This window comes from Sphaerotilus hippei (genome assembly GCF_003201595.1).
In the GTDB taxonomy this organism is placed as follows: domain Bacteria; phylum Pseudomonadota; class Gammaproteobacteria; order Burkholderiales; family Burkholderiaceae_C; genus Sphaerotilus; species Sphaerotilus hippei.
The window spans coordinates 161,735-218,062 of sequence record NZ_QJJS01000003.1; the positions used below are offsets into that span (position 1 = coordinate 161,735).

General features: G+C 69.3%; 51 protein-coding genes, 1 tRNA gene and 1 riboswitch (2 of these 53 only partly in view). Of the genes, 19 read left to right on the top strand and 33 right to left on the bottom strand.

Translation table 11 applies throughout. From position 1 onward, the window contains the following. From C7444_RS04480 to gabT, 5 genes are all read right to left on the bottom strand, one after another. On the bottom strand, positions 1-243 hold the beginning of the coding sequence (locus C7444_RS04480; RefSeq protein WP_110399632.1) for an ABC transporter permease. It extends 999 nt beyond the left edge of the window; 243 of the gene's 1,242 nt are visible here — the first part of the coding sequence; the start codon lies at positions 241-243; its stop codon lies off the left edge, out of view. Positions 244-281: 38 nt separating this feature from the next. After that, positions 282-1,325, bottom strand: a complete 1,044-nt coding sequence (locus C7444_RS04485; RefSeq protein ID WP_110399633.1) for an ABC transporter substrate-binding protein — start codon at positions 1,323-1,325, stop codon at positions 282-284. 76 nt (positions 1,326-1,401) lie between these two features. After that, positions 1,402-2,502, bottom strand: a complete 1,101-nt coding sequence (locus C7444_RS04490; RefSeq protein WP_110399634.1) for an ABC transporter ATP-binding protein — start codon at positions 2,500-2,502, stop codon at positions 1,402-1,404. A 503-nt stretch (positions 2,503-3,005) separates the two neighbouring features. Beyond that, positions 3,006-3,263, bottom strand: coding sequence for a cold-shock protein (locus C7444_RS04495; protein WP_110399635.1), 258 nt, complete (start codon positions 3,261-3,263; stop codon positions 3,006-3,008). A gap of 188 nt (positions 3,264-3,451) precedes the next feature. Then, entirely contained in the window at positions 3,452-4,777 is a 1,326-nt protein-coding gene (gene gabT / locus C7444_RS04500; protein WP_110399636.1) for a 4-aminobutyrate--2-oxoglutarate transaminase, read from the bottom strand. Between the two features lie 217 nt (positions 4,778-4,994). On the opposite strand from gabT, the gene C7444_RS04505 reads away from it, so the two are divergent. Further along, positions 4,995-6,395 (top strand): aminotransferase-like domain-containing protein, encoded by a 1,401-nt coding sequence (locus tag C7444_RS04505; protein WP_110399637.1) that lies wholly within the window; start codon positions 4,995-4,997, stop codon positions 6,393-6,395. 54 nt (positions 6,396-6,449) lie between these two features. Here the strand turns inward: C7444_RS04505 and C7444_RS04510 are convergent, their stop codons facing one another. Beyond that, positions 6,450-7,343, bottom strand: coding sequence for an N-acetylmuramoyl-L-alanine amidase (locus C7444_RS04510; RefSeq protein WP_110399638.1), 894 nt, complete (start codon positions 7,341-7,343; stop codon positions 6,450-6,452). A gap of 228 nt (positions 7,344-7,571) precedes the next feature. On the opposite strand from C7444_RS04510, the gene alaS reads away from it, so the two are divergent. Continuing rightward, a complete protein-coding gene (gene alaS / locus C7444_RS04515; RefSeq protein ID WP_110399639.1) occupies positions 7,572-10,226 on the top strand; it encodes an alanine--tRNA ligase in 2,655 nt (884 codons plus the stop codon). 1 nt (position 10,227) lies between these two features. Beyond that, a complete protein-coding gene (locus C7444_RS04520; RefSeq protein WP_110399640.1) occupies positions 10,228-10,707 on the top strand; it encodes a hypothetical protein in 480 nt (159 codons plus the stop codon). Between the two features lie 32 nt (positions 10,708-10,739). On the opposite strand, the gene C7444_RS04525 is transcribed toward C7444_RS04520, so the two are convergent. Continuing rightward, the gene (locus C7444_RS04525; RefSeq protein ID WP_110399641.1) at positions 10,740-11,303 is read right to left on the bottom strand and encodes a DUF924 family protein; all 564 of its coding nucleotides are present in this window, start codon (positions 11,301-11,303) and stop codon (positions 10,740-10,742) included. Between the two features lie 116 nt (positions 11,304-11,419). On the opposite strand from C7444_RS04525, the gene C7444_RS04530 reads away from it, so the two are divergent. Further along, on the top strand, positions 11,420-12,064 hold the full coding sequence (locus C7444_RS04530) for a DsbA family protein (RefSeq protein WP_110399642.1): 645 nt from the start codon (positions 11,420-11,422) through the stop codon (positions 12,062-12,064). Positions 12,065-12,333: 269 nt separating this feature from the next. On the opposite strand, the gene infA is transcribed toward C7444_RS04530, so the two are convergent. From infA to thiC, 6 genes are all read right to left on the bottom strand, one after another. Then, a complete protein-coding gene (gene infA, locus C7444_RS04535; RefSeq protein WP_110399643.1) occupies positions 12,334-12,603 on the bottom strand; it encodes a translation initiation factor IF-1 in 270 nt (89 codons plus the stop codon). Between the two features lie 216 nt (positions 12,604-12,819). After that, positions 12,820-14,634: a bifunctional hydroxymethylpyrimidine kinase/phosphomethylpyrimidine kinase gene (locus C7444_RS04540; RefSeq protein ID WP_170130628.1), complete on the bottom strand. Its 1,815-nt coding sequence runs from the start codon at positions 14,632-14,634 to the stop codon at positions 12,820-12,822. A 5-nt stretch (positions 14,635-14,639) separates the two neighbouring features. Then, positions 14,640-15,443, bottom strand: coding sequence for a thiazole synthase (locus C7444_RS04545; RefSeq protein WP_110399645.1), 804 nt, complete (start codon positions 15,441-15,443; stop codon positions 14,640-14,642). Next, complete coding sequence (gene thiS, locus C7444_RS04550; protein WP_110399646.1) at positions 15,444-15,686, bottom strand: sulfur carrier protein ThiS; 243 nt, start codon at positions 15,684-15,686, stop codon at positions 15,444-15,446. Further along, positions 15,683-16,861 carry an FAD-dependent oxidoreductase gene (locus C7444_RS04555; protein WP_170130629.1) on the bottom strand — a complete coding sequence of 393 codons (1,179 nt, stop codon included), beginning with the start codon at positions 16,859-16,861 and terminating at the stop codon, positions 15,683-15,685. The genes thiS and C7444_RS04555 overlap by 4 nt, the downstream gene beginning before the upstream one ends. Positions 16,862-16,878: 17 nt before the next feature. Beyond that, positions 16,879-18,777, bottom strand: a complete 1,899-nt coding sequence (gene thiC / locus C7444_RS04560; RefSeq protein WP_110399647.1) for a phosphomethylpyrimidine synthase ThiC — start codon at positions 18,775-18,777, stop codon at positions 16,879-16,881. A gap of 88 nt (positions 18,778-18,865) precedes the next feature. Next, positions 18,866-18,971: riboswitch (TPP riboswitch) on the bottom strand. Positions 18,972-19,146: 175 nt separating this feature from the next. Here thiC and C7444_RS04565 point away from each other — a divergent pair. Genes C7444_RS04565 through C7444_RS04575 form a run of 3 tightly spaced genes read left to right on the top strand, consistent with a single transcriptional unit; the run spans position 19,147 to position 25,357 of the window. Then, entirely contained in the window at positions 19,147-20,142 is a 996-nt protein-coding gene (locus tag C7444_RS04565; protein WP_170130630.1) for an ABC transporter substrate-binding protein, read from the top strand. Continuing rightward, positions 20,139-21,857 carry a PAS domain S-box protein gene (locus tag C7444_RS04570; RefSeq protein ID WP_110399649.1) on the top strand — a complete coding sequence of 573 codons (1,719 nt, stop codon included), beginning with the start codon at positions 20,139-20,141 and terminating at the stop codon, positions 21,855-21,857. Before C7444_RS04565 ends, C7444_RS04570 begins: the two co-directional genes overlap by 4 nt. Next, the gene (locus C7444_RS04575) at positions 21,854-25,357 is read left to right on the top strand and encodes a sensor domain-containing protein (RefSeq protein WP_110399650.1); all 3,504 of its coding nucleotides are present in this window, start codon (positions 21,854-21,856) and stop codon (positions 25,355-25,357) included. Before C7444_RS04570 ends, C7444_RS04575 begins: the two co-directional genes overlap by 4 nt. Before the next feature lie 31 nt (positions 25,358-25,388). Here C7444_RS04575 and C7444_RS04580 read toward each other — a convergent pair whose 3' ends face one another. The 3 genes from C7444_RS04580 to C7444_RS04590 form a co-directional block, all read right to left on the bottom strand. Beyond that, positions 25,389-26,384, bottom strand: coding sequence for a cytochrome d ubiquinol oxidase subunit II (locus C7444_RS04580; RefSeq protein ID WP_110399651.1), 996 nt, complete (start codon positions 26,382-26,384; stop codon positions 25,389-25,391). 2 nt (positions 26,385-26,386) lie between these two features. Next, entirely contained in the window at positions 26,387-27,781 is a 1,395-nt protein-coding gene (locus C7444_RS04585; RefSeq protein WP_110399652.1) for a cytochrome ubiquinol oxidase subunit I, read from the bottom strand. Positions 27,782-27,850: 69 nt separating this feature from the next. Continuing rightward, the gene (locus tag C7444_RS04590) at positions 27,851-28,420 is read right to left on the bottom strand and encodes a GbsR/MarR family transcriptional regulator (protein ID WP_110399653.1); all 570 of its coding nucleotides are present in this window, start codon (positions 28,418-28,420) and stop codon (positions 27,851-27,853) included. A 168-nt stretch (positions 28,421-28,588) separates the two neighbouring features. Between C7444_RS04590 and C7444_RS04595 the strand changes: the two genes are divergently transcribed. Both C7444_RS04595 and C7444_RS04600 read left to right on the top strand, forming a co-directional pair. Then, positions 28,589-28,978 (top strand): DUF2946 family protein, encoded by a 390-nt coding sequence (locus C7444_RS04595; protein ID WP_110399654.1) that lies wholly within the window; start codon positions 28,589-28,591, stop codon positions 28,976-28,978. Between the two features lie 99 nt (positions 28,979-29,077). After that, positions 29,078-29,905: a Crp/Fnr family transcriptional regulator gene (locus C7444_RS04600; protein ID WP_110399655.1), complete on the top strand. Its 828-nt coding sequence runs from the start codon at positions 29,078-29,080 to the stop codon at positions 29,903-29,905. 49 nt (positions 29,906-29,954) lie between these two features. On the opposite strand, the gene C7444_RS04605 is transcribed toward C7444_RS04600, so the two are convergent. The 3 genes from C7444_RS04605 to C7444_RS04615 all read right to left on the bottom strand — a co-directional run bounded on the left by C7444_RS04605 (position 29,955) and on the right by C7444_RS04615 (position 31,860). Then, positions 29,955-30,425: a copper chaperone PCu(A)C gene (locus C7444_RS04605; protein WP_110399656.1), complete on the bottom strand. Its 471-nt coding sequence runs from the start codon at positions 30,423-30,425 to the stop codon at positions 29,955-29,957. Between the two features lie 69 nt (positions 30,426-30,494). After that, entirely contained in the window at positions 30,495-30,998 is a 504-nt protein-coding gene (locus C7444_RS04610) for a copper chaperone PCu(A)C (RefSeq protein WP_110399657.1), read from the bottom strand. A 289-nt stretch (positions 30,999-31,287) separates the two neighbouring features. Then, positions 31,288-31,860: a phasin family protein gene (locus C7444_RS04615; RefSeq protein WP_110399658.1), complete on the bottom strand. Its 573-nt coding sequence runs from the start codon at positions 31,858-31,860 to the stop codon at positions 31,288-31,290. 181 nt (positions 31,861-32,041) lie between these two features. Between C7444_RS04615 and C7444_RS04620 the strand changes: the two genes are divergently transcribed. From C7444_RS04620 to C7444_RS04635, 4 genes are all read left to right on the top strand, one after another. Further along, positions 32,042-32,977 carry a histone deacetylase family protein gene (locus C7444_RS04620; protein ID WP_110399659.1) on the top strand — a complete coding sequence of 312 codons (936 nt, stop codon included), beginning with the start codon at positions 32,042-32,044 and terminating at the stop codon, positions 32,975-32,977. A gap of 124 nt (positions 32,978-33,101) precedes the next feature. Further along, on the top strand, positions 33,102-33,803 hold the full coding sequence (locus C7444_RS04625) for a nitroreductase (protein WP_110399660.1): 702 nt from the start codon (positions 33,102-33,104) through the stop codon (positions 33,801-33,803). 125 nt (positions 33,804-33,928) lie between these two features. Further along, on the top strand, positions 33,929-35,344 hold the full coding sequence (locus C7444_RS04630; protein ID WP_110399661.1) for a sodium:proton antiporter: 1,416 nt from the start codon (positions 33,929-33,931) through the stop codon (positions 35,342-35,344). A 15-nt stretch (positions 35,345-35,359) separates the two neighbouring features. After that, the gene (locus tag C7444_RS04635; RefSeq protein WP_110399662.1) at positions 35,360-36,340 is read left to right on the top strand and encodes a 2-hydroxyacid dehydrogenase; all 981 of its coding nucleotides are present in this window, start codon (positions 35,360-35,362) and stop codon (positions 36,338-36,340) included. An 88-nt stretch (positions 36,341-36,428) separates the two neighbouring features. Here C7444_RS04635 and C7444_RS04640 read toward each other — a convergent pair whose 3' ends face one another. Both C7444_RS04640 and C7444_RS04645 read right to left on the bottom strand, forming a co-directional pair. Next, positions 36,429-37,220 (bottom strand): fumarylacetoacetate hydrolase family protein, encoded by a 792-nt coding sequence (locus C7444_RS04640; RefSeq protein WP_110399663.1) that lies wholly within the window; start codon positions 37,218-37,220, stop codon positions 36,429-36,431. A gap of 50 nt (positions 37,221-37,270) precedes the next feature. After that, complete coding sequence (locus tag C7444_RS04645) at positions 37,271-38,425, bottom strand: tyrosine-type recombinase/integrase (RefSeq protein WP_375136902.1); 1,155 nt, start codon at positions 38,423-38,425, stop codon at positions 37,271-37,273. A gap of 139 nt (positions 38,426-38,564) precedes the next feature. On the opposite strand from C7444_RS04645, the gene C7444_RS04650 reads away from it, so the two are divergent. Continuing rightward, positions 38,565-39,590 (top strand): DNA-binding protein, encoded by a 1,026-nt coding sequence (locus C7444_RS04650; RefSeq protein WP_170130631.1) that lies wholly within the window; start codon positions 38,565-38,567, stop codon positions 39,588-39,590. A gap of 434 nt (positions 39,591-40,024) precedes the next feature. Here the strand turns inward: C7444_RS04650 and C7444_RS04655 are convergent, their stop codons facing one another. From C7444_RS04655 to aceA, 11 genes are all read right to left on the bottom strand, one after another. Continuing rightward, the gene (locus tag C7444_RS04655) at positions 40,025-40,756 is read right to left on the bottom strand and encodes a DNA/RNA non-specific endonuclease (RefSeq protein ID WP_110399666.1); all 732 of its coding nucleotides are present in this window, start codon (positions 40,754-40,756) and stop codon (positions 40,025-40,027) included. Between the two features lie 206 nt (positions 40,757-40,962). Then, a tRNA-Pro gene (locus tag C7444_RS04660) sits at positions 40,963-41,039 on the bottom strand. Positions 41,040-41,095: 56 nt separating this feature from the next. Further along, positions 41,096-41,587: a MerR family transcriptional regulator gene (locus tag C7444_RS04665; protein WP_110399667.1), complete on the bottom strand. Its 492-nt coding sequence runs from the start codon at positions 41,585-41,587 to the stop codon at positions 41,096-41,098. Between the two features lie 35 nt (positions 41,588-41,622). After that, the gene (locus C7444_RS04670) at positions 41,623-41,958 is read right to left on the bottom strand and encodes an integration host factor subunit alpha (RefSeq protein WP_110399668.1); all 336 of its coding nucleotides are present in this window, start codon (positions 41,956-41,958) and stop codon (positions 41,623-41,625) included. 39 nt (positions 41,959-41,997) lie between these two features. Beyond that, on the bottom strand, positions 41,998-44,436 hold the full coding sequence (gene pheT, locus C7444_RS04675) for a phenylalanine--tRNA ligase subunit beta (RefSeq protein ID WP_110399669.1): 2,439 nt from the start codon (positions 44,434-44,436) through the stop codon (positions 41,998-42,000). Between the two features lie 37 nt (positions 44,437-44,473). Further along, positions 44,474-45,517 carry a phenylalanine--tRNA ligase subunit alpha gene (gene pheS, locus C7444_RS04680; RefSeq protein ID WP_110399794.1) on the bottom strand — a complete coding sequence of 348 codons (1,044 nt, stop codon included), beginning with the start codon at positions 45,515-45,517 and terminating at the stop codon, positions 44,474-44,476. A 93-nt stretch (positions 45,518-45,610) separates the two neighbouring features. Further along, positions 45,611-45,967: a 50S ribosomal protein L20 gene (gene rplT, locus C7444_RS04685; RefSeq protein ID WP_110399670.1), complete on the bottom strand. Its 357-nt coding sequence runs from the start codon at positions 45,965-45,967 to the stop codon at positions 45,611-45,613. A gap of 26 nt (positions 45,968-45,993) precedes the next feature. Further along, positions 45,994-46,197, bottom strand: coding sequence for a 50S ribosomal protein L35 (gene rpmI / locus C7444_RS04690; protein WP_110399671.1), 204 nt, complete (start codon positions 46,195-46,197; stop codon positions 45,994-45,996). Positions 46,198-46,317: 120 nt separating this feature from the next. Then, entirely contained in the window at positions 46,318-46,872 is a 555-nt protein-coding gene (gene infC, locus C7444_RS04695; protein WP_110399672.1) for a translation initiation factor IF-3, read from the bottom strand. Between the two features lie 75 nt (positions 46,873-46,947). Then, a complete protein-coding gene (gene thrS, locus C7444_RS04700) occupies positions 46,948-48,867 on the bottom strand; it encodes a threonine--tRNA ligase (RefSeq protein ID WP_110399673.1) in 1,920 nt (639 codons plus the stop codon). A gap of 303 nt (positions 48,868-49,170) precedes the next feature. Next, entirely contained in the window at positions 49,171-50,475 is a 1,305-nt protein-coding gene (aceA, locus tag C7444_RS04705; protein ID WP_110399674.1) for an isocitrate lyase, read from the bottom strand. A 455-nt stretch (positions 50,476-50,930) separates the two neighbouring features. Between aceA and C7444_RS04710 the strand changes: the two genes are divergently transcribed. Beyond that, positions 50,931-51,488, top strand: a complete 558-nt coding sequence (locus tag C7444_RS04710) for a hemerythrin domain-containing protein (RefSeq protein ID WP_245909410.1) — start codon at positions 50,931-50,933, stop codon at positions 51,486-51,488. 6 nt (positions 51,489-51,494) lie between these two features. Here C7444_RS04710 and C7444_RS04715 read toward each other — a convergent pair whose 3' ends face one another. Further along, on the bottom strand, positions 51,495-51,974 hold the full coding sequence (locus C7444_RS04715; RefSeq protein WP_110399675.1) for an Lrp/AsnC family transcriptional regulator: 480 nt from the start codon (positions 51,972-51,974) through the stop codon (positions 51,495-51,497). Positions 51,975-52,104: 130 nt separating this feature from the next. On the opposite strand from C7444_RS04715, the gene aptA reads away from it, so the two are divergent. From aptA to C7444_RS04735, 4 genes are all read left to right on the top strand, one after another. Beyond that, positions 52,105-53,424, top strand: a complete 1,320-nt coding sequence (gene aptA, locus C7444_RS04720; RefSeq protein WP_110399676.1) for an omega-aminotransferase AptA — start codon at positions 52,105-52,107, stop codon at positions 53,422-53,424. 168 nt (positions 53,425-53,592) lie between these two features. Then, positions 53,593-54,369 carry a gamma-glutamyl-gamma-aminobutyrate hydrolase family protein gene (locus C7444_RS04725; RefSeq protein ID WP_110399677.1) on the top strand — a complete coding sequence of 259 codons (777 nt, stop codon included), beginning with the start codon at positions 53,593-53,595 and terminating at the stop codon, positions 54,367-54,369. A 119-nt stretch (positions 54,370-54,488) separates the two neighbouring features. Then, positions 54,489-55,862 carry a glutamine synthetase family protein gene (locus C7444_RS04730; RefSeq protein WP_110399678.1) on the top strand — a complete coding sequence of 458 codons (1,374 nt, stop codon included), beginning with the start codon at positions 54,489-54,491 and terminating at the stop codon, positions 55,860-55,862. Between the two features lie 14 nt (positions 55,863-55,876). Then, positions 55,877-56,328, top strand: the 5' end (the start) of a protein-coding gene (locus C7444_RS04735; protein ID WP_110399679.1) for an aspartate aminotransferase family protein. Its footprint extends 958 nt past the window's final position; the window shows 452 of its 1,410 coding nt (coding positions 1-452); its start codon is at positions 55,877-55,879; its stop codon lies beyond the right edge, outside the window.

A 56,328-nucleotide genomic window follows, 5' to 3' on the forward strand; every position in this document is an offset into this window, starting at 1 on the left:
GGTGGCCGGCGGCTCGACCGCCCGGTCCCAGCCCGCCAGGGCCGGGCCGGTGCGCACGAGCACGTCGGCCACTTCGGGGTTCTCCACCGCACGCTGCAGCAGCGCGCCGATGGGGACGATGAATGTCACCAGCAGGAAAATCAGCAGCGGCAGGGTGAGGGCCACCGCCGTCAGCTTGCGGCGTCGCTCGGCCCTGTGCAGCGAGCGGGTCAGTTCGGCCGAGCCGAGGGTGGCGGTGGTCATGGTCGGTCAGATCTCCAGGCGGGTGACGGTCGGGCGCCTTACTGGGCGGCCCAGGCGGCGAAGCGCTTTTCCAGCTCTTCGCCCTGGTCGGCCCAGAACGTGATGTTGAACTTCAGCGCATCGCCGCTGTTGGCCGGCGAGGTCGGCAGCAGGGCCAGCGTCTTGGCGTCCAGCTTGCCCAGCGCCTTGTTGTTGGTCGGGCCGTAGGAGATCAGCTTGGCGTACTCGGCCTGGGCTTCGGGCTTGGAGGCCTCGGTGATGAACTTCATCGCCAGGTCCTTGTTCGGTGCGCCCTTCGGGATGACCCAGTAGTCCAGGTCGTAGATGCCGCCGGTCCAGCTGATCTTGAGGTTCTTGCCCTCGCGCTGCGCGGCGTCGATGCGGCCGTTGTAGGCGGTGGTCATGACCACGTCGCCGGCGACCAGGAACTGCGGCGGCTGCGCGCCGGCTTCCCACCACTGGATGCTGGGCTTGAGCTCGGTCATCTTCTTGAAGGCCCGCTCGGCACCGGCCGGCGTGCCCAGCACCTTGTAGACGTCGGCGCTCTTGACGCCGTCGGCCATCAGCGCGAACTCGAGGTTGTAGCGTGCGCCCTTGCGCAGGCCACGCTTGCCGGCGAACTTCCTGGTGTTCCAGAAATCGGCCCAGGTGTGGGGGCCGTCCTTGAGCTTGTCGCCGTTGTAGGCCATCACGGTCGACCACACGAAGATGCCCACGGCGCAGTCCTGCACGGCGGCGGGCTGGAAGTCGGCCTTGTTGCCGACCTTGGACCAGTCGATCTTCTCGAACAGGCCTTCGTCGCAGCCGCGCGCGGCATCCGGGCTTTCCACCTCGACCAGGTCCCAGCTGACCTTCCTGCTCTCGACCATGGCCTTGATCTTGGCCTGCTCGCCGTTGTATTCGACGCCGATCACCTTGGTGCCGGTGCTCTTCTCGAAGGGCTCGACATAGGCCTTCTTCTGCGCGTTGCCGTTGGCACCACCGAAGTTCACGACGGTGAGCTGGCTCTGCGCGAAGGCAGGCGCAGCCGACAGGCAGGCGACCACAGCGGCCAATGCCAGAGCGACGGGGGCTTTTTTCATGGATGCACTCCTGGTGCGGTTGGGAAAAGAGAACTCGGGAACACGGAGCCGGGGACCTGGGGGCGAGGGGCCGCGCTCAGGCGTAGACCCGCAGGAAGGTCGGCGGGAAGCGCAGCCAGACCGCCTCGCCGGCCGCGGGCACCCGCGGCAGCGACAGCGGCACCTTGACCGTGGCCTGCTCCTGGCCGGCGATCGCGCAGCGCAGCCGCAGGTGGTCGCCGAAGTAGATGACGTCGTTGACCGCGGCCTTGACGACGTTGTGGCGGTCGGCGGGCTCGTCGAGCAGCGCCTCGATGCGCTCGGGCCGCACGCAGGCCAGCACCGTGCTGCCGGGGTGCACGCCGTTGACGTTCACGCCCGTCAGGCGCTCGCCGCCGGGCAGCACCAGCTCGCAGGGGCCGCCGGCCACCGAGTTGGTGGCCCCGCAGCTGCCCGCCAGCAGCGTGCTGTCGCCGACGAATCCGGCCACGAAGCGGTTGCTCGGCGTTTCATACAGGCGATCGACCCGGTCGATCTGCTGGATCTCGCCGTCGTTGAAGACCGCGACCCGGTCGCTCATGGTCAGCGCCTCGCCCTGGTCGTGGGTGACGTAGACGAAGGTCACGCCCAGCTGGCGGTGCAGTTCCTTGAGCTCGATCTGCATGTGCTCGCGCAGCTGCTTGTCCAGCGCGCCCAGCGGTTCGTCCATCAGCACCAGCTGCGGCTCGAACACCAGCGCGCGCGCCAGCGCCACGCGCTGCTGCTGGCCGCCGGAGAGCTGGCCCGGGAAGCGGTCGGCCTTGCCGTCGAGCTGCACCATGGACAGGGCCTTGGCCACGCGGGTGGCGATCTCGGCCTTGGGCACCTTGCGCACCGTCAGCGGATAGGCCACGTTGTCGCCCACGCTCAGGTGCGGGAACAGCGCGTAGTTCTGGAAGACCATGCCGAAGTTGCGCTTGTGCGGCGGCGTGCGGGTGATCGGCGCACCGTCGAGCAGAATATCCCCGGCGGTCGGCGATTCGAATCCGGCCAGCATCATCAGGGTCGTGGTCTTGCCCGAACCTGACGGGCCGAGCAGCGAGAGAAACTCGCCGCGCTGAATCTCCAGATCCAGCGAGCGCACCACCAGGCTGAGACCGTCATAGGTTTTCTGGACGCCGGTGAAACGGACCAGGGGACGAGGCAAGGCAGAGTTCATGGTGTCGGCGGTACAGGCTCGGGTTCCAGGGCAGGCGGGCGTGAATCAGGGGGATGACGTCACGACCGGGCGGACTGTAGGAGCACGCCGGGCAAGGGCCCATGTACACAGCCGGAGATCTGCAGATGCACTGTGCAGGCGGATGAACCGGTACAGCACAACACCTATTGCCCTTGTTGGTGCATGGTGTTTGTGTGCGGTGCATCGGCGGCGGTGGCCGCACAGGCGCGGGTCAATCCAGGGCCTGGAAACCCGGTGAACCACCGGATCAAAAACTCGTGCCAGGGGCAGGCGCTGTCCCGGGGCTCGAAAAAAGCCGCTTTTTTGCGGGCCACCGCCTGACGTGGCCCACCGGCATGGATCCGGCCTGTGTCGCCGTCGCAACGCACGTCACGGTCCGTGCCGGATCACAAGGCAGCGAGCCCGGGGGTCGTCAGGACCTCCCGGGCTCGTGATGAGGGGGGCAGGGCGGGCCGGTGATCGTCTCGGCGCCGTCCGCAGGCTCAAGGGCCTGCCGTGGCGCCGCCATCCTCGCCGCCGGTGCTGCTGCCGGCGCTGGCCAGGGCCACGATGTTCTGTGCCGAATATCCCTTCTCCCCCTGGATCAGTTCGAATTCGACCCGGGCCCCTTCCTTCAGCGACCGGTATCCGTCCTTGACGATGGCAGAAAAGTGCGCAAAGACATCCCCGGTGATTCCGTCAGCCTCGATGAAGCCGAAACCCTTCTGATCGCTGAACCACTTGACGTTACCTTGATGCATACATGTACTCCAAAACCACAAACAGGATAGGGGTTATTGTGGGAGTATCTGGAAGTTTGTTGCCCATACCAAAGTCGGGGAGCGACGGGCGGCAAACAACAGTCGGGCCAACAAAAAAAGGCGTGCCGCGGACGGCACGCCTTCTGTCGTTGTTCGATCGCTGATCGGCCGGCCCGGGCCGGCGCCGATCACTTGCCGGCAACCGCCGTGGCCAGGCTGGCCTCCAGCACCGCCAGGCCTTCGTCGAGCAGCGCATCGCAGGCCGTCAGCGGCACCAGGATGCGGATCACGTTGCCATGCACGCCGCAGGACAGCAGCACCAGGCCGCGCCGCAGCGCCTCGGCACAGGTGCGGCGCGTCAGGTCGGCGTCCGGGCGGCTCAGGTCACCGTCGGTGAACAGCTCGATGGCGATCATCGCCCCCTGGCCGCGCACGTCCTGGATGCACGGCAGGCGCGAGGCGATGCCATGCAGGCCGGCCGTCAGGCGTGCGCCCACCGCCTGGCTGCGCTCGAGCAGTCGCTCTTCCTTGAACACGTCGAGCACCGCCAGCGCGGCCGCGCAGGCCAGCGGGCTGCCGGCGTAGGTGCCGCCCAGGCCGCCCGGGCCGGGGGCGTCCATCAGCTCGGCCCGGCCGATCACCGCGGAGATCGGGAAACCGCCCCCCATCGACTTGGCCATCGTGACGATGTCGGGTGCGCCCACGCCGGCGTCGACCCACTGCTCGCAGGCCAGCCAGGTGCCGGTGCGCCCGGCGCCGGTCTGCACCTCGTCGGCGATCAGCACGATGCCGTGCTGGTCGCAGAGCTGGCGCAGCGCCCGCACGAAGGGGATCGGCGCGACGTAGAAGCCGCCTTCGCCCTGGACTGGCTCGAGGATGATGGCCGCCACGCGGGCGGCCTCGACGTCGTACTTGAAGATCGCCTCGATCGAGGCGATCGCGTCCTCGACGCTGACGCCATGCAGCGGATTCGGGAACTTGGCGTGGTAGATCTCGGCCGGGAAGGGGCCGAAGCCGGTCTTGTAGGGCGCGACCTTGCCGGTCAGCGCCATGCCCATCATGGTGCGGCCATGGAAGCCGCCGCCGAAGGCGATGATGGCCTGGCGCTTCGTGGCGGCCCGGGCGATCTTGATGGCGTTCTCGACCGCCTCGGCGCCGCTGCTCAGGAAGAACGCCTTCTTGGCGAAGTCACCCGGCGTCAGCTCGATCAGGCGCTCGGCCAGCTCGACGTAGTTCTCGTAGGCCAGCACCTGGAAGCAGGTGTGGTGGTGCTGGTCGAGCTGGGCCTTGACGGCCTCGACGATCTTCGGGTGGCGGTGGCCGGTGTTGAGCACGGCGATGCCGCCGGCGAAGTCGATGTAGCGGCGGCCCTCCACGTCCCAGACCTCGGCGTTCTCGGCACGCTCGACGAACACCTCGTAGGTCTGGCCGAGACCGGCGGGCAGGGCGGCACGACGGCGGGCCATCAGGGCCGCATTGCTGGTGTCGGTGGAAACGTGGGGATCACGGTGCATGGTCGGGGCTCTCCGGTGGGGACGGGCAGGGAAGGTCAGGTCATCGACTGTAGGCAGCCCGGGCAACCGCTACCATGCACAGACAGCCTCCAGCCCGCGGTGCACTGTGCTGGCGACCCGGCCGGTACAGCTCGCCGCCCTGCACAGGCCTGGTGCCGGATGCTGCCTTTCGTGCGTGTTCCGGTGCTTCGTGCACCCTTGTCTTTCCTGCCGCGGCATGTTTTCGCTCAATCCCCAGTCTCCCATTCCGCTGGTCAGCCAGATCGTCGACGGCCTGCGCCGGCTCATCGATGACGGCTCGATGCGTGCCGGCACCAAGGTGCCTTCGATCCGCCAGTTCGCCCATGCCCACGAGGTCAGCGTCTTCACCGTGGTGGAGGCCTACGACCGGCTGGTCGCGCTGGGCTATCTGGTGTCGCGCCCGCACTCCGGCTTCTTCGTGCGCAAGCGGGCCGCCACCGAGGTGCCCGCCACCGAAGCCGCGCCCAGCGGTGGCTACAGCTTCGATTCGGCCTGGTACCTGCGCAAGATCTTCGAGAGCCGCCACCTGGCGATGAAACCGGGCTGCGGCTGGCTGCCGCACGACTGGCTCTTCGAGGAGGGCGTGCGGCGCAGCCTGCGGGCGCTGGCGGCCGAGCATGTCGACCTGGGCGGCTACGGCGACCCCAAGGGCTTCGCGCCGCTGCGACAGCTGATCCGGGATGCGCTGGCCGAGCAGGAGATCGTGATCTCGCCCGACCAGGTGCTGCTGACCCAGGGCTCCAGCCAGGCGCTGGACCTGGCCGCCCGCCGCCTGGTGCGTGCGGGCGACACCGTGCTGGTCGACGACCCCGGTTATGCCAACCTGCTGTTCTCGCTGCGGTTCGCCGGCGCGACCATCGTCGGCGTGCCCCGCACGCCGCAGGGCTACGACCTGGCCACGCTCGAGCGGCTGATCATCGAGCACCAGCCGCGCGTGTTCTTCACCCAGCCGCGGCTGCAGAGCCCGACCGGCTCGGTGGCCCAGCTGGCCCACCTGCACCGCCTGATGCAGCTGGCCGAGAAGCACGACTTCATCGTGGTCGAGAACGACATCTACGTCGACCTCGATCCCGACCCGCGCGCCTCGCTGGCCAGCCTCGACCAGCTCTCCCGGGTGGTGCACGTGGGCAGCTACTCCAAGACCATCTCGCCCAATCTGCGCTGCGGCTTCCTGGTCGCGCATCCGGACATGGTCGAGGACCTCGCCCAGCTCAAGATGATCTCGGGGCTGACCTCGTCGGAGTTCAGCGAGCGCATCGTCTACGGCGCCTTGACCGAAGGCCGCTGGCGCAAGCACCTCAAGGGCCTGCGCGATCGCCTGGGCGAAGCCCACGAGCGGGTGGCCGGACGGCTGCACGACCTGGGCTTCGAGCTGTTCTGCGAGCCCAAGGCCGGCATGTTCCTGTGGGCCCGCCATCCGCAGCTGCCGGACGCGGGCGCGGTGTCCAACCAGGCGGGCGAGGACGACATCATGCTCGGCCCCGGCCACCTCTTCTCGGCCAACCAGGCCACCGCGGCCTGGATGCGTTTCAACGTCGCCTTCTGCGGTGACGACCGGCTGTTCCGTTTCCTGGGCAGCCTGCTGCCACCGCGCTGACCCCGCGCAGGCGCGGCGTCCCTCGCCGTGCCGCTGTCGTGCCCGCCGCGGTGCTCAGTGCCGCGGCTTGCGGCCCGATTTCCGGGGTGCCGCCGCGGGCTCGGGCGCGCTCGCCGCCACCTCCCGGCCTCGCGGCGCGGCGACCGGGCCCAGGAAGGCATTGGCCACCCAGCCCTCGAGGTCGGTCGGCCCGGCCACCTCGACCCGGTTCCAGCGCGCGCCGATCTCGAGCACCAGCACCTCCGTGCCGCGGGGCAGCGGGGCGGCGACGGGCTCGAAGTCCGCGCCCGGGCCGCGGCGGATGTTCAGCGTGGAGGCGGTGACGACCCGGTGCTCGAGCAGGCCGTCGCTGCGGCCGGTCACCCGCGAGCGCAGGGCGGCCAGCGGAAAGGCCGGTCCGGGGTCGCATTTGCGGCCGGGGGCGGCGTCCTCGTGGCCGATGACGTCGAGCAGCCCGTACCGGGCCACCAGCAGCTCCGCCAGCTCCAGCGCCCGCTCGATCTGCGCGCCGGTGTAGGCATGCCAGGGCCGTTGCGGCCCGCCGTGCCGGTGCACGGCACGCTGCACCTCGGCCGTGTCGATCTCCTTGCGAAACCAGGTGAAGCAGCGTCCGCCGATCTCGTCGAGCACCCCGGCGTTGTCCATCTCGATGCCGATGCTGTGCTGGTTGAGGCCGGTGAGCCCGTCCCAGGCGCTGACGCCCGCATGCCAGGTGACGACGTTGAACGGGGCGAGCTGCACGATGCGGCCGTCGCGGCCGAGCACCAGGTGGGCCGAGGCGTTGCCGCTCGGCTTGCGCGTGCACAGGCTGGCGACCGAGCTCTCGGCCGAGCTGCCTGCGGTGTAGTGCAGCATCAGGTAGCGCGGCGTCAGGGGCCCGCCGATGTTGGGGGTGCCTCGGAAGGTGACCTCGTCGCCGACGAGGCGGTGCTTGTCGATGTGCAGCATGGATTCCTCCTGTGCCGATCCGTCAAGGGGCTGGCGTCCTGCGGGGACGCCGACGTGAATCTATGTTTGCGGGGCCGGTCTGCACACCCCCTCGATGACTGTTTGTGTCGGCATTTGTAAAGCGCGCCGCCTTCTATAATTGAACGCTTTGCTGCAGGCCCGCCCGGGCCCGCGCGAGCCTGCAGCTGCCCCTTGCCGACCCTTGCCGACACCGGCCGAAAGCGCGGAATGAAAGCCTCCGAAATCCGTTCGACCTTCCTGAAGTTCTTCGAGTCGAAGGGCCACCAGATCGTGGCCTCCTCGCCGGTGGTGCCCGGCGACGATCCGACGCTGCTGTTCACCAATGCCGGGATGAACCAGTTCAAGGACGTCTTCCTGGGCTTCGACAAGCGCCCGTACAGCCGTGCGACCACCTCGCAGAAGTGCATCCGCGCCGGCGGCAAGCACAACGACCTCGACAACGTGGGCTACACCGCGCGCCACCACACGTTCTTCGAGATGCTGGGCAACTTCAGCTTCGGCGACTACTTCAAGCACGATGCGATCTCGTTCGCCTGGGAGCTGCTGACCGAGCACTTCAGGCTGCCCAAGGACAAGCTCTGGGTCACGGTGTATTCCGAGGACGACGAGGCCTACGACATCTGGAACCGGATCGTCGGCGTGCCCGCCGAGCGCATCGTGCGCATCGGCGACAACAAGGGCGGCCGCTACCTGTCGGACAACTTCTGGATGATGGGCGACACCGGCCCCTGCGGCCCCTGCACCGAGATCTTCTACGACCACGGCCCCGACGTGGCCGGCGGCCCTCCGGGCAGCCCCGATGAAGACGGCGACCGCTACATCGAGGTCTGGAACAACGTCTTCATGCAGTTCAACCGCACCGAGGACGGCGTGATGCACCCGCTGCCCAAGCCCAGCGTGGACACCGGCATGGGCCTGGAGCGCATCACCGCGGTGCTGCAGCACGTGCACTCGAACTACGAGATCGACCTGTTCGTCGCGCTGCTGGCCGCCGCGAAGAACGCGGTGGACTTCGCCGCCGGCGTGACCGACGGCACGGCCGGCTGCGACGCCGCCAGCCCGAGCCTGAAGGTCATCGCCGACCACATCCGCGCCTGCTCGTTCACCATCGTCGATGGCGTGATCCCGGGCAACGAAGGCCGCGGCTACGTGCTGCGCCGCATCGCCCGCCGCGCGATCCGCCACGGCTACAAGCTGGGTGCACGCACCCCGTTCTTCCACACGCTGGTGCATCCGCTGGCCGTGCAGATGGGCGAGGCCTACCCCGAGCTGCGCCAGAACGCCGACCGCATCTTCGCCGTGCTCAAGCAGGAGGAGGAGCGCTTCTTCCAGACCATCGCCAACGGCATGGAGATCCTCGACGGCGCGCTGGCCGCGCTGGACGGGGCCGGCGTGAGCCGCCTCGATGGCGACACCGCCTTCAAGTTGCACGACACCTACGGCTTCCCGGTCGACCTGACCGCCGACGTCTGCCGCGAGCGGGACATGACGGTCGACACCGCCGGCTTCGACGCCGCGATGAACCGCCAGCGTGAGCAGGCCCGGGCCGCCGGCAAGTTCAAGATGGCCGCCGGCCTCGAGTATTCGGGCGCCCCGACCACCTTCCACGGCTACGAGCACCTGAGCTGCGAGACCAGCCAGGTGGTGGCCGTCTACGTCGACGGCAGCTCGGTCGAGTCGGCCCGTGCGGGTGACGACGCGGTGATCGTGCTCGACCACACGCCGTTCTACGCCGAGTCCGGCGGCCAGGTCGGTGACACCGGCGAGCTGCGCAACGGCACCAGCCGGGTCGTGGTCGAGGACACGATCCGCATCCAGGCCGACGTGTTCGGCCAGCACGGCCGCATCGTTGAGGGCGAGGTGCGCGTGGGCGACCGACTGGTCGCGCGCGTGGACGCCGAGCGCCGCGCCCGCATCGTGCGCAACCACAGCGCCACCCACCTGATGCACAAGGCCCTGCGCGAGGTGCTGGGCAGCCATGTGCAGCAGAAGGGCTCGCTGGTCAACGCCGAGCGCACCCGCTTCGACTTCGTGCACAACGCGCCGATGAGCGACGAGCAGATCCGCCGGGTCGAGGCGCTGGTGAACGCCGAGGTGCTGGCCAACGCCGCGGCCCAGTCGCAGGTCATGGGCATCGACGATGCGCAGAAGACCGGCGCGATGATGCTGTTCGGCGAGAAGTACGGCGAGACCGTGCGCGTGCTGAGCATCGGTTCGACCAAGGAGCTGTGCGGCGGCACGCACGTGAGCCGCACCGGGGACATCGGCCTGTTCAAGATCGTGGCCGAGTCGGGCGTGGCCGCGGGCGTGCGCCGGGTCGAGGCGGTCACCGGTGACAACGCGCTGGCCTATCTGCAGGGGCTGGAGTCGACGGTCGGCAGCGTGGCCGGTGCACTGAAGGCGGCGCCGACCGAGCTGACGGCCCGCATCGGCGGCCTGCAGGAGCAGCTGCGCGCGCTGGAGAAGGAAGTGATCGCGCTCAAGGGCAAGCTGGCCTCCAGCCAGGGCGACGAGCTGATGGCCCAGGCGGTCGACCTCAACGGCGTCAAGGTGCTGGCCGCGGTGCTCGAGGGCGCCGACGCGGCCACGCTGCGCACGACGATGGACCAGCTCAAGAACAAGCTCAAGACCGCGGCGATCGTGCTGGCGGCGGTCGACGGCGCCAAGGTGCAGCTGGCCGCCGGCGTCACGGCCGACGTGATTGGCAGGCTCAAGGCGGGCGAGCTGGTCAACTTCGTCGCTCAGCAGGTGGGCGGCAAGGGCGGCGGCAAGCCGGACCTGGCGATGGCTGGCGGCACCGATGCGAGCAAGCTCGCCGGTGCGCTGGCCAGCGTGCAGGCCTGGGTCGGTGAGCGCGTCTGAGGTGGACGACCTTCCGGACGACGATGATCCGTACGCGCCGGTCCAGTCGCCGCGCCTGTGGCGCGACGAGCTCTGGACCGCGCGGGTCATCAAGAACGAGGACGACGAGGGCTGGGCCGTCTCGATGACCCGCCATGGCGAGTCCGAGCCGGCGCTGGTCGCGCCCTGGACCATGGGGCGCGACAAGAAGAACCCCAAGCCGCTGGACGCGCCCGCCTTCCACACCTGGGTCAAGACCGCCTCCGAGGTGATCCGTCGCCACGAGCAGCAGCTGCACGCCCTGCTGCACAAGAGCGTGATGGTGTCGACCGACGGGGGCCGGGTGAAGGTGATGCTCGACATCGATCCCGACGAGCATGAGCCGACCGCCACCCTCAGCGCGGTCGACGCCCGGGGTGAAGAGATCGCCCGCAGGAAGGTCGCGCCGGATTTCAGGCTCGACAGCGCCAGCGCAGCCGCCTGGCTGGCCCGGCTGGCCTGAGCGGGCAGCCCGGAGACAGGCCGGACCGGGCCTCAGAAGCCCGATCCGGGCTGCTTCAGGAACTCGGCCTCCTCGGCCGTGTCGATGCGGCCCAGCGCCGCGTTGCGGTGCGGGAACCGCCCGAACCGGGCGATCGCCCAGTCGAGCAGGTCGGCCAGCGCGGGCTCGTCCCGGCCGAGCTGCCCGAACAGCCGCACGGCCTCGTCCTGTTCGGCCAGCGCTTCCGAATGCTCGAACGGCAGGTAGACGAACTGCCGCTGCACGCCCGTCAGGCCCCGGTCCTCGCCACGGGCCACCATGGCACTGGCCAGGTCCAGCGCCTGACGGTCGCCGGCAAAGGCCCGGGCCGTGCCACGCCCGGTGTTGCGGGTGAACTGGTCCAGCACGAGGATCAGCGCCAGGCAGCCCTCGGGGGTGGCGCGCCAGGCCTCGCCGTCGCCGGCCAGCGCGGCCTCGATCAGCGGGCCGAAGCGCGTGGCGATCTGCCGGTCGAAGTCCTCGTCCTTGCGGAACCAGGCCGCGCGGGGCCGGGCGTGATCGGGGTCCTCGGGCGGGCCGAACCAGAATGCCAGGATCGAGGACGGCGTGGGCGACATGAGAGGACCTCGGCTCGGGATGGGGAGCATCCATTCGAGCACAGTCGCCTCACGGTCGTGTCACCCCAGGTCTTCTGCCGTCGCCGCCGCGCGGGCGTCTCGACTACGATCGGCGCATGAAACTGCTCTACATCGCCGACCCCATGTGTTCCTGGTGCTACGGCTTCGGTGCCGTGCTGGGTGAACTGCTGGCCGATCCGCCCAGGCCGCAGCCCTTGTCCCTGGAGCTGGTGATGGGTGGCTTGCGCCCGTACACCACCGAGCCGATGGCGCCGGCCCGGGCCGACGAGATCCACGGGCACTGGCTGCGTGTCGCCCAGGTCAGCGGGCTGCCGTTCGCGCCGCAGCCCCACCCGCAGCTGCACCGGGCCGGCTTCGTCTACGACACCGAGCCGGCGAGCCGCGCGGTCGTGACCGTGCGCAGCCTGTGGCCGGAGCGGGCGTGGGACCACCTGAAGCGGCTGCAGCACGCGTTTTATGCCGAGGGCCGGGATGTCACCCAGGCCGAGGTGCTGACCGCGCTCGCGAGCGAATCCGGCCTGCCGGAAGCGGAGTTCCGCAGCGCCCTGGAATCGGACGAGATGCGGGACCTGACCCGCTCGGACTTCCGTCAGGTGCAGGCCTGGGGGGTGGGCAGCTTCCCGGCGCTGGTGGCCGAGGTCGGTGGCGAGCTGATGCTGGTGGCCCAGGGCCATCTGCCGATCGAGACCTTGCGCCAGGCGCTGGCCCGTGTGCGGCCGCCGCAGGCCGTCGCGTCCTGAGCAGGCTGCAGGCGGGCACGGTGGCGCCATGGCGTCCATCATCTGCAGGTCCGCCTGCCATTCAGGCGGACGGACCGGGCATGGACTTCCCGCAGGAGGTCCGGGGCCGTTGCGGGCGGCAGGCCGGATGCGCAGCATCACGGGGCCATGCCGCTCGCCTCAGGTCGACCCGTCAGGGGCCGATCGGCGCTCCGGCGACGAGGGGTCGCGGGAGACGGGCCTGAGTCGGGCCCGGCGGCCGGTGAAGGCCGACGAGCCGGGGACCACGCTCAGCGCGGGCCAGGGCGGCGCGGGCCGCTGCTGCCACCACCACCGCGGTTTTCCAGGTGACGGAAGGTCACGCGGCCCTTGGTCAGGTCGTAGGGCGACAGTTCGAGCGACACCTTGTCGCCTGCGAGGATGCGGATGTGGTGCTTGCGCATCTTGCCGGAGGTGTAGGCCACCAGCGTGTGTCCGTTGTCGAGGGTGACACGGAAACGGGAATCGGGGAGCACTTCGTTCACCACGCCGTGCATTTCGATGAGTTCTTCCTTGGCCATTGATTTCCTGTGAGTGGGTTCGGGGGACGGTTCGGTCTCATCCGGCCTGAAATTCTTCAGGTGTCGGTGTACGCCAGGCACACCGTGGTGGTTGAGCAGATGCGGCTGCGGGGGCACGATCGGATCGACCAGAACGTGCGGCTCATCCATCAGCCGATCAGAGCAGGACCCCGATTGGCACAGCAGGCCAGCCCAAGTCAAACACCGAACCTGTGATTATACCCTCTGAGTGACGATGTCGCTGCTTTCAGGTGCGTGCCCCGATGGCGCGCATCGGGGGGCCGTGGACGAGGCCTCCGGCAAACGGGCGTGCGGCAGGCTCGGGTGCGGACGGGCCGGGACCGGCAGGCGATCCGACGCCACCGCGTCGGCGGTGAGCCATGCACGCGACCACGCCAGCAGCTGTTGCTGCCCGGCGTGACGCCAGGCCCGCACCAGGCAGACGGCCCGTGCCCCCGCCCGGCGGGCCGGCGCGAGCTGCGCCGGCTCGAGGATGCCCCCGATGGCCACCACCGGAACCGGCGACAGGTGGGCCCACCAGGCGAGATTGTCCAGCCCCTGGGGCTGCCAGGGCATGTCCTTGGTGGTGGTCGGCCAGACCGGGCCGCAGGCCAGGTAGTCCGGCCGCAGGCCGGCGGCACGGCACAGCTCCCAGAGGCTGTGCGAGCTCACGCCCAGCTGCAGCCCGGCCCGGCGGGCGGTGCGCAGGCGCTGCCGCCCGGCCGGGCCGAGCCGCTCCAGGTCCTCCTGCCCCAGGTGCACGCCGAGCCCGCAGATCGGGCCGGGCTGCTGCGCCTGCGTGCGCAGCGTGGTTTCCCAGTGGTCGTTGACGAAGAGCGTGACCGCGGCGTCGCGGGCACGCTGCCAGCCGGCCTGCAGCTCGGTGGCCAGCCAGGTGTCGAAGGTGCGGTCGTCGAGGTCGGGGTGGGCCTCGCGCTTGATGCGCAGCTGCACCGCGGCCATCGGGGCGGCCGGCTCGCCGAGGGCCTGCAGCCCGTCGAGCGCCCGGGCCAGCGACCGGGTGTCGTCGAACAGCGCGTAGAGACCGGCGGGCAGCGGCGATGGTGACGGCGATGGCGCCGTGCCGGCCCGGTCCGTGGTCGCGAGGTCGGACAGGTCGTCGCCCCAGCTCATCCAGGGCAGGTGGGTCGCGTCGGTCAGGCCGCCGTGCGAGCTGCCCACCGGACCCGCTCCGGTGCCCGCCGGATGGCCCCGGGCGATGGCCGTGGTGGTCGCCATCTTGGCCATCACCATGGCCTCGGCCGCGACGAAACCCCGCGCGAGCGCGGCCGCGACGTGGGTGGCGTGGGTGCAGCCGGTGCCGTGGTGATGTGCCGTGTCCAGGCGCGGCAGGGCCAGCCAGCCCTGCACCGCGACCTCGGGTCGACCAGGCGCCTGCACCGGCGCATCGACCCAGTCGAGCGCCCAGCCCGCCGGGGCGGCCGTGCCGCCAGGCTCCTCGTCACCGCCGGTGATGCAGACCGCCTGCGCGCCCAGCTCGCGCAGCGCCGCGGCCAGTGCCGGCACCGGCCAGTGCGCGATCTCGTGGCGGCGCTGCGGCCAGGCGGCCGCCAGCAGCGCCCGCGCCTCGCGGCGGTTGGGCGTGATCACCGTGGCCCGCGGCAGCAGCTCGGCCGCATAGGCCTGCACCAGCGCCGCATCGGCAAACGCCGCGCCGGTGCTCGCGCGCAGCACCGGATCGACCACCAGCGGCAGCCCGGGATGCCGCCGGCGCAGCGTGTCGATGTGCCGGGCCACCACCTGCACCGTCGCCACGCCGGCCAGCAGGCCGGTCTTGACGGCATCGGGGGGCAGGTCGGTGGCGAGGGCCTCCAGCTGGGCCTCCAGCCACGCGACCGGCAGCGCCTCGATGCGGGTCACCGCCACCGAGTTCTGCGCGGTCACCGCGGCGACCACCGGGCACAGGTGCACCTCGGCGCCGAGCGCGGCCCGCTGGTCGGCGGCCAGGCCGGCGCCACCGCCGCTGTCGTTGCCGGCGATGCTCCAGACGATCGGTCGGGGGTCGCTCATGTGCCTCATCCGATCAGGAAGGGCCGGCCGGTCACCGGCGTGCTGGCCACGGCCATCGACTGCGGGGCCATCACCCCGGCCTCCCGGCCGAGCCGGCCGGCCTTCACCGCATGGGCAAAGGCGGCGGCCATGCGCACCGGATCGCCCGCCTGGGCGACCGCCGAGTTCAGCAGCACGCCGTCGAGTCCCAGCTCCAGCGCCTGGGCGGCGTGGGCCGGCGCGCCGATGCCCGCGTCGACGATCAGCGGCACGCCCGGCAGCCGCTCGCGCAGCGTGCGCAGCGCAAACGGATTGAGCAGGCCCTGGCCGCTGCCGATCGGCGCGCCCCACGGCATCAGCACCTGGCAGCCCGCGTCGAGCAGGCGCTGGCAGGTCACCAGGTCGTCGGTGCAGTAGGGAAAGACGTCGAAGCCGTCGCGCACCAGCTGCCCGGCCGCATGCACCAGCTCCCACGGGTCGGGCTGCAGCGTGTGCTCGTCGCCGACCACCTCCAGCTTCAGCCACGGCGTGTCGTAGAGCTCGCGGGCCATGTGGGCCAGCGTGATGGCCTCCCGGGCGGTGCGGCAGCCGGCGGTGTTGGGCAGCAGGCGCGCGCCTTGCACCGGCAGCAGCTCGCGGATCAGGTCGATGAAGCCGTTGTCGCCGGCCGCCCCCAGCGTGCGCTTGAGGCCGACGGTGACGACCTGCGTGCCGCTGACCTGCAGCGCCTCGCGCAGCACGGCCGGCGAGGGATAACCGGCCGTGCCCAGCAGCAGCCGGCTGTCCAGCGTGACGCCGTAGAGCGTCCAGGGTTGGGTGACAGGCAGCATTCAGCCTCCGACGATGGCTTGGAAGGTGGTGATCGTGTCGCCCGGCTGCAGCAGCCGGGCCGCCCGGGCCGCCCGCGGCACGAACTGGCCGTTCACCGCGGTGGCGCAGCGCCGCGGATCGAGCCGCTCGCCCAGGCACTCGAGCGCGCCGTCCAGGCTGGAGGCGGGCGGCACGGCCAGCGGCTCGCCGTTGATGCTGACCTCGATCAGGTCGAGGCCGGCGGGGGTCAGGTCAGGGGTCATCGGGGTTCTCCGAGAGCGCTGCCGAGCCCGGCCTGCGCCAGGCCGTCCTGCAGCAGGGCGGGCGCGAGCAGCCAGCCGTGGCGGAACAGGCCGTTGATGCGCAGCAGGCCGGGCTGCAGCTCGGTGTGCGGTTCGTTGTCGGGCAGGGCGGGGCGCAGGTTGCTCTCCAGGTGCACGATGCGCGCTTCGGCCAGCGCCGGCACGACGCTGTGGGCGGCGGCCATCAGCTCGACGGCGCTGCGCAGGCTGACCGGCGAGCGGTCCTCGCTCTCGATCTCGCTGGCCCCCAGCACGAACAGGTCGCCCGGGCGAGGCACCAGGTAGACGCGGTGGCGCGGATGCATCAGCCGCACCGGCCGGTTCAGCACCACGCCCGGCGCGTGCAGCCAGACCACCTCGCCACGTACGCCACGCAGGCGGTCGATCGCCCCGGCGGGGGCGCCGGTCCGCGGGGTCGGGCCGCGGGCGCCCAGGCCACGCAGGTCCAGCACCCAGTCCGCGTCCCAGCGCTCGCCGTCGTCCAGCTCGATCACGCCGGGGGCGAGCGCCGTGACCGTGCGGCTCCAGCGCCACTGCACCTGTGGCGCCTGCCCGGCCAGCGTGCACAGCATGGCCGGGGACATCACCTGGCCTTCACCGGGCAGCAGCCAGGCCCGCAGGTGCGGCTCCAGCGCCGGCTCGAGCGTGCGCAGCGCCTCGCCCGTCAGCGCCTGCGGGCGCGGCATGGCCTCGTGCAGCGCGCCGGCCTGCGCCAGCCGGTCGAGCACTCGCTGAGCGCTGCCGAGGTCGGCGGCGTGGGCCAGCAGCAGGCTGCCGCGCTGCTGCATCAGCAGAGGCGCGGGTGCGCCGCCGTCGGCGGCCAGCCGGTCAGCCACCTGGCGCCACAGCGCGATCGAGCGCCAGCCGAGCATCGCGATGGCCGCAGAGGCGTGGTCGAGCTCGGCCAGCGGGCTGAGCATGCCCGCCGCGGTGAAGCCGGCCGGCCCCAGACCGTCCTGGCGGGCTTCGGGTCCGGTGGCGGGGTCGAACACCGTCACGCGGTGGCCGGCCTGCGCCAGGCTCCACGCCGCCAGCCGCCCGAGCACGCCGGCCCCGGCGATGCCGATCCGCAGGTGCGGGCCGGTTGACCCCGACGGCGTGCCGATCGAAGAAGAGGTGAAGCGGGGCGCGTGCATGGCCGGGCTCCCCGCGATCAGCCCCGGTCCAGCTGGATCGGGATGTAGAACTCGCCGCCCACCGCCTTGAACTCGGCCGATTTCTCCGCCATGCCCTGCGCCAGCGCCGCCTGCGTGTCCACGCCGAGCTGGTCGGCGTAGTCGCGCACGTCCTGCGTGATCTTCATCGAGCAGAACTTCGGGCCGCACATCGAGCAGAAGTGCGCCTCCTTCGACGAGTCCTTCGGCAGCGTCTCGTCGTGGTAAGCCTCGGCCGTCTCCGGGTCGAGGCCGAGGGCGAACTGGTCGCGCCAGCGGAACTCGAAGCGCGCCTTGCTCATCGCGTCGTCGCGGGCGCGCGAGCCGGGGTGACCCTTGGCGTTGTCGGCGGCGTGCGCGGCGATCTTGTAGGCGATGATGCCCTGCTTCACGTCGTCGCGGTCCGGCAGGCCCAGGTGCTCCTTGGGCGTCACGTAGCACAGCATGGCGGTGCCCATCCAGCCGATCATGGCCGCGCCGATCGCCGAGGCGATGTGGTCGTAGCCGGGCGCGATGTCGATGGTCAGCGGGCCGAGGGTGTAGAACGGCGCCTCGTCGCAGTGCTTGATCTGCTCGTCCATGTTGGCCTGGATCAGGTGCATCGGCACGTGGCCCGGGCCTTCGATCATGGTCTGCACGTCGTGCTTCCACGCGGTCTTGGTCAGCTCGCCCAGCGTGCGCAGCTCGGCGAACTGCGCCTCGTCATTGGCGTCCGCCGACGAGCCGGGACGCAGGCCGTCGCCCAGCGAGAACGTCACGTCGTACGCCTTCATGATCTCGCAGATCTCGTCGAAGTGCGTGTACAGGAAGTTTTCCTTGTGGTGCGTGATCATCCACTTGGCGAGGATCGAGCCGCCGCGGCTGACGATGCCGGTGCGGCGCTTGGTCGTCAGGTGGATGAACGGCAGGCGCACGCCCGCGTGGATGGTGAAGTAGTCCACCCCCTGCTCGGCCTGCTCGATCAGCGTGTCGCGGAAGATGTTCCAGGTGAGGTCTTCCGCCACGCCGCCGACCTTCTCCAGCGCCTGGTAGATCGGCACGGTCCCGATCGGCACCGGCGAGTTGCGGATGATCCAGTCGCGCGTCGTGTGGATGTTGCGGCCGGTGGACAGGTCCATCACGGTGTCGCCGCCCCAGCGCATCGACCAGACCAGCTTCTCGACCTCTTCCTCGATCGAGGAGGTCACGGCCGAGTTGCCGATGTTGGCGTTGATCTTCACCAGGAAATTGCGGCCGATGATCATCGGCTCGACTTCGGGGTGGTTGATGTTGGCCGGGATCACGGCGCGGCCGCGCGCGACTTCGTCGCGCACGAACTCCGGCGTGATGATCTCGGGGATGCGCGCGCCCATCGCGTTGCCCTTCAGGCGGGCCTCGCGCTCGGCGTCGCCCAGGTATTCGCGCATCCACTCGCGCTTGCCGTTCTCGCGGATGGCGATGTATTCCATCTCCGGCGTGACGATGCCTTGGCGGGCGTAGTGCATCTGCGTCACATTGCCCGAGAGGTTCTGCCCCGCCTTGGCGCGGCGCGGCGTGCGCTGCAGGCCGGCGGCTTCGGCGCGCAGCGCGTTGATGCGCTCGCCATGCAGGTCTTCGTTCTTGACGCCGTCATCCAGGGCTGCGCGCTGGCGGCCGGTGTAGGTTTCCGTGTCGCCGCGGGCCTCGATCCAGCCGGCGCGCACCGGGGCCAGGCCCTTGCGCACGTCGATGGCGGCAGTCGGGTCGGTGTAGGGGCCGGAGGTGTCGTAGACGGTGACCCGCTCGCCATTGGTCAGCGCGATCTCGCGCATGGGCACATGGACGCCGGGCAGCGTGCCCTCGACATGCACCTTGGTGGACGCGGGAAAAGGTTCGCGCGTCAGCGTGAGCAGTTCTTGCAGCTTGTCGGGGGCGTTCATCGGAGCAACTCCTGGTTGGGCTGCTCCGGAGGTCGCCCCCGCGACACGGCCGCCGAGGGCACACGGGTGCCTTCGAGACCATGCACTGCCTGGGGCAGACTGCTCTTCTTCCGCCGGTACTAACCGGTTCAAGTTCGCGGGTTCGGATCAACCATCTCAGCACACCACCATGATGTGCACCCCGGAGCGGGGCGGATTCTGCGCGAGCCGCGCGGCGCCTGTCAACGCCCTCGGCGCATGGCGCCCCGCGGCCGAGCGGGCCGGGCGGCCGCGCCAGCGGACGATTTGAGCGCCAGCACGTCCGGGAGGCGTTGCCGCCTCTATCATCGGCACAAAGAGGCCAGCACACTGGCCGCGGAGGAGTGCACGATGGTGAACGTGGGGCGTCGACGCAGTCTGGCCGCCTGGGCCGTGCCGATGGCATGGGCCGCCGGTGTCGGGCTGTCCGGTTGCGAACGCCGTGAACCCCTGCTGCGGATCGCCACCTCGGTGTGGATCGGCTACGAGAGCCTCTACCTGGCGCAGGCACGCGGCTGGATCGATCGCTCCCGGGTGCGCCTGATCGAGGCACCGTCGTCCACCGATGCGCTGCATCTGCTGGCCTCGGGCAATGTCGAGGCCGTGGGGTTGACGCTGGATGAACTGTTGTCGGCCCGGGCCGACCAGCTCGACATCGTCGCCGTCCTGGTCTTCGACGAGTCGCATGGCGGGGACGGGCTGCTGGCGCGCGCCGACATCACCGGGCTGCCCGGGCTGGCGGGCCGCCGGATCGGCGTGGAGCGCAGCGCGGTCGGTGCGTTCCTGCTGCACGAGGCGCTGACCCGCGCGGGGCTGGGCACGATGGACGTCATTCCGGTCTACCTCCGCATCGACCAGCACCTGGACGCCTGGCGGTCCGGCCGGATCGACGCCATCGTCTCCTACGAGCCGGTGCTCTCGCAGATCGAGGCCCTCGGGGCGAGGCGGCTGTTCGACAGCCGGGGCCTGACGTCGGCCATCGTCGACGTGCTTGCCGTGCAGCGGGCGGCGATCCGCACCCACCGCCAGGGCCTGCTGAACCTGATCCGGCAGCATTTCCGGGTGCGGTCCTGGATGGCGGCCGAGCCGGCCGCGGCCGCGGAGATCAGCGGGCGCAGGCTGCGCCTGCCAGCGGCTGACGTCGAACGTGCCCTCGCCCAGGTGATCCTGCCCGACATCGCCGAGAACCGGCGCCTGCTCAAGGGCCGGCCGTCGCCGCTGCAGCACAGTGCCGAAGCGCTCGAGCGGGTGCTGCTGGGCGCCCGCCTGCTGGAGCACATGGTGGTGATGGACGACCTGTTCGACGACAGCCTGCTGCCGGTCGAGCCGCTGGAGCCCTGGTCATGATCCGCGCCTTCGCCCGCTGGAGGCCGTCGATCTCGGTGGCCATTCCGCTGCTGCTGGGGCTGTTCCTGGTGCTGGTCGGGGTGGGCAGCCTGTGGGCCGAATCGCGGCGCCAGATGCGCGAGTTCGAGGAGGCGACCGTGCGGGAGTTCTCCAGCGAGCTGTCGCGTCTGAGCCTGCAGGTGATCCGGCACCTGGACGCACCGTCGTCGGACCTGCCCACCGAGCTGGCCCGCCTCAGCAGTCACCCGGACGTGACGTCGATCGCGGTGCTCAATGCGGCGGGCGAGGTGCTGCTGGCCAACCGCCAGAGCTGGGCCGGGCAGTCGCTGACCCGCTTCGATCCGCAGCTGCGCATCGAGCAGCTGCTGCCCGCGCTGATGGGCCTGCAGACCACGCTCGACTGGAGCGCCGACCGGCAGCACCTGACGATGATGCGGGCCTTCAGGCTGTCCCAGGGCAACCAGCAGCTGCGGGGCATCGAGCGCGGGCTGGTCTACCTGACGCTGGACCTGGGACCGTCACGCGCGCTGCGCCTCGAGCGCATCTGGCAGGAACGTCTGCCCGAGCTGGCGGGTTTTTCGCTGGCCCTGCTGATGCTGGGCATGCTGCTGCAGCACCTCGTGGCCCGCCCGCTGCGGCAGCTGGGTGCGGCCACCGCGCGGTGGGGCCAGGGCCAGCTGTCGGCCCGGGCCGAGGAGACCGGCTCGCGCGAGATCGCCGACCTGGCCCGTGCCTGCAACGACATGGCCCAGACGCTGGAGCGCGCCCGCGCCGACCTGGAGGCCAATCGTGAGCAGCTCTCGACCATCCTCTACTCGACCGGGGATGCGCTGCTGGCCACCGACACGCTGAGCCGGATCACGCTGCTCAATCCGGTGGCCGAAGCGCTGACCGGCTGGACCGAGCAGGAGGCCCGTGGCCGCACGGTCGAGGAGGTCTTCCGCATCGAGCAGGCCGAGACCGGGCTGCCGGCGGTCATCCCGGTGCGGCAGGTGCTCGACGAGGGGGTCGTCGTGGGCCTGGCCAACCACACGGTGCTGGTGGCCCGTCACGGCAAGCGCACCCACATCGCCGACAGTGCCGCGCCGGTGCGCCGGGGTGACGGCAGCCTGGTCGGCGTGGTCATCGTCTTCCGCGACGTCGACGAGGCCTACCGGCTCGAGCAGGCGCTGGCCGACAGCGAGTTCCGCTACCGGGCCCTGGCCGACGCCGGGGCCTCGCTGCTGGCCACCGCGGACACGCAGGGCAATCTGCAGTGGTTCAACCGCTGCTGGCTGGAGTTCACCGGCCAGAGCGAGCGGCAGGCGGTCACCAGCCCGTGGCAGCAGCGCATCCACCCCGATGACCTCGGCGCGCTGATGCTGGCCTGGCGCGAGCTGATCGAGCAGCGCCAGGCGCTGCGCCTGCAGCTGCGCATGAACCGGCACGACGGCATCTGGCGCTGGGTGTGGCTGGAGGCTCGCCCCTGGTTCGGTCGCGAGGGGCAGTTGCTCGGGCACCTGGTCCATGGCCTGGATATCACCGAGCAGCGGGAAGTGAACCGGCAGCTGGAGGGACAGATCGACGAACTGCAGCGCTGGCACCAGGTCACGCTGGAGCGGGAGCAGCGGGTGATCGAGCTCAAGCGGGAGATCAACGCCCTCAGCCGGGCCCATCGCCAGCCGGTCCCGTACCCGGAGGCCGACATCGGGGCGCCCCAGGAGGACCGCCGATGAGCCGCGTCGAGCAGGACACGGTACCCCGACCGGTCTGGCCGCGCCTGCGTGGCGGGCTGCCGTACCTCGCGTTGCTGGCGGTGCTGTCGTGGTCGAGCGGCTGGATCTGGCCGGCCGCCCCGCCGCTGGCCGCTGCCGTCTTCGCCGCCCTGCTGGGCGCGGGCGCGGCCTTCTGGTGGGGGCGACGTCGCCTGGGCCTCATGCAGGCCAGCCACGCACGGACGCAGCAGGAGCTGATGCAGGCCGTCGACCAGCTCGGAACCGGCCTGATGGCGATCGATCCGGCCGGCCTGATCGTGCACGGCAACCGCCGGTTCGCGAACCTGCTGGGGCGCGAGGCCGAGGCGCTGGCGGGCCTGGCGTTCGTCACGCTGTTCCATCCCGATGACCTCAAGTGCTGCCGGCGCCTGCTGTCGACGGCGGCCGACACCACCTCGCCCCCCCAGGACCTGAGGATCCTCAGGCCCGACGGGCGGCTGCTCTGGGTGCGTGTGCGCATGAGCTGCAACCCGGGGGCCGGCCTGCCCGTGCTGCAGCGCATCCTGACGGCCGAGGACATCGACGAGCTGAAGACGGGCCACGTCACGCTGCAGCACCGCGAGCGCCTGCTGCGTGCGGTGGTCGACTCCATCCCCGACGCCATCGGCGTGCGCGACCTGCACGGCGCCTACCTGCTGGCCAACCCGGCACTGGCCGAACTGCTGCAGCGGCCGGTGGCCCAGATCGTGAGCCACCCGGTCGGCGAGGTGCACGGCGCCGACCAGGCCCGTGCGCTGATCGACGCCGACCACAGCGCGGTGGCGCTGGCCACCAGCATCCACCGCGAGACCCATCATGTCGGGCTGGACGGTCGGCGGGTCGTGCACGACACCAGCACGTCGGTGCTGCGCGATGACCAGGGCGAGCCTTTTGGCGTGGTGTCGATCGGGCGCGACGTCACCGCGATGCGCGAGGTGTCGGAGCGGCTGACCGAGTCCAGCGCCCGCACCCAGACCCTGCTGCTCAATGCCCGCGATTCACGCCTGGCCCTGCTGTCGCTGCTGGAGGACCAGCGCCGGGCGGTGCGGGCGCTGGCCCTCAACGAGGCCCGCCTGCGCGCCGTGATGGCAGCCTTGCCCGACCTGGTGTTCCTGTTCGACGATCAAGGCCGTTTCATCGACATCTGGGCCAGCCGGACCGACATGCTGATCGCGCCCCGGGAGCAGGTGCTGGGGCGGCGCATCGGCGAGATCGTGCCGGCCCCGCTGGCCGAGCTGGCGATGGAGCGGCTCGCGCTGGTGCTGCGCTCGGGCCAGCTGCAGGTGTTCGAGTACTCGCTGGGCCTGCGCGAGCAGCAGCACTGGTTCGAGATGCGCATGGTGCGGGCCGGCGAACAGGAGGTGCTGGCCGTGGCCCGCGACATCACCCGGGATCGCCAGAACCGGGGCGCGCTCGAGCACAGCGAGGCCCGCCTGCGCCTGGCGCTCGAGGGCAGCGGCGACGGCCTGTGGGACTGGGACCTCAAGAGCGACACGGTGCGTTTTTCGGAGCAGGTCGAGCGCATGCTGGCCTACGAGGGCAGCGATTTCCATCGTGAGTTCCGCCTGCTCGAGCGCCTGCATCCCGATGACGTCGTCGTGACCCGGCGGGCCATCCGCGACACGCTGGCACGCCGCATCGTGTTCGACCGCAAGCTGCGGGTGCGCGGCTTCGACGGCCACGACCGCTGGCTGCACGCGCGCGGCATGGTGCAGTGGGATCCGCAGCGGCAGAGCCGGCGCTTCTCCGGCGTCATCACCGACAAGACCCACGAGATGGAGGCGCAGGCCCGCCTGCGCCTGGCCGCCACCGTGTTCGACAGCACGCTCGAGGGGGTGCTGATCACCGATGCCAGCCAGCGCATCGTCTCCGTCAACCCGGCCTTCACCCGGCTGCTCGGCTACACCGAGGAGGAGGTGATCGGGCGCACCCCGGCCTGCATGGCCTCGGGCCGCCACTCCGACACCTTCTTCCAGCAGATGTGGCAGACCATCGCCCGCTCGGGCCACTGGCAGGGCGAGATCTGGAACCGCTGCAAGGACGGCGTGGTGCGCCCGGAGCTGATGTCCATCAGCGCGGTGTTCGACGATCAGGCACAGGTCAGCCACTACGTGGGCGTGTTCACCGACATCTCGGAGCTGAAGAACTCCGAGGCCAAGCTCGACCACCTCGCCCACCACGATCCGCTGACCCAGCTGCCCAACCGCCTGCTGTTCCGCCACCGGCTGGAGCAGGCCCTGCTGACGGCCGACCGCAACGAGGGCCATCTGGCCGTGCTGATGCTCGACCTGGACCGTTTCAAGGACGTCAACGACAGCTACGGCCACCTGGCCGGCGACGAGCTGCTGTGCCATGTGGCCGACCGGCTGTCGCAGCGGCTGCGCAAGGTCGACACGCTGGCCCGGCTGGGGGGCGACGAGTTCGCGCTGCTGATGCAGGACGTCAAGCAGCCCGACGACGCGGCCCGGCTGGCCAGCGAGCTGATCGAGTCGCTGTCGCAGCCGTGGCGGCTTGGCGAGGGCATCGAGCTGAGCGTGGGCGTCAGCGTGGGCATCTGCCTGTACCCGGAGCATGGCCAGACGGCCCAGGCGCTGATGCAGGGCGCGGATGCCGCGCTCTACCGGGCCAAGTCCGATGGCCGCGGGGTCTACCGCTACTTCGCCGACGACCTGACGCTGGCCGCGCGCGAGCGCCTGCAGCTCGAGAACCGGCTGCGCCGGGCGCTGGTCGACGAGCAGCTGCAGCTGCACTTCCAGCCCCAGATCGACATCGCCAGCGGGCGGGTGATCGGCGCCGAGGCGCTGCTGCGCTGGCCCGATCCGGTCGAGGGCATGATCCCGCCCGCACGCTTCATCCCGGTGGCCGAGAGCACGGGTCTGATCGACCAGCTCGGGGCCTGGGTGCTGCGCCATGCCTGCGAGCAGGGGCAACGCTGGATCGAGCAGGGGTTGCCGCCGCTGTCGATGGCGGTGAACGTCTCGCCGCGCCAGTTCCACCACATCGACCTGGCCCACCAGGTGCAGCAGGTGCTCGCCGACACCGGTTTTCCGGCCGAGCGCCTCGAGCTCGAGCTGACCGAAGGCGCGCTGATGGAGCGCGAGGCCGAGTCGCTGCGCATGCTCGAGCGCCTGCGCGACATGGGCGTGCGGGTGGCGATCGACGATTTCGGCACCGGCTATTCGTCCTTCTCCTACCTGAAGCGCTTTCCGCTGGACGTGCTGAAGATCGACCGCAGCTTCATCACCGACATCCCGCGTGACATCGACGACATGGAGATCGCCGCGGCCATCATCGCGATGGGCCACAACCTGGGCGTGCGGGTGCTGGCCGAAGGGGTCGAGACCGCCGAGCAGCTGGCCTTCCTGGGGCTCAAGCGCTGCGACAGCTACCAGGGCTTCCTGCTCAGCCCGGCGCTGCCCGCCGACGAGTTCGCCGCGCTGCTGCGCGACCAGCCGGCGACGCTGCCGTGCCCGCAGCCCTGAAGCGGCGGCGGGCCTGCGGACACGGCTGCGATCAGGCGTAACGCAGCGCCGTCGCCTTGCCGTGGAAGATCCGGTAGACGAACGCCGTGTAGACCACGATCGCCGGCACGCTGACCACGCTGCCGGCCAGGATGACCTGCAGCGACTCGGTCGCGGCGGCGGCCTGCCACACCGAGAGGCGCCCGGGCACGATGTCCGGGTAGAGGCTGTAGGCCAGCCCGAGCGCGGCCATCACGAACACCAGCACCACCAGCACGAAGGGCAGCCAGCACTGCTTGCCGAGCACGCGGTGCGAGTTCAGCAGCGCCCGCAGGCCCAGCAGCGAGAAGGCGCTCATCAGCGGGATCGGCAGCAGCGCGAGCAGGCCGGGCATCGAGAACCAGCGCTGCCGCACCGCCTCGCTGACCCAGGGCGTGACCACCGAGATCAGGCCGACCCCCAGCACCAGCCCCGGCCAGGTCAGCCGCGCCCAGCGTACCGCACGCACCTGCAGGGCCCCGTCGGTCTTCATGATCAGCCAGGTGGCGCCCAGCAGCGCATAGGCCGCCGGCAGGGCCAGCGTGATCACCGCCGCGAACAGCGTCGGCCCGGCCCCTTCGGCAAAACCGGTGATGTAGCGCCCGAGCATCCAGCCCTGCGCCAGCGAGGCCAGCAGCGAGCCGATCGAGAAGAGCCGGTTCCAGGCCGGCTGGTGCGCCGCGCGGGCCTTGACCCGGAAGTCGAAGGCCACCCCGCGCAGGATCAGTCCGATCAGCATCAGCGCCACCGGCAGGTAGAGCGCGCCCAGCACGACGCCCTGCGCCTTCGGGAAGGCGATCAGCAGCAGGCCCACGCCCAGCACCAGCCAGGTCTCGTTGGCATCCCAGAACGGGCCGATCGAGGCCACCATCGTGTCCTGTTCCCTGCCGCCGGCCAGCGGCATCAGCAGCCCGACGCCGAGGTCGTAGCCATCGAGCACCACGTAGGCCAGCATGGACAGACCCATCAGGGCGAGGAAGATCACGGGCAGCAAGGTGGGGGTGTCCATCATCAGTGCACCTGGGCGGTCGGGAGGGCAGGGGAGGCATCGGCGATGCCGGCGTGTTCGTCGCGTTCGGCCGGCAGCTCCAGCGGCTTGCCGGCCATGTGGTGCAGCACGCCGATGTAGGACAGCAGCAGCGCGCCGTAGACCGTCAGGTAGAGCACCAGCGTCAGCGCGACGTGGGCCGGCGGCGTGGTCGAGGCCACCTCGGCGGTGTGCAGCAGGCCGAAGACGATGAAGGGCTGGCGGCCGATCTCGGTCACGTACCAGCCCGCCACCGTGGCGATCCAGCCGCTGAAGGTCATCGTGGCCAGCAGCCACAGCAGCGGGCGCGGCAGGCGCTCCACCGCCCCGCCGCGACGGCGCAGCCACCAGCAGCCCGTCCAGCTCGCCATCAGCATCAGCAGGCCGATGCCGACCATGATGCGAAAGCCGAAGAACAGCGGCGCGACCGGCGGATGCGCCCCCACGAAATCGTCCAGTCCCCGGATCTCGCCGTCGCGGTCATGCCGCAGGATCAGCGAGGCGCCTTTGGGGATGCCGATCTCGAAGCGGTTGCGCCGGGCCTGCTCGTCGGGGATCGCGAACAGCAGCAGCGGTGCGCCCCGCTCGGTCTGCCACACCCCCTCCATGGCGGCGATCTTCTGCGGCTGGTGTTCCAGCGTGTTCAGCCCGTGCAGGTCGCCGACGGCGATCTGCAGCGGCACCAGCAGCGCGGCGGCCGTCAGCCCGAAACGCAGCACCGGGGCGGTGCTGAGGTTGGCCCGCCCGCGCAGCAGCTGCCAGGCGCTGAGTCCTGCCATCAGGAAACTCACCGTCAGCGCCGACGCCAGCAGCATGTGGGCCAGGCGATAGGGAAAGCTGGGGTTGAAGATCACCTCGACCCAGCGCTCGACGAAAAACTCGCCCCCCTCGATGCGGTGGCCCGCCGGGGTCTGCATCCAGGAGTTCAGACTCAGGATCCAGAAAGCGCTCATCGTCGTGCCGAAGGCGACCAGGAAGGTGGCGATCAGGTGCACCCGCTCGCTGACCCGGCCATGGCCGTAGAGCATCACGCCCAGGAAGGTCGCCTCGAGGAAAAACGCCGTCAGCACCTCGTAGCCCAGCAGCGGGCCGGCGATGTTGCCGACCTTCTCCATGTAGCCAGGCCAGTTGGTGCCGAACTGGAAGCTCATCGTCAGGCCGCTGACCACGCCGAGCGCGAACGTCAGCGCGAACACCTTGGTCCAGAAGCGGTAGGCGCCCAGCCAGGCCTGCCCGCCGGTGCGCAGCCAGCGCCACCGGAAGAACAGCAGGGCCCAGCCCATCGCGATGCTCAGGGTCGGAAAGAGGATGTGGAAGGTGATGTTGGCCGCGAACTGCACGCGCGCGAGCATCAGCCCGTCCAGGGCTGGACTGTCCATGGGAACCTCGATGGAAGATGGAAAAAGGGCAGGAAAGAAAGCCCGCGGCGCCCGGCCGCCGGGCCCGACTCAGTCCGGGGTGTTGCGGCCGACGCCCGGCAGCTTGATCTGCCCGGTGAACTCCAGCAGCCGGCCGACCTTGGAGCCCATCTTCATCAGCTGCGAGAGCGTCCTGGGGTCCAGGTGCTGGACCTCGTCGAACCAGGTGCTCAGCATCTCGATGAGCTCGTGCATGCCGCGCATGCGCTCCTGGGCATGGCGGTCCTCGTCGGTGCTGGTCGGCTCCAGCAGCGCGTTGCGCAGCATGCTCAGCGTGGGCTCGACCTCACGGCGGCGGCGCTCCTCGGCCAGCGTGCGGAAGATCTCCCAGGTGTCGGCGGGCGCCTCGAAGTAGTCGCGCCGATCGCCCGGCACATGGCGCATGCGCACCAGCCGCCAGGACTGCAGCTCCTTGAGGCTCATGCTGACGTTCGAGCGGCTGATCTCCAGCGCCTCGGTGAGCTCGTCGGCGTTCAGCGGCTTGGGCGAGATGAAGATCAGCGCATAGATCTGGCCCACCGTGCGGTTGATGCCCCAGCGGCTGCCCATCTCGCCGAAGTGCGACACGAAGCTGCGGACCAGCGGACTGAGGGGGTGCATGCGAGGCTCCTGTTTGATCTGGAGCAGACTATATCCTGAAATTTCAGTAATTTCTGAAATTACAAATGACCATGATGACGAATGGGGTGGACTGATCACGATCAAGGAGCGCACGCGGCGTGCTGGCGCAGAGTGAGGCAACATGTCGGGATGCACGCCCCACCGGTCATGAGCCTGCGGCCCCGCCGCCACCGCCTGCTGGCGTGGCTGGCCCTGCTGGCCGCGCTGTGGGGCGCGGTCTCGCCGACCGTGTCCTGTGCGCTGGCCGTCGCCGCCGGTGTCGACGTGGTCGAGGTCTGCACGTCCTTCGGGGTGAAACGTGTGGCGGTGTCGAGCCCGGTGCCGCCCGACCCGGACCATGGCAGGGTCTCCGACCCGATCGCCCACTGCGGCTACTGCGTGGGGGTGGCACCCGGTGGCGCCGTGCTCGCGCCGTCGCTGCCACCGGCACCCTGGCACGCGGCCCGGCTGGCGGCTTCAGGGGACGTCGGCGGAGCGCTCGCCTCCGCGGCCTGGCATCTGCGGCCCTCGCGTGCGCCACCGATCCACGGTCACTGACCCTTTGCTGTCCGTGCCCATCGACGCCCCAGTCGGTGAATGACGCCAGCCAGGCTGACGGTGTACGTCACGCCGTTTTCAGCCGGCTCAGGAGATACCGTGGATTCTTCCGTTTTCAGCCCGTTCGGGCCTGCCGCGGCACGATCGTGCCTTCCTGTCGACCTCGAGACCGCCGACGCCCGAGCGGCCCGCACGCTGACCTGGCGCTCGATCGAGCGCGCCAGCGGCCTGGATCTCGAGACCCAGCACTTCCCGCGTGGCACGGCCATCGTCTCGAGGGGCGGGTGGCACAGCCCCGGGCGGGTGATCGCCGGTGCGATCCGCCTGGCGCCGCCCGGCCTGGGGGCCGAGCATCTGGTGCTGGCCCTTCCGGGCGATCTGGTCGGCATCGAACTGCTGACGGGCGAGCGTGGCCAGCTGGACGCGATCGCGCTGGTGGGCACGACGGTCGAGTGGCTGCAGCCCCAGGCACTGAAATCCGATGGGGTCGCCCTGGTGGCGGCGCTGCAGGCCCGCCAGCATCACCAGGCCGTGTTCGCGCAGTTGCGGCACGGCCCGGTGGCTGAGCGGGTGCTGCAGTTGCTGCGGGTGATCACGCTGTCGATGCAGGCCCGTGGCCGGGCGATCGATCCGGTCCGCATCCGTCAGGCGGTGGGTGATGGGGGACCCGGTGCGCCGGCCTGCGAACTGCCATCGCTGGCTGACATGGCCGACGTCATCGACAGTGCGCCGGAGACGGTCAGCCGCGTGATCTCGGCCATGCGTCGGCAGCGCTGGCTGATCGATGTGCCCGAGCGGTGCCACGACCGCCAGCGGCTCGACCCGACCGGCCGCCGGGTGCGTCTGATGCCCAGGCTGTGCCAGCCGGCCCCGCACCTGCCTCCCGGCATGACCCGCAGCAGGACGTCGACGACCGCGGGCATCTGAGGCCGGCCGGGCCGCGGCGGCGCGGCCCGGCCGGCCAACTCGCCAAGGCTCAGTGGCCCTTGTGCTCCATCATCGGCTGGCCGCCCAGGGCCCGCACCGGGGCCTTGACCTCGAGGGTCTGGCGCTGGCGGTCCCGGCCCTCGAGCACCAGCGTCAGCGGCACGCTGTCACCGGCCTTCAGCGGCTGCTTCAGGTCCATCAGCATCACGTGGTAGCCACCCGGCTTGAGCTCGACGGCCTTGCCTGCCGGCAGGTCCAGCCCGGGCACGGCCCGCATGCGCATGACCTGGCCGTCCATGGCCATCTCGTGGATCTCGACCACGCCCGCCACCGGGGAGGACACCGACAGCAGTCGGGCGTCCCCCGGCGAGGTCAGCTGCATGAACGCGCCGGTGGCCTTCTGCTGCATCGCCGTCGCACGCACCCACGGGTCGGCGACCTGAACCTGGGCCTGGGCCGCACCGGCCAGACCCAGGGCCAGGACCAGAGCCGACGGCACGGCGGAAAGACGGAATTTCATGGCATCACTCCTGGAGCGGTAAAGGGTTCGGAAAATCGGATCCGGCCTCGGCGAGGCCAGTCCCTGCGTTCAATGCGCGTGTCCGCTGTCGGGGGCGCGGCGCGCCTGCACCCATACCTCGACCTCGACGGCACCCCCGCGCTCGAATTCCAGCACCAGTGGAAAGCGGTCGCCTTCCTTCAGCGGCCGTTTCAGGCCTTCGAGCATCAGGTGGTAACGGCCGCTGCCCTGGCGCATGGGCAGGCCGGTCCCGGCCGGCAGATCCAGGCCGGGCAGCGCGGACATGCGCATCACCTCGCCGTCCATGCGCATCTCGTGCACCGTCACCCGGGCGGCGACCGGCGTGCGGCCGCCCTTGAGTCGGTCGGCGTGGGCCGAGCGGTTGTCGAGATGGCGGAAGTAGACCGCACCGGTGCTGGCTCCGGCGGGTGTGGGCACGGCGTAGGGGTGATCGATGCGCACCTCGCCGGCGCGGGATCCGTGAGCGTGCAGGGCGGGTGTGCATGGCAGCAGGCCGCTCAGGGCCAGAGCGCCGATCAGGGTGCGGCGCGGGTTCGAGAACAGGACAGGCATCCTCGCAGCCTATCAGCACCGTCCCGGGACGAGGTGGCCGCCGCCCGGCGGGACAGACCGAATTGATCGCCATCATGGCGGATGCGGCAGGGGGGACACGGAAGAAAGCACAGGCGAAAAAAAACCCGATGGCAGCACCACCGGGTTCAAGGGTACCGTGAAAACGAGTTTCAGCAGGGTACCGAGGAGACAACCAACACGTGGTGCGCGCTCGCAGACACCACGTTCAGGACAGATGCGACGGAAGTTGAAAAGTTCAACGGTCGCACCGTCTCAAGATGTATCGGTCTCAGGCGGCGGCCGGCGCGCGACGCACCTTCGGTGCGGCGGCGGAGGCAGCTTCGGCGGCCTTGGTCGCGCTCTGGGTGATGGCTTCGAAGTTGGCTTCGGCGGCACCGACGGCCTGCTTGGCGGCCTTCTGGACATTCTCCAGGGCGGTGTTGGCGGCGGTCACGGCCGACTTCACGATGGCGACGGCGTTCTCGCTGCCGGCCGGTGCGTTCTTGGCGGCGGTGTCGACCAGCGTCATCAGCTTCTGCTGGGCCGCGGCGATCTGGGCTTCGGCCAGCTTGGTCACTTCAGCTTGCGTGCTGGTGGCGATCTCGTAGACCTGACGGCCGTAGGACGAGGCCTTTTCGGTCGACGGCTGCAGCAGGGCCGATTGCAGGGCCAGCACTTCCTGGGCGTCCTTGGCCGCCAGCAGCGCCTTGGCGTGTTCGGTGGACTCGCCCAGCGTGGCGCGCACGGCCTGCAGGTTCAGCTCGACCAGCTTTTCCACGCCGTCGAAGGTCTTCTGCGACAGTTCGAACAGGGCTTCGAGGTTGGCCTTGCTGGATTCGGCGAATTGTTCGGGGGTGATCATGTGAAAGCTCCACTGAGTTGAGATACTGGAAAGGTGACCGGCGCACAACGCCGGTCCGAGACGCATCAGATCGTTCTTGTCTTCTGTTTGCTGCACTGCAACATGATCTTCAGTATAGTCCTCGCACCCGGCAGATCCATGACATTGCTGCAATGCAGCAATCTTTAGAGTTTAAACTCTAATGCGCGCCTTCCACGCCGATGCTTCCGTGCGCCAGCTGCCCCCTGGTCACCGCTTTCCGATGCACAAGTACCAGCTGCTGATGGAGCAGGTGCAGGCCAGCCTGCCCGACGTGAGCTTCACGCTGGCCGAGCCGGCCAGCGAAGGTGAACTGGCGCTGGCCCATCACCCGGACTACGTGGCGGCGGTCTTCGAGGGCCGACTGTCGCGGGAGCAGCAGCGGGCCATTGGTTTTCCGTGGACGCCCGAGATGGTGATGCGCTCGCGGCGCAGCGTCGGTGCCACTGTCGCCGCCGCCCGGGCGGCGCTGCACGAGGGGGTGAGCGCCACGCTGTCGGGCGGCACCCACCACGCCAGCGCCGACGAAGGCGGTGGCTACTGCGTCTTCAACGACCTGGCGGTGGCCGCACGCCTGATGCAGGCCGAGTGGATGCGCCTGAGGCGCCAGCCGCTGCGGGTGGCCATCGTCGACCTCGACGTGCACCAGGGCAATGGCACCGCATCGATCTTCCGTGACGACCCGTCCGTCTACACGCTGTCAATGCATGGCGAGAAGAACTTTCCCTTCCGCAAGGTGGCCGGCGATCTGGATGTCGACCTGCCCGACGGCTGCACCGACGGGCCTTATCTCGAGGCGCTGGACCGTGCGCTGGCGCAGCTCTGGGCCGCCCATGCCGGGCAGCCGCCCGGGCTGCTGCTCTACCAGGCCGGGGCCGATCCGCACGAAGGCGACCGGCTCGGGCGGCTGAAGATCAGCGCGGCCGGCCTGGCCGAACGCGATCGGCGCGTGCTGGCCGCGGCCCGGGAGCGGGACATCCCCGTGGTGGTGACGATGGGCGGCGGTTACGGGCACGTGATCGAGCACACCGTGGCCGTCCAGCTGCAGACCTATCACGAGGCGCACGCCAGCTGGCAGGCGTGGGCTCGGCGGCTGTAAAGCCCCGCAAACCCGAAGCCGTGGCGATGCTGCGGCGCGCCAATAATCGGGCAACGCCGTGACGCGAACCGCTGGCCGGCCTCCGTGTCCTGAAGTCCTGAAGCACGCCCTGGAGCCCCATCCCATGACCGACCCGTCCCCGCAGAGCACCGCTGCCGTCGATGCCGCCATCACCTCGCGCCGCTCGATCCGGGCTTTCCTGTCCACGCCGGTGCCCGAGGAGACGATCACCGAGATCCTGCGTGTGGCCGCGCGGGCGCCCTCGGGCACCAACACCCAGCCGTGGAAGGTGCATGTGCTGACCGGTGCCCCCCTGGCCGCGCTGTGCGAGCGCCTGCTGGCCGCCCACGCCGACCCGGCATCGGCCACCCTGCACAGCGAGGAATACGCCTACTACCCGACCCGCTGGGTGTCACCCTACATCGATCGCCGCCGCAAGGTCGGCTGGGATCTCTACGGCCTGATGGGCATCGCCAGGACCGACAAGGAGCGCATGCACCACCAGCATGGCCGCAACTACCGCTTCTTCGATGCGCCGGTCGGCCTGATCTTCACCATCGACCGGGTGATGGCCCAGGGCTCGTGGCTGGACTACGGCATGTTCCTGCAGAACATCATGACCGCGGCCCGCGGTCGTGGCCTGGACACCTGCCCGCAGGCGGCCTTCACGCCTTATCACCGCCTGATCGCCGAGCAGCTGGCCCTGGACGGGCAGGAGATGGTGGTCTGCGGCATGGCGCTCGGCCATGCCGACCCCGAGGCGATCGAGAACACCCTGGTCACCGAGCGGGCGCCGGTCGGTGAATTCACCACCTTCCACCGCTGAGCCGCCGGTCGCTCGTCAACACCACGTACGGGCCCGCTCGGAGCCGGACGGGCCCGGCTTGCCGGTAACATCAAAAATCAAGAGCGCCCGGCACGTCGCGGGGCGTGACGTGGCAAGGAACGTGGATGAATCTGACCCGAGCGGGGCGCCTGGTGCTGGCGGCCCTCCTGACCGGCCTGCCGCTGATGGCGCAGGCCGCCGACCTCGACGGGGCATCCCTGCCGGCCTGGTGGGGCGTGCCGTTCGCCGGCATCCTGCTGTCGATCGCGCTGTGTCCGCTGCTGGTGCCGCAGCTCTGGCACCACCATTACGGCAAGATCGCCGCCGGCTGGGCGCTGGCCCTGCTGCTGCCGTTTGCCGTGGTGCATGGCGCCGGCGTGGCCGGGGCCACGCTGGTGCACGCGCTGGTGGCCGAGTACCTGCCGTTCATCATCCTGCTGACCGCGCTCTACACCGTCGCCGGCGGGATCTACATCCGCGGCAACTTCCATGGCAGCCCGGGCTTCAACTGCCTGCTGATGCTGATCGGCGCCGCGCTGGCCAGCGTGATGGGCACGACCGGGGCGTCGATGCTGATGGTGCGCCCGCTGATCCGGGCCAACGACAACCGCCGCCATGTCGCCCATGTCATGGTGTTCTTCATCTTCATCGTCAGCAACGCCGGCGGCTCGCTGACGCCGCTGGGCGATCCGCCGCTGTTCCTGGGTTTCCTGAAGGGGGTGGATTTTTTCTGGACGGTGCGGCATCTGTTCCCCGAGACGCTGTTCCTGATCGGCTCGCTGCTGGCGATCTTCTGGCTCATCGACACCTGGACCTACCGCCGCGAAGGCGTGACACGCGCCGACCCGACGCCCGACGACCACCGCTTCGGCATCGAAGGCCGCGTCAACGGCCTGCTGCTGCTGGCCGTGGTCGCGCTGGTGCTGATGAGCGGCACCTGGAAGCCGGGCATCAGCTTCGACATCGCCGGCACGGCCGTCGGGCTGGAGCAGCTGGTGCGCGACGCCGCGCTGATCGGCGTGACCGGGCTGTCGCTGTGGCTGACGCCCCGTGCGGCCCGTGAGCAGAACCAGTTCAACTGGGCCCCGATGGCCGAGGTGGCCAAGCTGTTCGCTGGCATCTTCCTGACCATCGCCCCGGTGCTGGCCATGCTCAAGGCCGGCATGAACGGACCGTTCTCGTCCATCGTCAGCCTGGTCACCAGCGCCGACGGCCAGCCCATCCCGCTGATGTATTTCTGGGCGTCCGGGCTGCTGTCGTCCTTCCTGGACAACGCGCCGACCTACCTGGTCTTCTTCAACCTGGCGGGCGGGGATCCGGCCACGCTGATGGGCACGCTGGCGCCGGTGCTGGCCGCCATCTCGGCGGGCTCGGTGTTCATGGGGGCGAACAGCTACATCGGCAACGCGCCGAACCTGATGGTCAAGGCGATCGCCGAGGACCGCGGACTCAAGATGCCCAGCTTCTTCGGCTACATGGCCTGGAGCGCGCTCATCCTGGTGCCGCTGCTGGTGGTGATGGGCGCGGTCTGGTTTGGCTGATCGAGGAGGAATGCGATGAACCGACCTTCGGTGCTGGTGGCCCGGCGCGTGTTTCCTGGTGTCGTCGAGCGCCTGCGCGCGCACTTTGACGTGCAGACCAATGACGATGACGTGCCCTGGGGCCGTGAGGAGCTGATCCGGCGGCTGCAGGGCCGGGATGGGGTGTTCGTGACCACGGGCGAGCCGATCGACCGGGTGCTGCTGGCGGCCTGCCCGCAGCTGCGGGCGGTGTGCTCGATGGCCGTGGGCTACAACAACATCGACGTGGCGGCCTGCACCGAGGCGGGGGTGCTGGTGAGCAATGCGCCCGACGTGCTGACGGAGACCACGGCCGACTTCGGCTTCGCGCTGATGATGGCGGCGGCGCGGCGCATCACGGAGAGCGAGCGGTTCCTGCGCCGGGGCGAGTGGCGGCAGTGGTCGGCTGACTTTTTCGTCGGCGCCGACCTGCACGGCACGACGCTGGGCATCCTGGGCATGGGGCGCATCGGCCAGGCGATCGCCCGGCGCGGGGCGCTGGGCTTTGGCATGCCGGTGCTGTACCACAACCGTTCACGGCTGGCGCCTGAGCGGGAGGCGCCGCTGTCGGCGCGCTGGGTGGGCCTGGACGAGCTGCTCGCGCAGGCGGATCACCTGGTGATCGTGGTGCCGTATTCAGCCGCCTCGCACCACCTGATCGGGGCGCCGGAGCTGGCGCGCATGAAGCCCACCGCGACGCTGACCAACATCGCCCGAGGCGGGGTGGTCGATGATGCCGCGCTGGCGGCGGCGCTGCGTGACGGGCGCCTGGCCGCCGCCGGGCTGGATGTCTTCGAGGGGGAGCCGAGCGTGCACCCGGACCTGCTGGGCGTGCCCAACGTCGTGCTGACCCCGCACATCGCCAGCGCCAGTGGGCCCACGCGCCTGGCGATGGCCCACCTGGCCGCGGACAACCTGATCGCGGCGCTGACGGGCCAGCCCCTGCCCACCGGGCTGAACCCGGCGCCGCGCGCCTGAGGCGGCCGGCCGCCCCGGACCCCGTGCGGGGCGGGCCTGCTGGTGCTTGGTCTGCCGGTGCTTGGCCTGCCGGTGCCGGGCGCGACCGTCAGAGCGTGAAGCGCACGGGCGCCAGGCCGTCGAACCGCAGTTCGACCTGGGCGCCTCGCTGCACCGGCGTCAGGCCGGTCCAGGTGCCGGTGGTGACGATGGTGCCGGCGGGCACGGTGTGGCCGTGGCGGGTCAGGTGGCGCAGCCAGGCGGGCAGGCCCCAGGCCGGCTCACCCAGCGGGTGGGTGCCGGTGAAGACGGCGGGGGCGCCCCCGTCGATGCGCAGCGCACAGCGCTGCTGCGACCAGTCGCGCTGGCGATCGACCGGCATCCAGTCGCCCAGCACCAGCGCGCCATGGGACTGCGCGTCGGCCAGTCGCAGCAGCGCGGCGGCCTGCGGCTCGGCCGCCCAGCGCGAATCGACCACCTCGACGGACGCGCACATCGCGTCCACCAGCTCCAGCGCCGCGGCGGCGGTCAGGTCGGCGGCCTGGTCGGGCGTGACGGCCGTGCCCAGGCGCAGCGCGATCTCGCCCTCGAGGCCGGGGCGCCAGAGCGGCCAGTCCGCCAGCGAGGCCGGGGCGCCCGCCACGCTGGGGCGCACGCCGGCCGGGGCCAGCGGTGCATGGGTGAGCGTGGCCGCGCGGGAGCCGGCGCCCGATTTCCAGTGCGTGGGCAACGCGTCGGCGGCCCACCATCCGAGGCCCTCGCCGACTTGCTGCTGCACGCGGTAGGCGGCCTGCGCGTCGGGAAGGGCATCGGCCCAGTCGGGCCCGGCGAGGGGGTGCTGGCGGCGTCGAGCCTCGATCAAGGCGTCGATCAGATCGTTGGGGGTCGGGGTGCGGGTCATCGGCGTGCGGACGGGTGAAAGAGGACGGGCGAGAAAGAAGACGGGCGCCATCATCCCCGACGTCGCCCGCTCGGGGGCGGCTCGTCGATCGGGTCCGGGGCGCCCGCGGGGCGATCCAGCAGGCTCGAGGCCCGCCCGGGCTGCGCGCCGGCACGGAAATAACTGACCACCGTCGCCACCGAGGCGTGGCCGGTCAAGGCCATGGTCTCGCCCAGCGGGATGTTCTGGTGGCCGGCTTCCGTGACGAAGCCCGAGCGCAGCGAGTGGGCCGAGAAGTCCTCGGGCAGCCCCGCGAGCGCACAGCGCTGGCGCACGATGTCGCGCACCGCGGCCGGGCTCAGCGGCTCGGCCACGAGGTCGCCGCGGCGGATGCGCCGGAAGATCGCGCCCTCGACCACGCCGCTGGCCTGCAGCCAGGCGGCCAGCGCCTGCGCGGCCACCCCGACGACCGGCTTGCGGTTGTCGGGCCGGTCGCGTCCGGCCTGGTTGGTCTTGGAGTGGTTGAGGGTGTAGAGGTAGCTGCCGTCGGCCTGGCGGCGCACGTTGGCCAGCGTGGCGGCGGTCACTTCCGATCGGCGGCGCCCGCCGCTGGCCCAGGCGAACAGCAGCAGGGCGCGGTCACGCCGGCCGCGCAGGGAGTCGTCGCAGGTGTCGAGCAGGGCCTGCAGCGGCTCGCGGGTGAGGGCGGGCTTGCGCTGGGGCAGGTCGCCGCGGCGCGCGTAGGCGCGCCGGGTGCGCGACAGCAGGTCCTTGAGCTGCGGGTCCTGGCAGGGGTTGGGCAGGCCCTTGATCTGGTGGACCTTCGACAGCACGCTGATGCGGTGCGACAGCGTCGTCAGGGCGGGGGCGCCCAGGCGCGACTTGAAGCCCCCGTCGACGAGGGCCCGGTCGATCGCGGGCGGCAGTTCGCTGACCGGCCCCTGGGGGGTGCTGCGCTGGGCGTGATCGACCACGAACTGCAGCAGCACCGGCACGGCGACGGGCAGGGCGATGGCGCGCCGGTAACGCATGGTGTACCAGGCGGCCCAGTAGCGCAGGGCCGTCTGGTAGCTGCGCAGGGTGTTGGGCGATTCGCCTTCGCTGAGCAGGGCGCGCAGGGCCTCTTCGGCCATCGGCCCCAGGGCCTCGGGCGACAGGGCGTCGACCTCGCTCCAGACCGACTCCGGGGCGGGGGATGGGAGGTCCCAGGCGTCATCGAGGGCCAATGCGGTCTTGTTTGTATGTTTTATTATGTTTGCCATGCGATATGATACACCTTCTTGTCGTTTACCAACGATAAGACTCTATTATCGTGACCAGACTGCCGGCGATGGAGCAGGGCAGTGATGGATGAAGGAGAACCCCATGGATCACCTGCCGCGTGGCGCCCGAGGCATCACCGAGACCGATGTCTGGAACGCCGCCGATGCGCTGCTGCTCGAGGGCGCACGCCCGACGATCGAGCGGGTGCGCATGAAGATCGGGCGCGGCTCGCCCAACACCGTCAGCCCGCACCTGGACACCTGGTTCCGCCACCTGGGTCAGCGCATCCAGGATCCGGGCGCGTTTGCCGCCGTGCCCGAGGTGCCGGATCCGGTGCTGCAGGCCGCGCGGCATTTCTGGGAAACCGCTCTGGCCACGGCCCGGGCCGAGCACCAGGCCGCGCTCGACGAGGCCCGTGGGCAGATGCAGGAACAGGTGGAGGCCGCCGTCTTGCGCGAGGCCGAGGCCCGGGGCCTGGCCGACCGGGCCGGCCAGGCCCTGGCGAGCACCACGACCGAGCTCGAGCAGGCGCGCACGGCCCTGGATCAGCTGCGCCTGACCCAGGCCGCGGACCTGGCGCGGCTGGACGCCGCGCAAGCCCGTGGTGCGGCGCTGGAGCAGCAGATCGAACAAATGGACGCCCATCAGCGGGCCGAGCGCACGGACCTGCAGCAGGCGGTCCGCCAGGCCGAGGACCGGGCCGCCGCCACCGAGCGGCGTGCGGCGCTGGACATGGACCGCGAGCGCCAGGCGCGACTGAAGTCCGACAAGCGCGCGGAGACCCTGGAGGCGCGCCTGGAGGCGCAGTGGCGCGAGGCCTCGGCGCAGCAGCTCGCCCTGACGCAGGCCATCGCCCGGCTCGAGGCCGAGTCGGGCCAGCAGCGTCAGCGCCTCGCCGACCAGGCCCTCACCATCGAAACCGGGCAACTCGACCTGAGCACCCAGCGCCTCGCCTTCGACCAGCTGCGCAGCGATCGTGACGGCCTGGCCGCCCAGCTGGCGACGCTGCAGGGGGTGATGCAGCAGCTGGGCTCCACGCCCGCCGCACGGGCGCGCTCGCTGCGCCGGATGGAGCGCCAGCAACGCCAGCAGGCCCATGTGCCCGCGGACGCGGGCATGGACACCTGACGCTGGCGATCGGCTGCGCGGATGCCGACATCGGGCAGCCCGCCATCCACCTCGCGTTCGGTTGCTCAAGGTCGCCGGGATGAATCCCCGTCCCGGCGAGCGGCTGCTTGTTTTATGGATCGAAAATCCGAACGTCTTGGCTTTCGAGTCGCATTCTTTAATGCATGACGATGTTTCTTATGTCAACTCACGCTGCTCAACTTGCCTGTGAGACTTGCGGAGGCAACGTTCGCGCAGTTCCCGCGCCGGCTGGGTGATCACGCCGCGCGCCGAGGGCTTGCGGACCTTGCCTGGCTCGTCAGTTCATCGGTCAGAACGGGTTGAGCGGGTTCGTCGCCACTGCAGCCGATGCTCGGCGCCGCCAGCGAAGCTCGGCCTTGAGCCCGCCAGCTCAAATGCCGCACGCGCTCACGCTGCATCTGACCTCCTCCTCCTCAGTCGCGAACCTCCACGCCCGGCAGCAATTCCATCCCCGTGCGCTCGACCAGCGCCTGGTACGTGATCGGCCGGGAGAGCCTGGCTGCATCGGTGTTGTCCACCCAGTACGCCCAGGCGCGGCCGCCAGCCTGGTCATAGACCAGCTTGAACAGGTGCGCCGGCACCCAGACCTGGCTGGCGCCGATCGTCTGCACCGGCTTCGTGAACACGGGGCCCGTGAAGACGTAGACCGGTCCGCTCGCCCGCATCACGAACCTGCGTGTGGCCTTCTCGACGCTGGCCCAGGTGTGCCGGTTGTTGTGACGCGCCTGCGGCACCATGTTAGCCATCGAGAAGCTCTGTGCCATCGCCTGTGCCGTGGGCATGTCCGCCGCGGGCGCCATGTGCCCGCGGTCATAGCCCGAGTCCCGGTAATCATCCAGTTGGGCACGATCGGCTCGCGGCAGGCGGGCTTCCGGATAGAACCGGTTCGTCCGCTCCTCGTCCTGGGCCTGGGTCACCTGCTCCCGCGTCAGGCGCTCGACGGTCAGCACGGGGGTCTTGGTCCGGCCGGAGTGCAGCGAGACGAAAGCGTCGAAACATACCTCCCTGAGTTGCTGGTGCAGCGAAGACGAAAACTTCGGCAGGACCCTGGGATAGAACTGCGGGCATCGGGATTGCGCGGCGACGGGGCCGGCGATCACCCAGCCCAGCGTGGCAAGCACCACCAGACGGGAAAAGGAACGCACGTGCGAAGAGTTTCAGATGACTTCGGGGCGAGACCCTGGCAAGCCCGCTCAACTTCACGCTCACCTGCGCGGCCTCTCGAGGCCCACCCAGGCATCGGCGGCTTGATGCGCGCGATGTCTCATCGCCCGATGAAGCGAGTGAGTGGCCAGCGGCAACCCCGGAAACAGAAAAGCCAGCTCCTTGTGAGAGCTGGCTTTCGAATAAATGGTCGGGACGGTGGGATTCGAACTCACGACCCCTTGCACCCCATGCAAGTGCGCTACCAGGCTGCGCTACGCCCCGACTGAGACTCACATTGTATGTCGATATTCGACATCAATGCAAGAGTTTTTCAACAATCATTCATCTGCCGCCAGCAAGGCCCGGATGGACAGCAGTTCTTCGCGCACCGAGCGCCGGCTGGCGGGCACGGCCGGAACCGGCTTCGGGGTGGCCGCGGCGCTGTTCGCCAGTGAAGGCGGCATGGCAGCACCTTCACTGGCGATCGTGCGAGCTGCCGCGGAGACGGTGAAATCACCACCTTTCGGCCCGGATGTGCCCTCCTCCATCACGAGGCGGTCTGCCGACGGCAGGCCACCCGGTTCGCTCAGGCGATTGCGGGCCCCGCTGATGGTGAAACCCTGCTCGTAGAGCAGGTCGCGGATGCGCCGGATCAGCAGCACCTCGTGGTGCTGGTAGTAGCGGCGGTTGCCTCTCCGCTTCATCGGCCGCAGCTGGGTGAACTCCTGTTCCCAGTACCTCAGGACGTAGGGCTTGACGCCGCACAGCTCGCTGACCTCACCGATGGTGAAGTAGCGTTTGGAGGGAATCTCGGGAAGCGAATTTTCCATTGCAAATCAATGAGATTTGATGGCCAAACTCGACTTTACTCGAAGTCGCCCGGCGACGGAGCCTCACCTTGCACGACGGCCTTGAGTTTGTGGCTGGCATGGAACGTGACCACGTTGCGGGCCCGGATCGGGATGGCTTCGCCGGTGCGCGGATTGCGCCCCGGCCGGGGCGCCTTGCGGCGCACCTGGAAGTTGCCGAAGCCCGACAGCTTGACGTCGTCACCCTTGACCAGCTCGTTGTGGATGTTGTCGAAGAAGGCTTCGACCATGTCCTTGGATTCGCGCTTGTTCAGTCCCAGCCGCTCGAACAGCAACTCGGCCAGTTCGGCCTTGGTCAGCGTGGGGGTCTCGATGCTGGGAAGTCGTTCCATGCTTGTCCTGTGTCCTTGATTCAACGGGTCAACGCCTGATCAGGCGCCGCGCAGACGGGCGCCGGTGGCCGACTGGGCCGCGGCGATGAGGATCTGCACGATCTCGTCGCTGCGGGCATCGGTCAGTGCCTCGGCTTCGTCGAGCAGCTCCACGCGGATGGCCAGGCTGCGTTCACCCTCGGCCATGCCCGCGACCGGCGTCGTCGGACGGTATACGTCAAACAGGCGGGCGCTGCGCACGATCCCCCCGGTCTGCGCGGACATCAGCGCCTCCAGGATGGCGTCGTGTGTGGTGCTTTCGCTGACGATCAGCGCCAGGTCGCGTGTCACCGCCTGCTGCCGGGGCACCGGGAAATGGACCGGCACCGGACGGCTGGTCAGCGCGGCCACGTCCAGCTCGAACAGCACCGGCGCCGAAGGCAGCTCGTAGGCCTGGCGCCAGCGCGGATGCAGCTCGCCGATGTGGCCGATGGCCACGCCGTCGAGCTCGACCCGGGCGCAGCGCCCCGGATGCATCGCCGGATGTTCAGCCGCGACGAAACGGGCGATGCGCGGCGCCAGCAGCGCCTCCACGTCCGCCTTGACGTCGTAGAAATCGACGGCGCGCTCCTTGATGCCCCATTGCTGGGCTTCGGCCGCGCCCCAGGCCAGACCGGCCAGGCGCAGCGGCTGGTCGATGCCGGCCACCGTCTGCTCGCTGGTCTGCACCGAGGCCTCGCGCCGGAACACCCGCCCCAGCTCGAACACCCTCACCCGCGGCGCGCGGCGCGTCAGGTTGTGGCGCAGCACCTGCACCAGGCTGCCGAGCAGGCTCGATCGCATCACCGACAGCGGCGCGGCGATCGGGTTGAGCAGGCGGATCGGCGCGGTGTTGCCGGCCAGCTCCGATTCCCAGCGCTCCTCGACGAAGCTGAAATTGATGGTTTCCTGGTAATCCAGCGCGGCCACGGCACGGCGCAGCGCGTAGCCGCCACGCTGCGCTTCCGGGCGCACGCGGGCGGTCACCGGGGCCACGGGGGCGGTCAGCGGCAGCTGGTCGAAGCCGATGACGCGGATGACCTCCTCGATCAGGTCCTCCTCGATGGCCAGGTCGAAGCGCCAGCTGGGCGGGGTCACCGTCAGCAGGCCGGGCGCTTCGTCGAAAGGCAGGCCGAGGCGGCCGAGCACGGTGGCGCACTGGGCCTGGGTCACTGGCATGCCGATGACCTTGGCGGCACGCTCCACCCGCAGCGCCACCGGTTGGCGTGCCGGCAAGTGCACGACCTGGTCGTCGACCGGACCGCAGGCGGTCTGCTCGCCGCCGCAGATCTCGAGGATCAGCGCGGTGATGCGCTCGATGCGCTCGACGGTGCAGGCCGGATCGACGCCGCGCTCGTAGCGGTGGCCCGCGTCGGTGCTGAAGTTGTAGCGGCGCGAACGGCCGGCGACCGCATCGGGCCACCAGAAGGCGGCCTCGACGTAGACATTGCGGGTCTCGTCACCCACCGAGGTGGCGTCGCCGCCCATGATGCCGGCCAGCGACTCGACCTCACGCTCGTCGGCGATCACGCCGACCTGCTCGTCGACGGTGATGGTGTTGCCGTTGAGCAGCTTGAGCGGCTCGCCCGCCCTGCCCCAGCGCACCGTCAGGCCGCCATGGATCTTGTCGAGGTCGAAGATGTGCGTGGGCTGGCCGGTCTCGAACATGACGTAGTTCGAGATGTCGACCAGCGCACTGACCGAGCGCTGGCCGCAGCGGGCCAGCCGGTCGACCATCCAGGCCGGGGTCCTGGCGCGCGTGTCGATGCCCCGCACGATGCGGCCGGAAAAGCGACCGCACAGGTCGCTGGCCTCGACGCGCACGGGCAGTGTCGCATCCAGCGTGGGCATGACCGGCACGGCCGGCAGTGCCTTCAGCGGCGCACCGGTCAGCGCCGCGACTTCGCGGGCCACGCCGTGGACGCTCAGGCAATGGCCGAGGTTGGGCGTGAGCTTGAGCGTGAAGAGGGTGTCGTCGAGGTTCAGGTACTGGCGGATGTCCTGGCCGACGGGGGCGTCGGCGGGCAGCTCCAGCAGGCCGCCATGGTCCTCGGCCAGCTTGAGCTCACGCGCGGAGCACAGCATGCCGAAGCTCTCGACGCCGCGCAGCTTGCCCTTGCCGATCTTGAAAGGCTTGCCGTCCTCGCCGGGCGGCAGTTCGGCGCCGACGGTGGCCAGCGGGATCTTGATGCCCACGCGGGCGTTCGGCGCCCCGCAGACGATCTGCAGCGGGCCGTCCTTGCTGTGCTCGCCGGCGTTGACCGTGCACACGCGCAGGCGATCGGCGTCGGGGTGCTGCTCGGCGGTCAGGATCTCGCCCACGACGATGCCGTGGAAAGGCGGCGCCACCGGCCGGAGTTCTTCCACCTCCATGCCGGACATGGTCAGCAGCTCGGCGAGCTGGGCGGTGGTCAGGTCAGGGTTGCAGTACTCGCGCAACCACGATTCGGGGAATTGCATCTCTTCGGTCCTTGCGGCGTGGGGTTCGGGGCGCGATTTACTTGAACTGCCCGAGGAAGCGCAGATCGCCCTCGAAGAACAGCCGCAGGTCGTTGACGCCGTAGCGCAGCATCGTCAGCCGGTCCGGACCCATGCCGAAGGCGAAGCCGATGTAACGCTCGGGATCGAGCCCGTAGTTGCGCACCACGTTCGGGTGCACCTGGCCGGAACCGGCCACCTCCAGCCAGCGACCCTTGAGCGGGCCGCTGGAGAAGGCGATGTCCACTTCGGCCGACGGCTCGGTGAACGGGAAGAACGACGGCCGGAAGCGCAGTTGCAGGTCGTCGGTCTCGAAGAAGGTGCGGAAGAAGTCGGTGAAGACCGCCTTCAGGTCCTTGAAGGACACGTTCTCGCCGATCCACAGGCCTTCGCACTGGTGGAACATCGGCGAGTGGGTGGCGTCGCTGTCGACCCGGTAGGTGCGGCCCGGCGCGATGACGCGGATCTCGGGCATCGGGTCCTGGCCGGCGTGTTTCGCTGCATGCTGGCGGGCGTAGCGCACCTGCATCGGCGAGGTGTGCGGGCGCAGGCACAGCGGGCGGCCCGCCTCGTCCTGCATGTCGACGTAGAAGGTGTCCTGCATCGAGCGCGCCGGGTGGTTCTCCGGGTTGTTCAACGCGGTGAAGCTGTACCAGTCGGTCTCGATCTCGGGGCCGTCGGCCACGTCGAAGCCCATGGAGCCGAAGATCTGCTCGATGCGCTCCATCGTGCGCGACACCGGGTGCAGGCCACCGACACCACGTCCGCGCCCGGGCAGCGTCACGTCGAGCGCCTCGGCCTTCAGCTGCGCCTGCAGCTCGGCTTCGGCCAGCGCCTGGCGACGGGCCGTGAGCGCCGACTCGATGCGCTGCTTGGTCTCGTTGATCGCGGCGCCGCGGGTCTTCTTCTCCTCGGGCGTGAGCCTGGCCATGCCCTTGAGCAGCTCGGTCACCTGACCGGTCTTGCCAAGGAAACGCGCCTTGGCGTCCTCGAGTTGGGCGGGACTGCCAGCGGCGGCGAAATCCACCTGGGCCGACTGGACGAGTTGGTCGAGATCGTTCATCTGGTTGACGCTGAAAAACGAAAAAGGCCGCACACGGAGTCGGCCTTTTGGTTGCTCACCGTCAGGGAAGACTGAACTTCCCCGACGTGGCACTTAAGCGAGCTGGGCCTTCACCTTTTCGACGATGCTGCCAAAGGCGGCAGGATCGTTGACGGCGAGATCGGCGAGCACCTTGCGGTCCACTTCGATCGCAGCCTTCTTCAGGCCGGCCATGAACTTGCTGTAGGTCAGGCCCAGTGCACGCGAACCGGCGTTGATGCGCGCGATCCAGAGGCGGCGGAACACGCGCTTCTTGGCACGGCGGTCACGGTAGGCGTACTGGCCTGCCTTCATCACCGCCTGTTTGGCGATGCGATAGACGTTCTTGCGACGGCCGCGGAAACCCTTGGCCAGGACCAGGATCTTCTTGTGACGAGCACGGGCGGTAACACCACGTTTGACGCGAGGCATGTGATTACTCCTTCAGTCTTGGTGGATTACAGGCCTGCGAACGGCAGCATCTGAGCGATGTGACCCATGTTGGTCTCATGCACAGCGGTCGTTCCACGCAGTTGGCGCTTGTTCTTGGTGGTCTTCTTGGTCAGGATGTGACGCTTGAAGGCGTGACCGCGCTTGACGGTTCCACCGGGACGAACGCGGAAGCGCTTCTTGGCGCTGCTCTTGGTCTTCATCTTGGGCATGACTGCTCCTTCTGGTTGTTCCCGTGAGGCGGCACGAACGGCTCGTGCTCTTGGGGCCTACAGGCACTGGGCGATGGCGGCGACCAGACCACCATCACCCGAATCGGAAAACCGACTTGTTTATTTCTTCCTCTTGGGCGCCAGCACCATGATCATCTGGCGGCCTTCGAGCTTGGGCATGTGTTCGACCAGGGACACGTCGGTCAGCTCGTCGCGGATGCGCTCGAGCAGACGCATGCCGATGTCCTGGTGCGTGATCTCGCGACCACGGAAGCGCAGCGTGACCTTGCCCTTGTCGCCGTCTTCCAGGAAGCGGCGCAGGTTGCGCATCTTGATCTGGTAGTCGCCTTCGTCGGTGCCCGGACGGAACTTGACTTCCTTGACGTCGATGACGTGCTGCTTGGCCTTGGCCTCAGCCGCCTTCTTCTGTTCCTGATACTTGAACTTGCCGTAGTCCATCAGCCGGCACACGGGCGGCTGGGCGGTCGGGGCGATCTCCACCAGGTCCACGTCGCCTTCGGCGGACAGCCGCAGTGCTTCCTGGATGCTGACGATGCCCAGCGGTTCGTTCTCAGGACCGTTGAGACGGACCTCAAGCGCAGTGATTTCGCGGTTCAGACGGTGCTTGCGCTCAACGTTAGGCGTCCGGCGGTCAAGAAAGGTAGCGATGGTCAGGTTCCTTCAGGGCTCAGGCCCACTCACAACAAAAACGCACCCCAGTCACAGAGCTGGCTCAATAGGGCCGGTGACTCACCCTTGCGGGGCAAGTTCGGTCGCGAGCTTGTGGGAGAAGGCCTCCAGGGCCATCACACCGAGATCCTGATTGCCTCGGGCGCGCACGGCGACGGCTCCTGCATCCTTCTCCTTGTCGCCGACAACAAGAAGGTACGGAACCTTTTGCAACGAATGCTCCCGTATTTTATACGTGATTTTCTCGTTGCGCAGGTCAAGTGCAACCCTAAGCCCTTGTTTCTGCAACATTCCCGCCACGGATCGGGCGTAATCGGCCTGGGAGTCCGTGATGTTGAGCACGGTCACCTGCACCGGAGCCAGCCACAGGGGCAGCGCGCCCGAGTGTTCCTCGATCAGGATGCCGATGAAACGCTCGAGGCTGCCCAGGATGGCGCGGTGCAGCATGACCGGGTAGAGGCGTTCACCCGACTCGGCCACATAGGTCGCGTCCAGCCGCTCGGGCAGCGAGAAGTCGACCTGGATGGTGCCGCACTGCCAGTGGCGACCCAGCGCGTCCTTGAGGGTGTACTCGATCTTGGGACCGTAGAACGCGCCATCGCCCGGGGAGATCTCGAACTCGCAGCCGGTGCGCCGCAGGCTGTCGATCAGCGCGGCCTCGGCCTTGTCCCACAGCTCGTCGGAGCCGATGCGCTTCTCGGGGCGCGTGGCCACCTTGTAGAGGATGTCCTTGAAGCCGAAGTCGGCGTAGACCTTCTGCAGCAGCGCGGTGAAGTCGTCGCACTCGGCCAGGATCTGGTCCTCGGTGCAGAAGACGTGGCCGTCGTCCTGCGTGAAGCCGCGCACGCGCATGATGCCGTGCAGGCCGCCGGTGGGCTCGTTGCGGTGGCACTGGCCGAACTCGCCGAAGCGCAGCGGCAGATCGCGGTAGCTCTTGATGCCCTGCTTGAAGATCAGGATGTGGCCCGGGCAGTTCATCGGCTTGAGCGCGTAGTCACGCTTCTCCGACTCGGTCGTGAACATCGCGTCCCGGTACTTGTCCCAGTGGCCGGTCTTCTCCCACAGCGAGCGGTCGAGGATCTGCGGACCCTTGACCTCCTGGTAGCCGTTGTCGCGGTAGACCTGGCGCATGTACTGCTCGACCTGCTGCCACACCGTCCAGCCCTTGGGGTGCCAGAACACCACGCCCGGCGCGTGCTCGTCGATGTGGAACAGGTCCAGTTCGCGGCCGAGCTTGCGGTGATCACGCTTCTCGGCCTCCTCCAGCATCACCAGGTACTTCTGCAGATCGTCCTTGGTGGCCCAGGCCGTGCCGTAGATGCGCTGCAGCATCTCGTTGCGGTGGTCGCCGCGCCAGTAGGCGCCGGCCACCTTCATCAGCTTGAAGAACTTCAGCTTGCCCGTGCTCGGCACGTGCGGGCCGCGGCACAGGTCGGTGAACTTGCCCTCGGCGTAGAGCGAGACCTCCTGGTCGGCCGGGATGCTCTCGATGATCTCGGCCTTGTAGGCCTCGCCGATCGACTTGAAATAGGCCACGGCCTCGTCGCGCGGCAGCACGCTGCGCACCACCGGCTCGTCCTTGCCGGCCAGCTCGCTCATCTTCTTCTCGATGGCGACCAGGTCCTCGGGCGTGAACGGGCGCTTGTACGAGAAGTCGTAGTAGAAGCCGTGCTCGATGGTCGGGCCGATCGTCACCTGGGCATCGGGAAACAACTCCTTGACGGCGTAGGCGAGCAGGTGGGCCGTCGAATGGCGGATGACTTCCAGCCCGGCGGAATCCTTGGCCGTGATGATGGACAGCGCCTCGTCGGACGTGATGCGGTGGCTGGTGTCGACCAGTCGGGCCGACTCGCCCGAGCCGACCCGGCCGGCCAGCGCAGCCTTGGCCAGACCCGCGCCGATCGAGGCCGCGACCTCGGCCACGGTCACGGGGGCGTCGAACTCACGCCGGGAACCATCAGGAAGTTGAATCGAAATCATGGATTACCTCGTGCCAGCAGCGGGCTCGGCCACGCTGCTGCGGACAACAAAAAAGCGCGGGACGCGCCGCGCTTTCTCGTGAGGGGAACAAGGACGTTCTGGACGTACGGGGAAAGCGGCGGCCGACCGACTAGATCTCGGAGGGGATCCCAGTGGTAGTTCGCGGTGTCATCACCGTGGCGCCTTTCCCGTTCCTTGTGCAGACGACATATTCCAACATTCTAAAACAGAAAGCCCAGGGGATCACCCTGGGCTCTTGCAAGGCCTGCCGAGATCCGGCATGCCCGTGCGGTCCTCACTCGATCAGTGGAACTGCTCTTCTTCGGTCGAGCCCGTCAGCGCGGTGACGCTGGACTTGCCGCCCTGGATCACGGTGGTCACTTCGTCGAAGTAACCCGTGCCGACTTCCTGCTGGTGCGACACGAAGCTGTAGCCACGTTCGCGGGCCGCGAATTCCGGCTCCTGGACCTTCTCGACATAGGCCGACATGCCGCGGGCGACGTAGTCCTGGGCCAGATCGAACATGTTGTACCACATGCTGTGGATACCAGCCAGGGTAATGAACTGGTACTTGTAGCCCATCGCGCCCAGCTCGCGCTGGAACTTGGCGATGGTCGCGTCGTCGAGGTTCTTCTTCCAGTTGAACGACGGCGAGCAGTTGTAGGCCAGCATCTTGCCCGGGTGCACGGCGTGCACGGCTTTGGCGAACTTGCGGGCGAACTCGAGGTCCGGCGTGCCGGTCTCGCACCACACCAGATCGGCGTAGTGGGCGTAGGCGATGGCGCGGCTGATGGCCTGGTCCATGCCCTTGTTGGTCTTGTAGAAACCTTCGGCCGTGCGCTCGCCGGTCAGGAAGGGCTTGTCGTTCTCGTCGTAGTCGCTGGTCAGCAGGTCGGCGGCTTCGGCGTCGGTGCGGGCGATCACCAGCGTGGGCACGCCACAGACGTCGGCGGCCATGCGGGCGGCGATCAGCTTCTGCACCGCTTCTGCCGTCGGCACCAGCACCTTGCCACCCATGTGGCCGCACTTCTTGACCGAAGCGAGCTGGTCCTCGAAGTGCACGCCACCGGCGCCGGAGCGGATCATGGCCTTCATCAGCTCGAACGCGTTCAGCACGCCGCCGAAACCGGCCTCCGCATCGGCCACGATCGGCGCGAAGTAGTCGGTGTAGCCCTTGTCACCTTCGGTGATGCCCTTGGACCACTGGATCTCGTCGGCACGACGGAAGCTGTTGTTGATGCGCTCGACGACCTTCGGCACCGAGTCCACCGGATACAGCGACTGGTCGGGGTACATCGACGCGTAGCTGTTGTTGTCGGCGGCGACCTGCCAGCCCGACAGGTAGATGGCCTTCACGCCGGCCTTGACCTGCTGCATGGCCTGACCACCGGTCAGCGCGCCGAGGCAGTTCACGTAGGGCTCGTTGTTGACCAGGTCCCACAGCTTTTCGGCGCCGCGGCGGGCCAGCGTGTGCTCGATCGGGAAGGAGCCACGCAGACGCACGACGTCAGCAGCGCTGTAGCCGCGCTTGATACCCTTCCAGCGGGGGTTGCTGGCCCAGTCGGTTTCGAGGGCGTCCACTTGCTGTTGGAAAGTCTGCTTCGTCATGGGAGGGCTCCGTTTCGAGGTTCAAGAGTGGGTGATCGATGGCTCTAGCTTAAGGGCGACGCCCACTTCGTGGAAGACTTATGTCTTATATAAGACATATTTTTGAAATCAATGAAATCAATGACTTATGAACTGAATTTTGTGATGCGAAATGAGATTTCTCACAATGGAAAATTTTGCGGCGCTGCACCACGTTTGGTTTCCACATTGTGAAATCGATTTCGCCTCATGAAAACATCCGGTGCCACGGGCGTGTTCGTGGACAGGCCATGGGGTGATCACTGCACCAGACCGGGGCTGGACCTGCGCCGCTTCGGGGCGTTTTTTCCTGCGCCTTCCGGCGGTCGCGGTTCGTGACATCGGACTCGACCGGGGCTTGACCTTGCGCAAATCGCGCGGCGCCCTGCCACGAAGAATGGGACATCCGCAACCGGTACCGCCCCAGGAGCACCACCATGACCCAGATCCAGAACGATGTCGTCGCCAGCCCCCTCGCCCCGATCGATCTGATGGTCGCTCCATTCCAGGCGCTCGACGAATGCCATCGCCAGATCGCCCAGGCCCTGGATCGCCTCGGGCACTTCATCGAGCACCTCGATGACCACGGGGTCGACGAGCAGTCGCGTCGCCATGCGGGCGAACTGGTCGAGTTCTTCACCCGCACGGCCCGCGCCCACCACGCCGACGAGGAGCGTCTGGTGTTTCCCGACCTGCTGGTCAGCGAGGATGTCCATCTGGTGCAGCAGGTCCGGCGTCTGCAGCAGGACCATGGCTGGCTCGAGGAGGACTGGATCGAGCTGTCGCCGCAGCTCGACGCGATCTCGCAGGGCTACAGCTGGTACGACATCGACGCGCTGCGCCACGGCGCGGCCATCTTCACCGCGCTCTACCAGGACCACATCGATCTCGAGGAGTCGCTGGTCTACCCGGAAGCCCGGCGCCGCATGGCCGAGCGCCCGGACGTCGGCCAGGGCCGGGCGCAGGCGCAGATGCGGCGCCAGTCGGGCAACTGAAGGATTTCAGACGACCAGCGCGGTCGTCTTCTTGACGGTGCGCACCACCAGCATCGAGTTGGAGCGCACCACGCCCGGCAGGCGGGTCATCACCTCGGTGTGGAAACGCTCCAGGTCATCGGCATCCTGGAAGGCGAAGCGGATCAGGTAGTCGTTGCTGCCGGCGACGTAGTGGCAGTCGAGGATGCTCGGCTCCTGCCGCACCGCCTCCTCGAAACGTGCCAGCGCCTCGGTCGTCGTGCGCTCCACGTTCACGATCGTGTAGGACGTGCCGGACTGGCCCACCGCGCGGGGGTTGAGCAGCGCGACGTACCCGGCGATCACGCCGGACTCCTCGAGCTGGCGCACGCGCCTCAGGCAGGCCGAGGTCGACAGGTGCACCCGCTGCGCGAGGTCGACGTTGGACAGGCGGCCATCGTGCTGCAGCTCGCGCAGGATGGCGCGGTCGATCGCATCAAGAAGCGGAGCGCCGGCAGGCTGAGGCATGTCCTTGCGTCGGGAGTCAGGTTGACGCAATTTTATGGTGTGGCGTGATGTCGATCGCGCGCAATCCGCAACCCCTTTGCGCGCGGTTCTTTCTAGACTGGGAGCCACCTTCCGCCTGGAGCCGACCCGCATGAGCACCCCGCACGATCCTTCGCTTGACGCCTACTGGATGCCGTTCACGGCGAACCGGCAGTTCAAGCAGCGCCCTCGCCTGCTGACGCAGGCCTCGGGCATGCACTACCGCACCGACGACGGGCGGGAGATCCTCGACGGCGTGGCCGGGCTGTGGTGCGTCAACGCCGGCCACGCCCGGCCCCGCATCGTGCAGGCCATCGCCCGGCAGGCCGGCGAGATGGACTACGCGCCGCCGTTCCAGATGGGCCACCCCAAGGCCTTCGAGTTCGCGGACCGCCTGAGCCAGCTGACGCCGGCCGGCCTGAACCGGGTGTTCTTCACCAACTCCGGCTCCGAATCGGTCGAGACCGCGCTGAAGATCGCGCTGGCCTGGCAGCGCGCCAGGGGCCAGGGCACCCGCACCCGCCTGATCGGGCGCGAGCGCGGCTACCACGGCGTGAACTTCGGCGGCATCTCGGTGGGCGGCATCGTCGGCAACCGCAAGATGTTCGGCACGCTGCTCGGTGGCGTCGACCACATCCGCCACACCCACGACCTGGAGCGCAACGCCTTCAGCCGTGGCCAGCCAGCCCACGGCGCCGAGCTGGCCGACGACCTGGAGCGCCTGGTCGCGCTGCACGACGCCTCGACCATCGCCGCGGTGATCGTCGAGCCGGTAGCCGGCTCGACCGGGGTGCTGATCCCGCCCCAGGGTTATCTGCAGCGCCTGCGCGACATCTGCGACCGCCACGGCATCCTGCTGATCTTCGACGAGGTCATCACCGGCTTCGGCCGCACCGGACAGCCGTTCGCGGCGCAGACCTTCGGCGTCACGCCCGACCTGATGACGGTGGCCAAGGGCATCACCAACGGCTGCGTGCCCATGGGCGCGGTGTTCGTGAAGCAGGAGATCCACGACACCTTCATGAACGGCCCGGAGCACCTGATCGAGCTCTTCCACGGCTACACCTACTCGGCCCACCCGCTGGCCTGCGCGGCCGGGCTGGCCACGCTGGACACCTATGCCGAAGAGGGCCTGCTGACCCGTGCGTCGGAGTTGCAGGATTACTTCGCCGACGGGCTGCACAGCCTGCGCGGCCTGCCGCACGTGATCGACGTGCGCAACATCGGCCTGGTTGGCGGCGTCGAGCTCGCCCCCGGCCCCGAAGGCCCGGGGCGACGGGCCTTCAACGTGTTCCTCGACTGCTTCGAGCAGGGCGTGATGGTGCGCACCACCGGCGACATCATCGCGATGTCGCCACCGCTGATCATCGAGCGCGCGCAGATCGATCGACTGATCGAGACGCTGCGCACCGCCCTGAAGCGTGCGGCCTGAGGCCGGCTCGCGGCCCTGAAAGCCCCCCGGCCGCGGCCGGGGGATCGCCGGGGTGGCTGGCGCGCCCAGGCTCTGGCACACTGTGTGCAACACCTTCGACATCAACGATCCACACACCATCAGTAAGCCCAGTGCCGCCGGATCAACAAGCCGGTCGCAGCAAGCCCAATGAGCATCCAAAAGCCTGCACGCCCACCCGTCGTCCTGGTCCCCGCCTGCAACCGGGACATCGGCCAGCATCCTTTCCATGTCGCCGGGAAAAAGTACGTCGATGCGGTGCGGCTCTCCGGGGCGCTGCCCCTGATCGTGCCGTCGGCCTCACCCGACGAGATTGCCACGCTGCTGGACCTGGCCGACGGGGTGCTGCTGACCGGATCGGCGTCCAATGTGCACCCGAGCCACTTTGGCGAGCCGGTGCTCGATCCTTCCCTGCCCCTGGACCCGGTGCGTGACGCCTGGACGCTGCCGCTGATCCGGCAGGCGCTGGAGCGCGGCCTGCCGCTGTTCGCCATCTGCCGGGGTTTCCAGGAACTCAATGTCGCGCTCGGCGGCTCGCTGCACCAGGCGGTGCAGAGCGTGGCGGGCAAGCACGATCACCGGGCCTGCAGCAGCGATCCCGTCGGGGTCCAGTACGGCGTGCGCCACGGCGTGCGGGTCCAGCCGGGCGGCGTGCTGGCCGGCCTGTTCGGCGAGACCGACCTGCAGGTCAACAGCGTGCACGGCCAGGGCCTGAACCGGCTGGCCCCGAGCCTGCGCATCGAGGCGCTGGCCAGCGACGGCCTGGTCGAGGCGGTGTCCGTACCGACGGCGCCCGGCTTCAGCCTGTGCGTGCAATGGCATCCGGAATGGCAGGCGGCCGACAACCCGGTCTCCATCGCGCTGTTCGGCGCCTTCGGTGCGGCCTGCCAGGCCTACCGGGACCGCCACCGCCCCCCCAGTTGCTGATGCCCCGCGCCGCCGCCGAACGCGTCGGCCCGCGGCGCCACCGTGATTTTCCCTGCATCCCACCCGGCACCTGCTGCCGGGTGCCGGCCGAGCTCGGCCTGTCCACAGGAACAACAGCCATGGTTACCCGATCACGCAGCGACTTCACCTTCAGCGACCTCACCGACTGGCTCAACGAGCGCCGGGTCACCGAGATCGAGTGTCTGGTGCCCGATCTCACCGGCGTGGCCCGCGGCAAGATCCTGCCGCGCGAGAAATTCACCGAGGACCGCGGCATGCGGCTGCCCGAGGCGGTGGTCGCGATGGGCGTGACCGGCGAATTCCCGGAAGAAGGCCCCTACTACGACGTGATCAGCCCGATGGATCACGACATGCACCTGCAGCCCGACCCGCGCACCGTGCGCATCGTGCCGTGGGCGACCGACCCGACCGCCCAGGTGGTGCACGACTGCTACGACAAGGACGGCAACATGGTGCCGTTCGCGCCGCGCTCGGTGCTGCGCCGGGTCTGCGACCTGTACGCGGCCAAGGGCTGGAACCCGGTCGTGGCGCCCGAGCTGGAGTTCTACCTGGTGGCGCGCAACACCGATCCCGACATCCCGCTCAAGCCGCCCAAGGGCCGCAGCGGCCGTGCCGAGAGCTCGCGCCAGGCCTATTCGATCGATGCGGTCAACGAGTTCGACCCGCTGTTCGAGGACGTCTACTCCTACTGCCAGCAGATGGAGCTCAACGTCGACACGCTGATCCACGAGATCGGCGCGGGCCAGATGGAGATCAACTTCTTCCACGACCACCCGCTGCAGCTGGCTGACGAGGTGTTCTTCTTCAAGCGCACGGTGCGCGAGGCGGCGATGCGCCACGACATGTACGCCACCTTCATGGCCAAGCCGATCGCGGGCGAGCCCGGCAGCGCGATGCACATCCACCAGAGCATCACCGACGCCGTCACCGGCAAGAACATCTTCAGCAACCCGGACGGCAGCCCCAGCCAGGAGTTCTACTGGTACATCGGCGGGCTGCAGAAGTACATCCCCGCCTGCATGGCGCTGTTCGCCCCCTACGTGAACAGCTACCGGCGGCTGGCGCGCTACACCGCCGCGCCGATCAACATCCAGTGGGGCACGGACAACCGCACCGTCGGCATCCGCTCGCCGCTGGCCACGCCGGCGGCCCGTCGCATCGAGAACCGTGTCATCGGTGCGGACGCGAACCCCTACGTGGCCCTGGCGGCCACGCTGGCCTGCGGCTACCTGGGCATCGTCAACCGGATCCAGCCCACGCCCGAGTGCAAGGGCGACGCCTACCTGGGGGACTACCAGCTGCCCCGCAGCCTGGGCGAGGCGCTGGCCATGCTGCGTGCGGCAACCGACCTGCACGAGGTGCTGGGCGAGTCCTTCGTGACCGTCTACACCGAGGTCAAGGAGATCGAGCACGCCGAGTTCATGAAGGTCATCTCGCCGTGGGAGCGTGAGCACCTGCTGCTGCACGTCTGAGCCGGGAGCACGCCATGGACGCCCTCCTCCCGCCCCGCGGCACGGCGCAGTGGCAGGCCGCCGATGCGGCGCATTTCCTGCACCCGTTCACCGACTTCGGCGCGCTCGCCGCCCAGGGCTCGCGCATCATCACGCGGGCCGAGCAGCTCTACCTCTGGGACAGCGAAGGGCAGCGGCTCTTCGACGCGATGAGCGGCCTGTGGTGCGTGAACGTGGGTTATGGCCAGCAGGCCCTGATCGACGCGGCCACCCGCCAGCTGCAGCAGCTGCCCTTCTACAACGCCTTCTTCCAGACCGCCACGCCCCCGGCGATCGAGCTGGCCGAGCTGCTGGCCGAACTGACCCCGCCGCAGTTCCGGCATGCGTTCTTCACTGGCTCGGGCTCCGAGGGCAACGACACCGTCGTGCGCATGGTGCGCCGCTACTGGGACCTGCAGGGCCAGCCCGATCGCCGGATCCTCATCAG

Bases quoted from the DNA above. Each gene is read 5' to 3' on its own strand.
- C7444_RS04485 (WP_110399633.1), bottom strand. From the start codon at position 1,325: ATGAAAAAAGCCCCCGTCGCTCTGGCATTGGCCGCTGTGGTCGCCTGC.
- C7444_RS04490 (WP_110399634.1), bottom strand. From the start codon at position 2,502: ATGAACTCTGCCTTGCCTCGTCCCCTGGTCCGTTTCACCGGCGTCCAG.
- C7444_RS04495 (WP_110399635.1), bottom strand. From the start codon at position 3,263: ATGCATCAAGGTAACGTCAAGTGGTTCAGCGATCAGAAGGGTTTCGGC.
- gabT (WP_110399636.1), bottom strand. From the start codon at position 4,777: ATGCACCGTGATCCCCACGTTTCCACCGACACCAGCAATGCGGCCCTG.
- C7444_RS04505 (WP_110399637.1), top strand. From the start codon at position 4,995: ATGTTTTCGCTCAATCCCCAGTCTCCCATTCCGCTGGTCAGCCAGATC.
- C7444_RS04510 (WP_110399638.1), bottom strand. From the start codon at position 7,343: ATGCTGCACATCGACAAGCACCGCCTCGTCGGCGACGAGGTCACCTTC.
- alaS (WP_110399639.1), top strand. From the start codon at position 7,572: ATGAAAGCCTCCGAAATCCGTTCGACCTTCCTGAAGTTCTTCGAGTCG.
- C7444_RS04525 (WP_110399641.1), bottom strand. From the start codon at position 11,303: ATGTCGCCCACGCCGTCCTCGATCCTGGCATTCTGGTTCGGCCCGCCC.
- C7444_RS04530 (WP_110399642.1), top strand. From the start codon at position 11,420: ATGAAACTGCTCTACATCGCCGACCCCATGTGTTCCTGGTGCTACGGC.
- infA (WP_110399643.1), bottom strand. From the start codon at position 12,603: ATGGCCAAGGAAGAACTCATCGAAATGCACGGCGTGGTGAACGAAGTG.
- C7444_RS04540 (WP_170130628.1), bottom strand. From the start codon at position 14,634: ATGAGCGACCCCCGACCGATCGTCTGGAGCATCGCCGGCAACGACAGC.
- C7444_RS04545 (WP_110399645.1), bottom strand. From the start codon at position 15,443: ATGCTGCCTGTCACCCAACCCTGGACGCTCTACGGCGTCACGCTGGAC.
- thiS (WP_110399646.1), bottom strand. From the start codon at position 15,686: ATGACCCCTGACCTGACCCCCGCCGGCCTCGACCTGATCGAGGTCAGC.
- C7444_RS04555 (WP_170130629.1), bottom strand. From the start codon at position 16,861: ATGCACGCGCCCCGCTTCACCTCTTCTTCGATCGGCACGCCGTCGGGG.
- thiC (WP_110399647.1), bottom strand. From the start codon at position 18,777: ATGAACGCCCCCGACAAGCTGCAAGAACTGCTCACGCTGACGCGCGAA.
- C7444_RS04565 (WP_170130630.1), top strand. From the start codon at position 19,147: ATGGTGAACGTGGGGCGTCGACGCAGTCTGGCCGCCTGGGCCGTGCCG.
- C7444_RS04570 (WP_110399649.1), top strand. From the start codon at position 20,139: ATGATCCGCGCCTTCGCCCGCTGGAGGCCGTCGATCTCGGTGGCCATT.
- C7444_RS04575 (WP_110399650.1), top strand. From the start codon at position 21,854: ATGAGCCGCGTCGAGCAGGACACGGTACCCCGACCGGTCTGGCCGCGC.
- C7444_RS04580 (WP_110399651.1), bottom strand. From the start codon at position 26,384: ATGGACACCCCCACCTTGCTGCCCGTGATCTTCCTCGCCCTGATGGGT.
- C7444_RS04585 (WP_110399652.1), bottom strand. From the start codon at position 27,781: ATGGACAGTCCAGCCCTGGACGGGCTGATGCTCGCGCGCGTGCAGTTC.
- C7444_RS04590 (WP_110399653.1), bottom strand. From the start codon at position 28,420: ATGCACCCCCTCAGTCCGCTGGTCCGCAGCTTCGTGTCGCACTTCGGC.
- C7444_RS04595 (WP_110399654.1), top strand. From the start codon at position 28,589: ATGAGCCTGCGGCCCCGCCGCCACCGCCTGCTGGCGTGGCTGGCCCTG.
- C7444_RS04605 (WP_110399656.1), bottom strand. From the start codon at position 30,425: ATGAAATTCCGTCTTTCCGCCGTGCCGTCGGCTCTGGTCCTGGCCCTG.
- C7444_RS04610 (WP_110399657.1), bottom strand. From the start codon at position 30,998: ATGCCTGTCCTGTTCTCGAACCCGCGCCGCACCCTGATCGGCGCTCTG.
- C7444_RS04615 (WP_110399658.1), bottom strand. From the start codon at position 31,860: ATGATCACCCCCGAACAATTCGCCGAATCCAGCAAGGCCAACCTCGAA.
- C7444_RS04620 (WP_110399659.1), top strand. From the start codon at position 32,042: ATGCGCGCCTTCCACGCCGATGCTTCCGTGCGCCAGCTGCCCCCTGGT.
- C7444_RS04625 (WP_110399660.1), top strand. From the start codon at position 33,102: ATGACCGACCCGTCCCCGCAGAGCACCGCTGCCGTCGATGCCGCCATC.
- C7444_RS04630 (WP_110399661.1), top strand. From the start codon at position 33,929: ATGAATCTGACCCGAGCGGGGCGCCTGGTGCTGGCGGCCCTCCTGACC.
- C7444_RS04635 (WP_110399662.1), top strand. From the start codon at position 35,360: ATGAACCGACCTTCGGTGCTGGTGGCCCGGCGCGTGTTTCCTGGTGTC.
- C7444_RS04640 (WP_110399663.1), bottom strand. From the start codon at position 37,220: ATGACCCGCACCCCGACCCCCAACGATCTGATCGACGCCTTGATCGAG.
- C7444_RS04650 (WP_170130631.1), top strand. From the start codon at position 38,565: ATGGATCACCTGCCGCGTGGCGCCCGAGGCATCACCGAGACCGATGTC.
- C7444_RS04665 (WP_110399667.1), bottom strand. From the start codon at position 41,587: ATGGAAAATTCGCTTCCCGAGATTCCCTCCAAACGCTACTTCACCATC.
- C7444_RS04670 (WP_110399668.1), bottom strand. From the start codon at position 41,958: ATGGAACGACTTCCCAGCATCGAGACCCCCACGCTGACCAAGGCCGAA.
- pheT (WP_110399669.1), bottom strand. From the start codon at position 44,436: ATGCAATTCCCCGAATCGTGGTTGCGCGAGTACTGCAACCCTGACCTG.
- pheS (WP_110399794.1), bottom strand. From the start codon at position 45,517: ATGAACGATCTCGACCAACTCGTCCAGTCGGCCCAGGTGGATTTCGCC.
- rplT (WP_110399670.1), bottom strand. From the start codon at position 45,967: ATGCCTCGCGTCAAACGTGGTGTTACCGCCCGTGCTCGTCACAAGAAG.
- rpmI (WP_110399671.1), bottom strand. From the start codon at position 46,197: ATGCCCAAGATGAAGACCAAGAGCAGCGCCAAGAAGCGCTTCCGCGTT.
- thrS (WP_110399673.1), bottom strand. From the start codon at position 48,867: ATGATTTCGATTCAACTTCCTGATGGTTCCCGGCGTGAGTTCGACGCC.
- aceA (WP_110399674.1), bottom strand. From the start codon at position 50,475: ATGACGAAGCAGACTTTCCAACAGCAAGTGGACGCCCTCGAAACCGAC.
- C7444_RS04710 (WP_245909410.1), top strand. From the start codon at position 50,931: ATGACCCAGATCCAGAACGATGTCGTCGCCAGCCCCCTCGCCCCGATC.
- C7444_RS04715 (WP_110399675.1), bottom strand. From the start codon at position 51,974: ATGCCTCAGCCTGCCGGCGCTCCGCTTCTTGATGCGATCGACCGCGCC.
- aptA (WP_110399676.1), top strand. From the start codon at position 52,105: ATGAGCACCCCGCACGATCCTTCGCTTGACGCCTACTGGATGCCGTTC.
- C7444_RS04725 (WP_110399677.1), top strand. From the start codon at position 53,593: ATGAGCATCCAAAAGCCTGCACGCCCACCCGTCGTCCTGGTCCCCGCC.
- C7444_RS04730 (WP_110399678.1), top strand. From the start codon at position 54,489: ATGGTTACCCGATCACGCAGCGACTTCACCTTCAGCGACCTCACCGAC.